The sequence below is a fragment of the Enterobacter cloacae complex sp. P6RS genome (assembly GCF_014982245.1).
Taxonomy (GTDB): Bacteria; Pseudomonadota; Gammaproteobacteria; order Enterobacterales; family Enterobacteriaceae; genus Enterobacter; species Enterobacter bugandensis.
The window spans coordinates 118,526-176,196 of the sequence record NZ_JADCLB010000020.1 but is presented as its reverse complement, the minus strand read 5'-3'; the positions used below and the strand labels follow the sequence as shown (position 1 = coordinate 176,196).

At 58.3% G+C, this 57,671-nt stretch carries 43 protein-coding genes, 1 other RNA gene and 1 pseudogene (1 of these 45 cut by a window edge); 31 read left to right on the top strand and 14 right to left on the bottom strand.

Annotation, left to right across the window (positions count from 1 at the left end; genetic code table 11):
* The 8 genes from tssG to INF73_RS14525 all read left to right on the top strand — a co-directional run.
* Positions 1-610: the 3' portion of a type VI secretion system baseplate subunit TssG gene (gene tssG / locus INF73_RS14560; RefSeq protein WP_192987244.1), read on the top strand. 434 nt of this gene lie to the left of the window's left edge; only the last 610 of its 1,044 coding nucleotides appear in the window; the start codon falls outside the window, past its left edge; its stop codon occupies positions 608-610.
* A gap of 35 nt (positions 611-645) precedes the next feature.
* Positions 646-3,261: a type VI secretion system ATPase TssH gene (gene tssH / locus INF73_RS14555; protein WP_193541637.1), complete on the top strand. Its 2,616-nt coding sequence runs from the start codon at positions 646-648 to the stop codon at positions 3,259-3,261.
* Between the two features lie 24 nt (positions 3,262-3,285).
* A complete protein-coding gene (locus INF73_RS14550; protein ID WP_193541635.1) occupies positions 3,286-4,704 on the top strand; it encodes a serine/threonine-protein kinase in 1,419 nt (472 codons plus the stop codon).
* 65 nt (positions 4,705-4,769) lie between these two features.
* Positions 4,770-7,331, top strand: a complete 2,562-nt coding sequence (gene tssI / locus INF73_RS14545) for a type VI secretion system tip protein TssI/VgrG (protein ID WP_193541633.1) — start codon at positions 4,770-4,772, stop codon at positions 7,329-7,331.
* Positions 7,331-8,029: a hypothetical protein gene (locus tag INF73_RS14540; RefSeq protein WP_193547305.1), complete on the top strand. Its 699-nt coding sequence runs from the start codon at positions 7,331-7,333 to the stop codon at positions 8,027-8,029. Before tssI ends, INF73_RS14540 begins: the two co-directional genes overlap by 1 nt.
* Positions 8,030-8,111: 82 nt before the next feature.
* Positions 8,112-8,552 carry a DcrB-related protein gene (locus INF73_RS14535; protein ID WP_047366812.1) on the top strand — a complete coding sequence of 147 codons (441 nt, stop codon included), beginning with the start codon at positions 8,112-8,114 and terminating at the stop codon, positions 8,550-8,552.
* 3 nt (positions 8,553-8,555) lie between these two features.
* Positions 8,556-12,947, top strand: coding sequence for an RHS repeat-associated core domain-containing protein (locus tag INF73_RS14530; RefSeq protein WP_227413097.1), 4,392 nt, complete (start codon positions 8,556-8,558; stop codon positions 12,945-12,947).
* An 8-nt stretch (positions 12,948-12,955) separates the two neighbouring features.
* A complete protein-coding gene (locus INF73_RS14525; protein ID WP_193547304.1) occupies positions 12,956-13,474 on the top strand; it encodes a hypothetical protein in 519 nt (172 codons plus the stop codon).
* Positions 13,475-13,991: 517 nt separating this feature from the next.
* Here INF73_RS14525 and ychF read toward each other — a convergent pair.
* Both ychF and pth read right to left on the bottom strand, forming a co-directional pair.
* Positions 13,992-15,086, bottom strand: a complete 1,095-nt coding sequence (ychF, locus tag INF73_RS14520) for a redox-regulated ATPase YchF (RefSeq protein WP_003856650.1) — start codon at positions 15,084-15,086, stop codon at positions 13,992-13,994.
* Positions 15,087-15,212: 126 nt separating this feature from the next.
* The gene (gene pth / locus INF73_RS14515) at positions 15,213-15,797 is read right to left on the bottom strand and encodes an aminoacyl-tRNA hydrolase (RefSeq protein ID WP_048960163.1); all 585 of its coding nucleotides are present in this window, start codon (positions 15,795-15,797) and stop codon (positions 15,213-15,215) included.
* 274 nt (positions 15,798-16,071) lie between these two features.
* Here pth and ychH point away from each other — a divergent pair, with 274 nt between their 5' ends.
* Complete coding sequence (gene ychH / locus INF73_RS14510; protein WP_028013466.1) at positions 16,072-16,347, top strand: stress-induced protein YchH; 276 nt, start codon at positions 16,072-16,074, stop codon at positions 16,345-16,347.
* A gap of 120 nt (positions 16,348-16,467) precedes the next feature.
* Entirely contained in the window at positions 16,468-17,526 is a 1,059-nt protein-coding gene (locus tag INF73_RS14505) for a MerR family transcriptional regulator (RefSeq protein WP_193542765.1), read from the top strand.
* Here INF73_RS14505 and dauA read toward each other — a convergent pair.
* From dauA to lolB, 4 genes are all read right to left on the bottom strand, one after another.
* Positions 17,512-19,191: a C4-dicarboxylic acid transporter DauA gene (gene dauA, locus INF73_RS14500; RefSeq protein ID WP_193542762.1), complete on the bottom strand. Its 1,680-nt coding sequence runs from the start codon at positions 19,189-19,191 to the stop codon at positions 17,512-17,514. The two genes, INF73_RS14505 and dauA, sit on opposite strands and share 15 nt — an antisense overlap.
* A gap of 124 nt (positions 19,192-19,315) precedes the next feature.
* Positions 19,316-20,263 (bottom strand): ribose-phosphate diphosphokinase, encoded by a 948-nt coding sequence (gene prs / locus INF73_RS14495; RefSeq protein ID WP_003856663.1) that lies wholly within the window; start codon positions 20,261-20,263, stop codon positions 19,316-19,318.
* Between the two features lie 125 nt (positions 20,264-20,388).
* A complete protein-coding gene (ispE, locus tag INF73_RS14490) occupies positions 20,389-21,258 on the bottom strand; it encodes a 4-(cytidine 5'-diphospho)-2-C-methyl-D-erythritol kinase (RefSeq protein WP_028013463.1) in 870 nt (289 codons plus the stop codon).
* Positions 21,255-21,866, bottom strand: coding sequence for a lipoprotein insertase outer membrane protein LolB (gene lolB, locus INF73_RS14485; protein WP_028013462.1), 612 nt, complete (start codon positions 21,864-21,866; stop codon positions 21,255-21,257). Before lolB ends, ispE begins: the two co-directional genes overlap by 4 nt.
* 201 nt (positions 21,867-22,067) lie before the next feature.
* On the opposite strand from lolB, the gene hemA reads away from it, so the two are divergent.
* The 6 genes and pseudogenes from hemA (at position 22,068) to kdsA (ending at position 27,112) form a co-directional block, all read left to right on the top strand.
* On the top strand, positions 22,068-23,324 hold the full coding sequence (gene hemA / locus INF73_RS14480; RefSeq protein ID WP_021240361.1) for a glutamyl-tRNA reductase: 1,257 nt from the start codon (positions 22,068-22,070) through the stop codon (positions 23,322-23,324).
* 41 nt (positions 23,325-23,365) lie between these two features.
* Complete coding sequence (gene prfA / locus INF73_RS14475; protein ID WP_021240360.1) at positions 23,366-24,448, top strand: peptide chain release factor 1; 1,083 nt, start codon at positions 23,366-23,368, stop codon at positions 24,446-24,448.
* A complete protein-coding gene (gene prmC, locus INF73_RS14470) occupies positions 24,448-25,278 on the top strand; it encodes a peptide chain release factor N(5)-glutamine methyltransferase (RefSeq protein ID WP_193542760.1) in 831 nt (276 codons plus the stop codon). The genes prfA and prmC overlap by 1 nt, the downstream gene beginning before the upstream one ends.
* Before the next feature lie 2 nt (positions 25,279-25,280).
* Positions 25,281-25,370, top strand: a pseudogene (locus tag INF73_RS22100) (siroheme synthase); the annotation flags it as partial.
* Positions 25,371-25,411: 41 nt separating this feature from the next.
* The gene (gene sirB1 / locus INF73_RS14465; protein WP_028013460.1) at positions 25,412-26,221 is read left to right on the top strand and encodes an invasion regulator SirB1; all 810 of its coding nucleotides are present in this window, start codon (positions 25,412-25,414) and stop codon (positions 26,219-26,221) included.
* 36 nt (positions 26,222-26,257) lie between these two features.
* On the top strand, positions 26,258-27,112 hold the full coding sequence (gene kdsA, locus INF73_RS14460; protein WP_028013459.1) for a 3-deoxy-8-phosphooctulonate synthase: 855 nt from the start codon (positions 26,258-26,260) through the stop codon (positions 27,110-27,112).
* Positions 27,113-27,186: 74 nt separating this feature from the next.
* Here the strand turns inward: kdsA and chaA are convergent, their stop codons facing one another.
* Positions 27,187-28,287 (bottom strand): sodium-potassium/proton antiporter ChaA, encoded by a 1,101-nt coding sequence (gene chaA, locus INF73_RS14455; protein WP_008499517.1) that lies wholly within the window; start codon positions 28,285-28,287, stop codon positions 27,187-27,189.
* Positions 28,288-28,556: 269 nt separating this feature from the next.
* Between chaA and chaB the strand changes: the two genes are divergently transcribed.
* Both chaB and INF73_RS14445 read left to right on the top strand, forming a co-directional pair.
* Entirely contained in the window at positions 28,557-28,787 is a 231-nt protein-coding gene (chaB, locus tag INF73_RS14450) for a putative cation transport regulator ChaB (RefSeq protein WP_014884191.1), read from the top strand.
* A 177-nt stretch (positions 28,788-28,964) separates the two neighbouring features.
* Positions 28,965-29,660: a gamma-glutamylcyclotransferase gene (locus INF73_RS14445; protein ID WP_028013457.1), complete on the top strand. Its 696-nt coding sequence runs from the start codon at positions 28,965-28,967 to the stop codon at positions 29,658-29,660.
* Between the two features lie 29 nt (positions 29,661-29,689).
* On the opposite strand, the gene INF73_RS14440 is transcribed toward INF73_RS14445, so the two are convergent.
* The 3 genes from INF73_RS14440 to INF73_RS14430 all read right to left on the bottom strand — a co-directional run bounded on the left by INF73_RS14440 (position 29,690) and on the right by INF73_RS14430 (position 32,368).
* Complete coding sequence (locus INF73_RS14440; RefSeq protein WP_013096243.1) at positions 29,690-29,929, bottom strand: DUF1883 domain-containing protein; 240 nt, start codon at positions 29,927-29,929, stop codon at positions 29,690-29,692.
* Between the two features lie 194 nt (positions 29,930-30,123).
* A complete protein-coding gene (locus INF73_RS14435; RefSeq protein ID WP_193541882.1) occupies positions 30,124-31,908 on the bottom strand; it encodes a methyl-accepting chemotaxis protein in 1,785 nt (594 codons plus the stop codon).
* A 106-nt stretch (positions 31,909-32,014) separates the two neighbouring features.
* Positions 32,015-32,368, bottom strand: a complete 354-nt coding sequence (locus INF73_RS14430) for a DsrE/DsrF/TusD sulfur relay family protein (protein WP_028013455.1) — start codon at positions 32,366-32,368, stop codon at positions 32,015-32,017.
* Positions 32,369-32,441: 73 nt separating this feature from the next.
* Between INF73_RS14430 and nasR the strand changes: the two genes are divergently transcribed.
* The 7 genes from nasR (at position 32,442) to INF73_RS14395 (ending at position 44,757) form a co-directional block, all read left to right on the top strand.
* A complete protein-coding gene (nasR, locus tag INF73_RS14425) occupies positions 32,442-33,626 on the top strand; it encodes a nitrate regulatory protein NasR (RefSeq protein WP_193541880.1) in 1,185 nt (394 codons plus the stop codon).
* 227 nt (positions 33,627-33,853) lie between these two features.
* Positions 33,854-35,101 (top strand): CmpA/NrtA family ABC transporter substrate-binding protein, encoded by a 1,248-nt coding sequence (locus INF73_RS14420; protein WP_193541878.1) that lies wholly within the window; start codon positions 33,854-33,856, stop codon positions 35,099-35,101.
* A 2-nt stretch (positions 35,102-35,103) separates the two neighbouring features.
* Positions 35,104-35,982 (top strand): nitrate ABC transporter permease, encoded by an 879-nt coding sequence (gene ntrB / locus INF73_RS14415; protein WP_028013452.1) that lies wholly within the window; start codon positions 35,104-35,106, stop codon positions 35,980-35,982.
* Between the two features lie 9 nt (positions 35,983-35,991).
* Positions 35,992-36,780, top strand: a complete 789-nt coding sequence (locus INF73_RS14410; RefSeq protein ID WP_193541876.1) for an ABC transporter ATP-binding protein — start codon at positions 35,992-35,994, stop codon at positions 36,778-36,780.
* 13 nt (positions 36,781-36,793) lie between these two features.
* Positions 36,794-40,780, top strand: coding sequence for a nitrite reductase large subunit NirB (gene nirB, locus INF73_RS14405; RefSeq protein WP_193541874.1), 3,987 nt, complete (start codon positions 36,794-36,796; stop codon positions 40,778-40,780).
* The gene (locus INF73_RS14400) at positions 40,777-43,275 is read left to right on the top strand and encodes a nitrate reductase (protein ID WP_059357691.1); all 2,499 of its coding nucleotides are present in this window, start codon (positions 40,777-40,779) and stop codon (positions 43,273-43,275) included. The genes nirB and INF73_RS14400 overlap by 4 nt, the downstream gene beginning before the upstream one ends.
* Before the next feature lie 75 nt (positions 43,276-43,350).
* A complete protein-coding gene (locus INF73_RS14395) occupies positions 43,351-44,757 on the top strand; it encodes a YchO/YchP family invasin (RefSeq protein ID WP_193541885.1) in 1,407 nt (468 codons plus the stop codon).
* A gap of 3 nt (positions 44,758-44,760) precedes the next feature.
* Here the strand turns inward: INF73_RS14395 and narL are convergent, their stop codons facing one another.
* Positions 44,761-45,411 carry a two-component system response regulator NarL gene (gene narL, locus INF73_RS14390; RefSeq protein ID WP_003856701.1) on the bottom strand — a complete coding sequence of 217 codons (651 nt, stop codon included), beginning with the start codon at positions 45,409-45,411 and terminating at the stop codon, positions 44,761-44,763.
* Positions 45,404-47,200 (bottom strand): nitrate/nitrite two-component system sensor histidine kinase NarX, encoded by a 1,797-nt coding sequence (narX, locus tag INF73_RS14385; RefSeq protein WP_193541872.1) that lies wholly within the window; start codon positions 47,198-47,200, stop codon positions 45,404-45,406. The genes narL and narX overlap by 8 nt, the downstream gene beginning before the upstream one ends.
* 309 nt (positions 47,201-47,509) lie before the next feature.
* Between narX and INF73_RS14380 the strand changes: the two genes are divergently transcribed.
* From INF73_RS14380 to narI, 5 genes are all read left to right on the top strand, one after another.
* Complete coding sequence (locus tag INF73_RS14380; RefSeq protein WP_047364940.1) at positions 47,510-48,907, top strand: NarK family nitrate/nitrite MFS transporter; 1,398 nt, start codon at positions 47,510-47,512, stop codon at positions 48,905-48,907.
* 382 nt (positions 48,908-49,289) lie between these two features.
* Positions 49,290-53,033 carry a nitrate reductase subunit alpha gene (locus INF73_RS14375; RefSeq protein WP_193051683.1) on the top strand — a complete coding sequence of 1,248 codons (3,744 nt, stop codon included), beginning with the start codon at positions 49,290-49,292 and terminating at the stop codon, positions 53,031-53,033.
* Positions 53,030-54,565 carry a nitrate reductase subunit beta gene (narH, locus tag INF73_RS14370; RefSeq protein ID WP_028013444.1) on the top strand — a complete coding sequence of 512 codons (1,536 nt, stop codon included), beginning with the start codon at positions 53,030-53,032 and terminating at the stop codon, positions 54,563-54,565. Before INF73_RS14375 ends, narH begins: the two co-directional genes overlap by 4 nt.
* Positions 54,562-55,272, top strand: coding sequence for a nitrate reductase molybdenum cofactor assembly chaperone (narJ, locus tag INF73_RS14365; RefSeq protein WP_063866535.1), 711 nt, complete (start codon positions 54,562-54,564; stop codon positions 55,270-55,272). Before narH ends, narJ begins: the two co-directional genes overlap by 4 nt.
* Positions 55,272-55,949, top strand: a complete 678-nt coding sequence (gene narI, locus INF73_RS14360) for a respiratory nitrate reductase subunit gamma (RefSeq protein WP_028013442.1) — start codon at positions 55,272-55,274, stop codon at positions 55,947-55,949. Before narJ ends, narI begins: the two co-directional genes overlap by 1 nt.
* Here the strand turns inward: narI and INF73_RS14355 are convergent.
* Positions 55,946-56,842 carry a DMT family transporter gene (locus INF73_RS14355; RefSeq protein WP_193541870.1) on the bottom strand — a complete coding sequence of 299 codons (897 nt, stop codon included), beginning with the start codon at positions 56,840-56,842 and terminating at the stop codon, positions 55,946-55,948. The two genes, narI and INF73_RS14355, sit on opposite strands and share 4 nt — an antisense overlap.
* Before the next feature lie 107 nt (positions 56,843-56,949).
* Here INF73_RS14355 and INF73_RS14350 point away from each other — a divergent pair, with 107 nt between their 5' ends.
* Positions 56,950-57,393 (top strand): Lrp/AsnC family transcriptional regulator, encoded by a 444-nt coding sequence (locus INF73_RS14350; protein ID WP_041909598.1) that lies wholly within the window; start codon positions 56,950-56,952, stop codon positions 57,391-57,393.
* 85 nt (positions 57,394-57,478) lie between these two features.
* On the opposite strand, the gene INF73_RS14345 is transcribed toward INF73_RS14350, so the two are convergent.
* A non-coding RNA gene (locus INF73_RS14345) (RtT sRNA) lies at positions 57,479-57,609 on the bottom strand.
* Between the last annotated feature and the right edge of the window lie 62 nt (positions 57,610-57,671).

Below are 57,671 nucleotides of genomic sequence, written 5' to 3'. Positions count from 1 at the left end.
GGATGCGCAGCCTGCCGTTTCCCTCGATCGTGCCGACAATAAGCGCTTTGAGGGCTACCTGGCGTCGCTGATCGGCATGGGACAGCCGGGTCAGATGAACAAGGGCAGCCTGAGCGCCCATGCCCGCTTTAGCCATGCCGGGCATCTGACCCGCCACGGGCGGGATCCGGAAGGGCTGGAGAAGATCCTGCGCAGCTATTTTAAAGCGCCGGTTAAGCTGGTGAGCAACGTGCCGCAGTGGATGCCGCTCTCCACCCGCGAGCAGGCGCAGCTGGGAGCAGGACGCCGCATGCCGCGCATGGGGGAATCCGCTTTTCTCGGCGTCGCCGTCCGCGACGTGCAGCATAAGTTTCGTATCGAGATTGGCCCGCTGAGCGCGGAGGAGTACAACCGCTTTCTGCCGGGCGAAGCGTGGGTCACCGAGCTGCGCGACTGGGTGCGCCAGTACGCGGGAATTGAGTTTGAATGGGAAACACGGGTGATCCTGCGTGAAGACGCGGTGCAGGGCACCACGCTCGGCAGCGATGGGCGATTAGGCTTTAACACCTGGCTGGGGCATCAGCCGCAGCCTGTCCCGCGTGGCGATCTGGTGTATCGCGCAGAGCGATAAATTTTTCTAACGCATTGTTATCAACGGAACCGAACATGTCAGAAATTAGCCGTGCCGTGCTTTTCGGCAAACTGGATACGCTGTTATTTACCTCTCTGGAAAGCGCGACTGCCTTCTGCAAGCTGCGCGGCAACCCCTACGTTGAGCTGGTGCACTGGCTGCATCAGCTGATGCAGCAGCAGGATGGCGATCTGCAGCAGGTCATCCGCCACTTTGCCCTCGACGAACAGCAGCTAACGCGCGATATCGTGGCGGCGCTGGACGCTCTGCCGCGCGGCGCAAGTTCCGTTTCCGATCTCTCCGAACATATCGACAGCGCCGTGGAGCGCGCTTGGGTCTTCGGCTCGCTGAAGTTTGGCGTCAGCCGCATTCGCGGCGGCCATTTGCTGATTGGCATCCTCAAGACCTGGAATCTGGCCAACGTGCTGAAAAGCATCTCGTCGCAGTTCACCCGCCTTAACGTCGAAGTGCTGATTGAGCAGTTCGACGCTATTTGCGCCAACAGCAAAGAGACGCAGCAGGCCGCTGCCGCCGTCGATGCACCGGCGGGTATGGTACCGGCTGCGCAGGGGACGCTGGCCCAGTATGGCCAGGACCTGACCGCCCGCGCCCGCGACGGGAAGATTGACCCGGTTGTCGGGCGCGACGAGGAGATCCGCCAGATGGTAGATATCCTGATGCGTCGCCGCCAGAACAACCCGCTGCTGACCGGGGAGGCCGGGGTCGGCAAAACCGCAGTCGTTGAAGGGCTGGCGCTGCGTATCGCCGACGGCGACGTGCCGGAGCCGCTGCAAAATATTCAGCTGTGGCTGCTGGATATCGGCATGCTGCAGGCAGGCGCGGGCATGAAAGGCGAGTTTGAAGCCCGTCTGCAGGCGCTCATTAACGAAGTCCAGTCCAGCGCCACGCCGATTATTCTGTTTATCGATGAGATCCACACTCTGATTGGTGCAGGCGGCCAGCAGGGAACAGGCGATGCGGCGAACCTGCTGAAGCCGGCCCTGGCGCGCGGTCAGCTACGCACCATCGGTGCCACCACCTGGGCGGAATACAAAAAGTACATTGAGAAAGACCCGGCACTGACCCGCCGTTTCCAGACCGTACAGGTTCACGAGCCGGACGAAGCGAAAGCGATTCTGATGCTGCGCAGCACCGTGTCGCCGCTGGAGACGCACCACCAGGTCCTGCTGCTCGACGAAGCGGTCAGCGCGGCGGTGAAGCTGTCCCATCGCTACATTCCGGCGCGTCAGCTGCCGGACAAAGCCGTAGCCCTGCTCGATACCGCCTGTGCCCGCGTCGCGGTCAGCCAGAGCGCGCCGCCGGCGCAGCTGGAAGACTGCCTGCGCCATCTTGCCGCGCTGGACGTGGAAATTGAAATTGCTGAACGCGAAGCGCGCGTCGGCGCCGGTGAGGCCGACCGCGTAGCGTCGTTAATCACAGAGCGCGACGCGTATGAAACAAAACGCGAAGCTCTGGCCCGGCGCTGGGAAGACGAGCGCGGTCTGGTGCAGGAGATCATCCGCCTGCGCGCCGCGCTGTTTGCGGCGGGCGAGGAAGAGACCGCCGAGCTGCGCAGCCAGCTGGCGGAGCAGCAGCAGGCGCTGAACGCCTTGCAGGGTGACGAGCCGCTGCTGTTTGCCGCGGTAGATGAAAACGTGGTCGCCGCGGTGGTCTCTGACTGGACCGGGATCCCGCTGGGCCGGATGGTGAAAAACGAGATCGACGCGGTGCTGAACCTTGCCGACACGCTGAACCAGCGCGTTATCGGCCAGCGTCACGGGCTGGATCTCATTGCCCGCCGCGTGAAAACCTCGCGGGCGAAGCTCGACGATCCGAACAAACCGGTGGGCGTCTTTATGCTGTGCGGCCCGTCCGGCGTCGGGAAAACCGAAACCGCGCTGGCGCTGGCGGAATCCCTATACGGCGGCGAGCAGAACGTTATCACCATCAACATGAGCGAGTTCCAGGAAGCGCACACCGTTTCCACCTTAAAAGGTGCGCCTCCGGGGTACGTAGGGTATGGTGAGGGCGGGGTATTAACCGAGGCCGTCCGCCGTCGCCCTTACAGCGTGGTGCTGCTGGACGAAATTGAAAAAGCGCACCCGGACGTCCATGAGATCTTCTTCCAGGTCTTCGACAAAGGCTGGATGGAGGACGGCGAGGGGCGCCACATTGATTTCCGTAATACCATCATTATTCTGACCTCCAACGTCGGCACCGAGCTGATAAGCGCCATGTGCGCCGATCCGGAGCTGATGCCGGAGCCTGACGCATTAAGCGGCGCGCTGCGCCAGCCGCTGCTGGAAGTATTCCCGCCGGCGCTGCTGGGCCGCCTGCTGGTGGTGCCGTACTACCCGCTCAGCGACGAGATGCTCGGGCAGATTGTGCGCCTGCAGCTCAAGCGCATTCAGCGTCGTCTGGAAGAGAATCACAGCATTATTTCTGAGTTTGACGACAGCGTGGTGGAACAGATTGTTCAGCGCTGCACCGAGGTGGAGTCCGGTGGCCGCATGGTGGATGCTATCCTGACTAACACCCTGCTGCCTCAGATGAGCCAGATCTTACTTACCGCCAGCCGCAGCGACGAGCAGTACCGACGCCTGCATGTCACCTGCGAGCAGGGCGAGTTTCACTGTCAGTTTGCCGCGTAATAATCATCAAGAGAACTGTAAAAGATGACGGATAATGATAACAATCGGACTGTCCCAAACGCGCTCCCGGTCGGGTACCGCTTCAACGAGTTTGAAATCAAAGAGGTGATCGGCGGCGGCGGTTTTGGCATTGTCTATCGCGCGTGGGATCACCAGCTCGAACGCACTATCGCTATCAAAGAATTTATGCCTTCCTCGCTCGCCGTGCGCGGCGACGACATGACCCTGGTGCTGCGCAGCGAGCGCTTTGGCAAAGCATTTTCCGCAGGCCTGAACAGCTTTATTCAGGAAGCGCGTCTGCTGGCGCGTTTTAACCACCCGAACCTGCTGCACGTCCTGCGTTTCTGGGTGCAAAACGACACGGCTTACATGGGGACGCTGTTTTATAGCGGCACCACGCTTTCACGCCTGCGCGAAGAAAAACCGGAGCTGATCAACGAGGCCTGGATCCGCCGCACGCTGCCGATGCTGTTCGGCGCGATCAAGACCATCCACGACGAAGGCTATCTGCACCGTGATATCTCTCTGGATAACATTCAGATCCAGGATAACGGCCTGCCGGTGCTGCTCGATTTCGGCTCCGCGCGCCGCACCATCGGCAACCTTTCCGACGAAACGGAAACCATGCTGCGCCCCGGCTTTGCGCCGATTGAGCAGTACACCGACGACAACGAGAGCGAGCAGGGGCCGTGGACGGATATTTACGCCCTCGGCGCGGTGCTGCGTACCCTGATTGTGGGTTCTCCGCCGCCGGTCAGCGTGGTGCGCTCCATCCAGGATACCTGTAAGCCGCTGGTGGAAATCATGCCGCAGGGCTACTCCATCCCGCTGCTGCAGGCCATCGACCGCGCGCTGGCGCTGCACATGGAAGACCGTCCGCAGTCTATTGACGAATTCGCGGCGCTGATTGAGATGCCGGTCGCCGGGATCAACGACGTGCTTACCGCCAAAAAAACCGGCACCATGCTGGTTCCGGTTGAGGAAGAGAAGCCAGCTTCGGTGCTCGACTGGCGTCGCTACAAGATCCCGGGCATGGTCGCCGCGGGCGTGCTGGTGGGCGTTGTCGCCGGGGCGATGCTGTTCAGCGGTGGGAATGATGCGCCTGAGCAGGCTGCGCAGGCACCGGCCGAGACGCGTCCGACGGACACCGCCGCGAACGCGCCAGAGGTGAAGCCAGAAACGGCGACGGTGAGCGAACCGGCGACGGCACAGCAGACGCCACCGCCAGCCGCCAGCCCGATTGCGTTGGTCTATATCCGGATCCTCGACGGCGAAACGCTGAAAGTTAACGGCGAGCCAAAGGCGCTGCGCCCGGGAGCCAACGGCTATGCATCGCTCAAGCTGCCGGCCGGTGAGGCGAAGATTGAGCTGCAGGGCAACGGAAGAACGCGTGGCCAGACGCTGGATATCAGCAAGCCGGGCACCTGGCTGGTGAATCCGTAGAATTACGCTCAGTTACAGATGCGAACCTCTTTCCTGAATCGCATAAGCAATATGGAATAAAGATTATGCTCAACCGAATTACCGTTCAGCTCCCGGTGGAGGGGCTTCTGTTCTGGAAACTGACGGGCCGCGAGGCGATGTCCGAATCGTTCGCGCTGGCGCTGACCGTGCTCGGCACGGACGCACGCATCGACCGCAGTAAGCTGCTGGGCCAGCCGGTCACGGTGACCATCCCGACGCAGAACCTGCTGACGTCCCGCTATATTAACGGCAAGATTACCCGCGTGGCGGTGAGCGCCGTTGAGCTGACGGGCACCCGCTATGCGGTGTACCAGCTGACGGTGGAACCGGACCTGTGGCCGATGAAGCGCGACCGTAACCTGCGTATTTTCCAGGGGCAGACGGTGCCGCAGATTGTGAAAACCCTGCTGGGCGAGCATCAGGTCAACGTTGAGGATAAGCTCACCGGCAGCTACCGGGTCTGGGACTACTGCGTGCAGTATCAGGAGTCGAGCCTGGACTTTATCAGCCGCCTGATGGAGCTGGAGGGGATTGCCTATCACTTCAGACACGATGCGGACAAGCACACCCTTGTGCTCACCGATGCCGCCACGCAGCATCAGCCGTTCAGCGGCTATGAGGTCATTCCTTACCACCAGACGCCGTCGGGCGGCAGTACGGACGAAGAGGGCATCAGCCAGTGGGCGCTGGAGGACAGCGTGACGCCGGGGATTTACAGCCTCGACGACTATGACTTCCGCAAGCCGAACGCGTGGCTGTTTCAGGCCCAGCAGAACCCGGCGTCGCCGAAGCCGGGCAGCATCGACGTGTATGACTGGCCGGGGCGCTTTGTGGACAAAGGGCACGGGGAGTTCTATGCCCGTATCCGTCAGGAGCGCTGGCAGGTGGAGCATCAGCAGATTCAGGCCACCGCCACGGCGGCGGGGATAGCGCCAGGGCACACCTTCACGTTAACCAACGCCCCGTTCTTCAGCGACAACGGCGAGTATCTGGTGACGGCTGCGGGCTACCACTTCGAGGAGAACCGCTACGCCAGCGGCGAGGGGGAGACCATTCACCGTACCGATTTCACTGTCATTCCGTCGGCGGTGGTTTACCGCCCGGCGCAGAGCACGGCGTGGCCGCGCACCTACGGCCCGCAGACGGCGAAAGTGGTGGGGCCGAAGGGCGAGAGTATCTGGACGGACAAATACGGGCGCGTGAAGGTGAAGTTCCACTGGGACCGGCTGGCGAAGGGCGATGACACCAGCTCCTGCTGGGTGCGCGTGTCGAGCGCGTGGGCAGGCCAGGGCTACGGCGGGGTGCAGATCCCGCGCGTCGGCGACGAGGTGGTGGTGGACTTTATCAACGGCGACCCGGACCGTCCGATTATTACCGGCCGCGTGTATAACGACGCGAGCATGCCACCGTGGGCGCTGCCGGCTGCGGCGACGCAGATGGGCTTTATGAGCCGCACGAAAGGGGGCTCCGTGGACAACGCCAACGCCCTGCGCTTTGAGGATAAAGCAGGTGCAGAGCAGGTGTGGATCCAGGCCGAGCGCAACATGGACACCAGCGTTAAAAATGATGAAACCCACAGCGTTGGCGGGGCGCGCAGCCATTACGTGAAGAAAAATGAGCTGCATCGCGTGGAAGCAAACCAGACTCAAGCGGTGAAAGGTGGAACCGAGATCCTGACGGGGAAAGGCAAGCTGGATGCGGCGGTAGAGCAGTATGTTATTGCATCCGGGACGAAGCTGCGGCTGGTCTCAGGTGAAAGCGCCATAGAGCTTAACGCTAACGGCAAGATTAACCTGATTGGCAAAGAGTTTAACTTCTTCGTTGAGGGAGATGGGTATATCACCACGGGCGGTAAGCTGCATCTGAATACCTCGGGAACCAAGCCGGGCACAACGGCACCGGGATCGGGGCATAAAGGGGATATTGATGCGGCGGTGCAGGCGAAGTTTTCGCCGGAACAAAACAAGAAAGGGGCAGGAGCGTCTCCTGTGCCATCACAGTCTGCAACGAAACCAGCACCTCAAGCCACAGTAAGTAATGCCAATTCAGCAACACCGACTCAAAGTGAGGACAAGTTTTCAAAGATCTCACCTATTATCTTCCAAAATGAAGGCGGATACGTTAATGACCCTAACGACGCTGGGGGTGCTACCAATAAAGGAATTGCGTGGAAAACATGGCAGAAATATGCCAAGGAAGATCTTGGTGTTGAACCCACATTGGATAACCTAAAAAATTTAACCAATGAACAAGCTGAGACAATTTACCGTAAACGTTACTGGGAGCCGTCTGGGTTTAACAATCTTAATGATCCTAAACTCGCACTAATGTCTTATGATTGGACCATAACCTCCGGCGGAGCCGGTAAACAAATCCAAAAATTGCTGAACAATGAGTTTGGCCAGCAGTTGATTGCAGATGGGAAAATAGGGCCTAAAACTATAGACGCAATGAACAGCGTAAGCGACTCAGCTAAGCTTACCTCCAGAATAGCGGACATTCGTAAAGAATATTATGAAAATCTTGTGGTAAATAACTCAAAAAATGCTAAGTTTTTGACAGGTTGGTTAAATCGAGTTGATCGGTGTGCACAGGTGGCTTTGTAATGAATATAAAATTAGTAATGCTATTGATGGTTGCAGGTTTTAATAGTGGTCATGTAATAGCTAAAGATTTGTTTTCTGGTCAGTGGAGCGGAGAACAAAAAAATGAGTCAACACTGACTTTACGATTAACTCAAGTTGGTCAAAATGTGAATGGTAGTTATTGTTATGTTACGCAAAACGGTAACCGCATTGACTGTCCCCCAGATGATGAGAATAATCTAAAGGGTGTTATTGCTGAAAATCGAGCAAATGTGGAATTTAACTCTTCATTTGGTGGTGAAAAGGGACATGCGAAACTGGAAGTTGTTGGTGATAAAATGATCTGGGCTCTAATTACACCGCCACAGAAAGGTGAATATTATGCTCCGCAGAATTATAAACTAACAAAAGTGTTAAAGTCGCCGGTGTCCGAAAAAAGAATTTTTGAAACCGATAAATTCAATATTACTCTAGTAAATAAATGTGGTTCGTTTGAAAGCGACTGCAATGATATGTTTTATCTTGGAATTAGAAAAAGTGACAATAGTACAATTTCTTTAAATGGGAAGACTTTAAACGATGCGACAGGAAAAGTAATTGGCTCCTTATTTAAAAATGGCGAAATTACCTATGCAGTTACCTATAACCCATTGAAATTGGTAGTCAGTAAGGGTGGTGATATTTTAGTTGATCAGTCAGGTCAATGGATTAATAAGTAGAATTTATTACTAAAGGGTCAGTGTTCTCTGGCCTTTATTTTTGCCTTCACTTTTCTTGATATTAATCATCCCGAGTTCACTTATGAAATACACCCTCCAGGAAGGTTCATTTTCCCTTTTTCCTGCTGCCTGGCAGGATAACAGCATGAACATCATTCGCGATGACGAAAGCGGGCTGTCCGTGGTGGTCAGCCGCGGCGTGATTCCCGATGGCAGCGACTACGAACAAGAGTTTCACCGCCAGTGGGATGTGCTGCGTCCTCAGATGGGTGAGATCGCCCAGAGCGAATTCCGGAGCGTAAAAGCCGGGCCTGATGGAAAAATTAGCGGACTGGAAGTTGAGACCACGTTTGACCGTAACGGGCAGCGCCTGTGGCAAAAACAGCTGGCCGTGCAGACGCCGGGCAAACCGGTATTGATGATTTTTACCCTCTCGGCACTCAGAGCCTTTACCGAAGAGGACGAGGTGCGCTGGAGCGCGCTTAAGCAGAGTCTGACGCTAAACGACAACCGGAATGTGTAAGGCATGAGCGATAACAACGCGGCCCGTAAGGGCGACGAGATTATTCACTCCAGCATTTTTGCTGACATCACCAGCATTGTGGCGGAAGGTGCCGCCTATGCGGTGATCGGTGCGGCGGTAGGCGCAGCAGCAACCGTAGCGGCGCCATTGCTGGGGGCGGGGGCAGCAGCTGCAGGCGTGGCAGCAATTGGATCCAGTTGTCTGTTAAGCGGCATCATTGGCGGCGTGCTGGCGAACGTGGCGGGTATCACAGACGATATCAGTAACGCCGCGGAAGGGTTAGGTAATGCGCTTTTCCCGCCGTCGCCTGCGGGCAAAATCACCACCGGTTCGAATAACGTTCTGACCAACGCAATCCCTGCCGCGCGCGCGGCAGGCACGCTCACGCCCGCCGATACCCCGCCCCCTGAGCCGCAGTCGCCGGGCAGCTTTGCCGATTACGCGGGCATGCTGCTTTCCGCCGCCGGACAGTTTGGCAGCGAAATGTGGCAGCCGAGCGTCGCCTCAGCCGCCGCGGGAATCTCGCCGCTGGAAGAAGACAAGGTGGCGTGTGAAAAACACTCCGGGCCGCAGTATCTGGCGGAAGGCTCCAAAAGCGTCTTCATCAACGGCCAGCCCGCGGTGCGCGCGAAAGATCGCACCACCTGCGAAGGCACCGTTTCCGACGATGTCTCTCCTAACGTGATCATCGGCGGGGACACGCTCACGGTCCGCGATATCAAAAGCGGTAAAACGCCGGGTCTGGCGCTGGGGATGATTGCGCTCTCCCTGCTGCGCGGGCGTCCGGGCAAGATCCTGAAAAACATGCCCTGCGCGCTGGCGGCGGCAGGCGGTGGGATGCTGGCGGATATGGCGGTGAATGCCGTGTTTGGCTCCTCGCACCCGGTTCACGCCGCCACCGGCGTGAAGGTCCTGAATGACGACGACGAGCTTGATTTCTCGCTGCCGGGGCGCTTCCCGCTGCGCTGGCAGCGCAGCTATAACAGCCTGACCACCCGCGAAGGGCTGTTCGGTCTGGGCTGGGCTACAACTTTTGACAGCTATCTGACGTTGGAAGATAACAATGCGACCTGGTTCGATGAAACCGGGCGCGAGCTGAGCTTCGAGCTGCCACTGGTCAACCGCGCGTTTTACAGCATCAGCGAAGGCATCATTATCCGCCGCAATGAGAGCGGCGACGTGGCGATTGCCGACGATGACGGCGCGGTGTGGCGTCTGTACAAACCGACCCGCGCGAATCCTTCTATCCTGCGTCTGGCCTCCCTCAGCGATGAATACGGCAACGCGCTGCTGACGGCGTGGGACGAGCACGGCAGGCTGGTTGGTCTTCACGACGAGCCGCGGGCGATAGACGTCACCCTGCGCTATGAGGATGAACGTTTCCCGCAGCGGGTTACCGCAGCCAGCCATTTCGACGGCAACCAAACCTGGCCGCTGATGCAGTGGGGCTACGATGCGCGCGGCCAGCTGGCGAGCGCGACGGACGCCTCCGGCGTGGTGACGCGTGAATACCGTTACAACGACCACGGCCTGATGGTCTGGCACCGCTTGCCGGGGGGGCTGGAGAGCGAATACCGCTGGAAACAATTCGATCACTGGCGCGTGGTGGAAAACCGCACCAGCACCGGCGATGGCTGCCGCTTTAGCTACGATTTAGACGCGGGGTTGACGACCGTCGAGCACTACGACGGCCAGACGCGACGCCACTACTGGAACGCGCAGAATCTGATTGTGTGTTACGTCGACGAGCGCGGTGAAAACTGGCGCTACGAGTGGGACGATAACGAGCTTCTGACGCGTCGCATCGATCCGCTCGGCAACGCCGTCACCTTCGTCTACGACGAGATGGGCAACCGGGTGCAGGAAATCGATGCCGACGGCAATACCCGCACCACCACCTGGCTTGAGCACCGCGCACTCCCCTCGTCAATCATTGAAGCAGACGGCAGCGCGACCCGGTTCTGGTACGACGAACACCACGGGCTGAAGCGCGTGGTGGATCCGCTGGGGCAGACCACGAAGCTGCGCCGGGACGAGTTTGGCCAGGTTGTGGAAGAGGTCGATGCCGCCGGCAACAGCCGCTATCAGGAGTACAACGATGCCGGGCAGATTGTCCGTTCGACGGACTGTTCCGGGCGTATTACCCGCTATCGCTATCACCCGCTGGGCTGGCTGGTGGCAGAGATTAGCGCCGACGGTGAAGAGACGCGCTACCGCTACGACGCCGCAGGGCGCCCGGTGCAGCTCGATCGCCCGGAAGGCTGGACTGAGTCGCTTAAATGGAACGAACGTGGCCTGCCGGTGAGGCACGCGGGCGCCGACGGGAAAGAAAGTGAGTTCAGATACGATGAGGCGGGGCGCTTAACCGCCACCCGTAATACGCAGGGCGAAGAGGTCCGTCGCCGCTGGGACAGCCGCGGGCGTCTGACTGCCCTGGAAAACGAGAACGGCGAAGCGTATCAGTTCCGCTGGGGGCCGGACTCGCTGCTGCTGGAAGAGGTGGGGCTCGATGGCGTGGCCTCGCAGTATCGCTATGATGCCTGCGGGCGCACGATAGCGCGCACCTTTGCCGCCGGTCATCCGGAGGCCATTACCCACGCCTTCGCCTGGAGCGCGAGCGGTCAGCTGGTCGCCCGCACCACGCCGGAAGGCCAGACCCGCTACCACTATACCCCGTCCGGGCTTTTAAGCCGGATTGGGCTGCATCCTGCGCTTGCAGCCGACGCGTGGACCACCGAGGCAGAGCAGGAGCTCGCCTTTGAGTATGACGCGCTTGGTCGCGTGACGCGCGAAGCGGGCGAGCATGGTGAGCTGGCGTGGGAATATGACGCGCTGGGCAACCGCACCTCCGTCACGCTGCCCGATGGCCGCGAGCTGAAGCAGTTCTACTACGGCAGCGGGCATCTGCTGAGCATCGCCCTCGATAAGCTGTCGGTTTCCGATTTTACCCGCGACGAGCTTCACCGTGAAACCAGCCGCACGCAGGGGCTGCTGACCACCCGCAGCGAATACGATCGTCTTGGCCGACTGCATCGCCGGGACGTCTTTACCGGCAATGCCCAGCGCCCGTCGCCGCGCCGCTGGTCCCGCCGCTGGGATTACGACTATCGCAATAACCTGGTGAGGGAAGAGCGGGACGATAACCCGTTCAGCTGGTACCGCTGGCAGTACGACAGCGCCGGGCGTCTGCTCGTTCAGGACGGCACGCTGCCCGGCCAGGAGCAGTGGCGCTGGGATGCGGCGGGTAACCCCCTCGAAGGCTCTGCTGAGAAGGTCACGCATAACCGCCTGACGCAACTGAACGGCATTCGCTGGCGCTATGACGTCCACGGACGCACCGTGGAGAAAGATAACGGCCAGACCCGCTGGCACTATCGCTACGACGGCGAGCACCGTCTGACGGAGGTGATCAGCCAGCCGCGGGACCGCAACAGGCCGCAGACGCAGGTCAGCTTCCGCTACGATCCGCTCGGGCGACGCACCAGCAAAACGCGACGCCAGATGCTGGGTGGACAGCCAACCGGCAAGCCGGTCACCACCCGGTTTGTCTGGGAAGGGTTCCGCCTGCTGCAGGAAGTTCACGGGGATGTGCCGCTGACCTACGTCTACAGCGATCAGGACAGCTACGATCCGCTGGCGCGTATCGACGGGGTTGATGCCCCGGAAATCTTCTGGTTCCACTGTCAGCCGAACGGCACGCCGGAACGGATGACGGATAGCGAAGGACAGGTGCGCTGGGAAGGGGTGAACAGCGCATGGGGCAAGCTGCTGCGGGAAAGCGAAACGCAGGTATTAGGATATTCTCAGAACCTGCGCATGCAGGGTCAATACCTGGACCGCGAGACAGGGCTGCACTACAATCTGTTCCGGTATTATGACCCGGATTGCGGAAGGTTTACGCAGCAGGACCCGATAGGGTTAAATGGCGGGTTAAATCTTTACAGCTATGCTCCTAATCCATTAGGTTGGATAGATCCGCTGGGTCTATGTAAGAGAGGGGATCCCAATGCAACTGAGTCTATATTTAGGGTTCAAGGGGGAACGCCACCAAATGCAAGTCGGATCAGAATCAAATTAGATTCTGCTAATAACCCAAAAATCCAGCGTGGAACATTAAATATCAGTATTGGAGATAGCTCACATGCTCAGCATTTCCTTGATATTAGAGGTGGAAATGCTGAAGTTGTCTCCTTTAAAGTTCCTAAGTGGATGGCGGATTTCATAGAAGAAAGTGCAATACCTCAGGCAGGTTATCGTACTAATCCGTTAAATCAAGGGGGATTAGCTCCTAAACGCGTGGATCCGACTACGCCAGGTAGGTCGTATGAATTACCATCAATTTGGGCAGAATGGCTTGAAGAAGTAGCGATTCCAGGCTCCGGGAATGTGAAATAGGTTACTATATGAATATCAATAAAGATGACGAACTCCTTGTGATAGTTAAGTATGAAGGAAGATTTTATTGGTTCGTTGCGTTCAAGGAAATGTGGGTCTTAGACAGAGTTAAATGGGTAGAGGATTTTGTGAAAAGTGGGGTGGAAATAAACCTACAGAATATCCATAAGGAAAGATATGACTTACCAGTAGTAAATGAAGAAAACGCGCAGATATTCATTAATTATTTAATTAAAGATGGTTATTCATACGATAAGGATGCCATAGCTGATGAGTTTTATAATAGGCTTTCGCAAAATACAACCTGGTGGGATATATATGATCTTATGCCGGATTTGTTTATAGACTTTGATAATAAAAGATTATATTCGGAATATGTTGAGAGTATGCATTGTCAAGATTATGTTCCTGATGGTTGGCAAGGTGAACTTGTTGATTTTTGTAGTAATGGATCGTTACCTCAAGATGAAATGTTCTGGATACAAAATGAAACTGATCATAGAGCCATTGTGATCGCTAAAGGATAAAATATATTTTCAGCATACCATTTTTAGACAATGTAATGGTCGATTCAACACGCCAATTAGTGTTTGTGTTAAGCGATACAAAGCCGTTATCAACCGTTTTGACCATCTTCAACGCTCAGGGTGAAAACTATTTTGGTCTGCACCTCCTGAAGGTGCTATTTTCTATTACTTAACATTAAACCACTCAAAGAAAGTGGTTTTTGTATGTAGTTATACAGTAATACAAAATGGCTGGCATGATTGGTTTTATTCCTGGGATATGAAGCGTAACGCGTTGTCTAGGTCAGGACCTTCGTACTAAATTCACATTTAACATTAAAATTACAGCGACAATAGTGCATGAAACTGGCATACGCAGAGGGGGCATTCCTGCTAAAGGTGAGAGACTTGCCTGACCAGCAGAGCGTTTATACCAGCATCCCTTTCAGTCGTTAAAACTTGCGACTGCCGACATCATTCTCTTTACCATGTAAAAAAAATCCACGCCTAAGCGTGGATTTTTTTCATTCAAAACAAATCAAACGTTAAACAGGAAGTTCATCACGTCGCCATCTTTAACGATATAATCTTTTCCTTCCGCACGCATCTTGCCTGCTTCTTTCGCGCCTTGCTCACCCTTGTAGGTAATGAAGTCTTCAAACGCGATAGTCTGCGCACGAATAAAGCCCTTCTCGAAGTCGGTGTGGATCTTACCAGCCGCCTGAGGCGCAGTCGCACCGACAGGGATGGTCCACGCACGCACTTCTTTAACGCCAGCGGTGAAGTAGGTCTGCAGGTTCAGCAGCTCATAGCCCGCGCGGATCACGCGGTTCAGGCCCGGCTCTTCCAGACCCAGCTCGGCCATGAACTCTTCACGGTCGGCGTCGTCCAGCTCGGCGATATCGGACTCAACGGCTGCGCAAACCGCCACAACCACAGAACCTTCTGCCGCGGCGATTTCACGGACTTTGTCCAGGTACGGATTGTTCTCGAAACCGTCTTCGTTAACGTTGGCGATGTACATGGTTGGCTTCAGGGTCAGGAAGCTCAGGTATTTGATCGCCGCTTTGTCTTCGTCAGTCAGGTTTTTCAGCGCGCGCAGCATGCCGGCATTTTCCAGCTGTGGCAGGCATTTTTCCAGCGCAGCCAGTTCCGCTTTCGCATCCTTATCGCCGCCTTTCGCTTTCTTCTGCACGCGGTGAATGGCGCGTTCGCAGGTGTCGAGGTCAGAGAGCGCCAGCTCGGTGTTGATAACGTCGATATCGTCAGCCGGATCCACTTTGTTGTTTACGTGGATGATGTTGTCGTTCTCGAAGCAGCGCACAACGTGGCCGATCGCTTCAGTTTCACGGATGTTGGTCAGGAACTGGTTGCCCAGGCCTTCACCTTTGGATGCGCCTTTTACCAGGCCCGCGATGTCCACGAACTCCATGGTGGTGGGCAGAATGCGCTGCGGCTTCACGATTTCCGCGAGCTGGTCCAGACGCGGGTCAGGCATTGGCACAACGCCGGTGTTAGGTTCGATAGTACAGAACGGGAAGTTCGCCGCTTCGATACCCGCTTTGGTAAGCGCGTTAAACAGGGTGGATTTGCCCACGTTTGGCAGACCGACGATACCGCATTTGAATCCCATTTCTAAATCACCTTAATATCTTGATAATCAATCCGTTAACGATAACCGATTGATGAAAAGTAAATAACTACGCCTATTATACACGTAACCCGCATGACGCGCGGTAAAAAAGCCGTATCGGGCGGATTATTGCGCTTTGAAAGCGTGTAAGCGATTTGTCGCTTTGGTTAAGCCGTCTTGCAGCCAGACTTCAGTGCAGCGCGCCGCTTCGTCTACCGCCTCGTCAATCAGTTTTTGTTCTGAAACCGGGGGCTTACCGAGCACGAAACCGACAACTTTGTTTTTATCGCCCGGATGGCCGATTCCCACGCGCAAACGGTGGAAATTCGGGTTATTGCCCAACTTGCTGATGATGTCTTTAAGACCGTTGTGACCGCCGTGTCCGCCGCCCAGCTTGAATTTTGCTACGCCAGGCGGGAGATCCAGCTCATCGTGAGCCACCAGAATTTCATCCGGGTTGATGCGATAAAACGTAGCCATCGCCGCCACCGCTTTACCGCTCAGGTTCATAAAGGTGGTGGGCACCAGCAGGCGAACATCCGCGCCAGCAAGGTTGATACGTGAGGTATAGCCGAAGAATTTAGGTTCTTCACGCAGGGGAGCACGTAACCGTTCGGCCAGCAGATCGACGTACCAGGCTCCGGCGTTGTGGCGGGTGGCCGCATACTCCGCGCCCGGGTTGGCGAGGCCGACAATCAGTTTAATCGTCACGATTCAATTCCTAATGGGTTCCAGATCTGGCGCGTAGTTTACTGTCTGGCGCGCCGCTTGACAAAATTCTGCGGTTATCCCGGCGAAATTCGAATAATTACTCATCTGAACAATTAGAATTTCAAGCTGTTCAACGCCTTATTTGTAAACTTTTGTTTGTGCGTTATCCGTAATTGTGATCATTCACGCAACTCATAAAAGGGGCGTTGTCTATACTTTACACACAAGGATTAGGGGCTTTTCCCCTGACAACCCAAAGTTCCGGAGGTGACATATGAAACGCAAAAACGCTTCGATGCTCGGTAACGTGCTAATGGGGTTGGGACTGTTCGTGATGGTAGTCGGCGTAGGTTATTCCATTTTAAACCAACTGCCGCAGCTTGATCTCCCACAATACTTCGCGCATGGCGCGGTATTGAGCATCTTCCTCGGTGCAGTATTGTGGCTCGCCGGGGCGCGCGTAAGCGGACATGAGGAAGTCTGCGATAAATACTGGTGGGTGCGCCACTACGACAAACGCTGTCGTCGCGACCAGCATAAGCACAGCTAGTGCATGATGAAGAACATCGAAACGACTCCATCCGGAGTCGTTTTTTTTTGCATAGCATATTGACCCTCACGTAACGTAAGGCTCCAGAGTGGTGGCACTGGCAAAGTAAAAGGAGCAGTTATGTTGATTCAGGTGGGTGAGCTGGCGAAACGAGCCGGTATCACCGTGCGGACATTGCATCACTACGAGCAAACAGGGCTGTTGCTGCCTTCTGCCAGAAGCGCGGCAGGTTACCGGCTTTACAACCTGGCGGATGTCCAGCGTCTGCACATGATCCAGGCGCTGGCAAAAGCGGGGCTGGAACTTGCCGAAATCAGGGATTTTCTGGAAAAGGAGTCGCTGTCGTTGACCGAGCTACTCGATGCGCAAATCACGCTGCTGGATAAACAGCTGCGCAGCATACACACGCTGCGCGACCGGCTGGTGGAGTTGCGTACCGGGCTTACCGACGATGCGACGCCGGATCTGGAGTCCTGGCTACAGACTCTGGAGTTAATGAATATGTACGATCGCTGGTTTAGCAAAGAAGAGTTACAGCAGTTGCCGTTTGCGGTACAGAAGGATGCGCTGGCGGCTATCTGGTCAGGGCTGGTGGCAGAGGCTAACGCGCTGCTGGAACAGGATATACCCGTTACTGACACGCGGGCGATGGATCTGGCGACGCGCTGGATGGAACGTCTTGAACAGGACACGGCGGGCAAGCCGGAGTTTCTCACCCGGCTGAACGAGATGCACAGCGTAGAGCCACAGATGCAGGCGCAGACCGGCATTACCACGGAGATGACAGATTACATCACGCGCGCGTTTGCGGAATCTAAGCTCAGCATATGGGAGAAGTATCTCACTGCCGAAGAGATGGCCTTTACCCGGGCGCATTATTTTGACCGCATGATGGAGTGGCCGCCGCTGGTGGCGAAACTGCATCAGGCGCAGCGGGACAATATCGCTCCTGACTCGAAGGAGGCGCAAAAGCTGGCTGAAAACTGGCTGGCATTGTTCCAGTCCTACGCAGGCACCAACCCGGAGACCCAGCAAAAGTTTCGTACGGCTATGCAGCAGGAGCCGCATCTGATGAAAGGAACCTGGATGACGCCTGCCGTGCTTGCATGGCTCCAGCAGGCGATCGGGGTGATGATGCAGAGACGTTTCTCTGCATCAGATAATTCACAGATCCGCTAACGCGACTTCACGGTTAGGATAAAAGGCAAGGCGGCCAGGGATCGGCTGCACGCCCGCACGCGCCATCGTGCGCAGGGGCTGGAATTCCAGGTTGCTGACCCGCAACTCGCAGCCTTCCGGCAGACGTTTCACAAAGCGCTGGAAGGCATCCAGACCGCCGGCATCCAGTACCGGGACGGCATCCCACTTCAGCACCACAACCCGTTTCCCCGCGATGCGGGACTCCAGATCGCTGAACAATCCTTCCGCCGCGGCGAAGAATAGCGGGCCAATCACGCGCAGCACCAGCACATCCTCAGGCACCTCGACGTTTACCGACGAGAGGCGCGTCATCTGCGCGATGCGGCGCATAAACAGCAGGGAGGCCAGCACGATCCCGACGCTGATGGCGATAACCATGTCGAACAGCACGGTCAGCGACATGCAGATTAGCATCACGATGATGTCGTCTTTCGGCGCGCGACGCAGCAGGTTCACCACCTTGTGCGCCTCGCTCATGTTCCAGGCCACCATCAGCAGCAGGGCGGCCATGGCGGAAAGCGGCAGCCAGGAGAGCTGTGGGGCAAGGATCAGCAGCGCCAGAATCACCAGCACGGAGTGGATAACCGCTGAAACGGGGGAGGTCGCACCTGCGCGCACGTTTGCCGCAGAACGGGCGATGGCTGCCGTGGCGGTAATCCCGCCAAAGAATGGTGCGATGAGGTTGCCTAAGCCCTGACCGACCAGTTCGCTATTGGCTTTGTGCTTGGTGCCGGTCATGCCGTCGAGCACCACAGCGCACAGCAGGGATTCAATCGCTCCCAGCATCGCCATAGAGAACGCGGCGGGCAGCAGGGCGCGAAGGGAATCCCAGCTCAGGGTGAAGCTCGAACCAGGCATGTCCCACGGCAGCACCAGCTGCGGCAGCAGCTGCGGAATGCCGTTACCCTGCGAACCGTCCGCCAGAACATAGTGGAACTGCGAGCCGATCGTCGCGACATGACCGTCGAACATATTGACGATAGCCATCACCGCGCAGCCCAGCAGCAAGGCGGGCAGATGGCCCGGCAGGCGAATACCGAGGCGAGGCCAGACGATCAGCGTCCCCAGGGTAACTATTCCGATGGCGGCGTCGCCCAGGTTGGCCGTTGGCAGCGCCATAAACAGCGCGCCCACTTTTTGTAAATAGTGCTCCGGGACGTGGGGCATCTGCAGACCGAGAAAATCTTTGATCTGCATGGTTCCGATGGTGATCCCAATCCCCGAGGTGAACCCCAGCGTCACGGAAAGGGGAATATATTCAATCAGGCGACCAAAACGGGCCAGACCGAACAGAATCAAAAAGACGCCGGACATCAGGGTGGCAACCAGCAGGCCTGCCAGACCAAACTGTTGTGAAACCGGGTAGAGGATCACCACAAAGGCGGCGGTCGGGCCGGAGACGCTGAAGCGCGAGCCGCCCGTCAGGGCAATAACAATCCCGGCAACGGCCGAGGTATACAGACCGTACTGTGGCGCAACGCCGCTGCCAATCGCCAGCGCCATCGCCAGCGGGATGGCAATAATTCCGACGGTGATCCCGGCAATCAGGTCACGGATAAAGCGTGACGAGGTGTACTTCTCTTTCCAGCAGGCGTCGATGAGGGCGCGAAAGGGCAGAACATGTGAGGAGGCTACGTTTTTCACAATTATCTATCATCCGTGTGCGCATCATCTGTCATGTGAATGGCAGGTGAAGGAGGCATTAATCATACAAATAAAACCCGGAGACAAAAAAACCCGCCGCAGCGGGTTTTTTGGCCGTGTTCGATTAGTGTTCGAACATTGCAGAAATGGATTCTTCGTTGCTGATACGACGAATCGCTTCGGCCAGCATCCCGGACAGGGTCAGGGTACGCACGTTTGGCAGTGCCTTGATCTCGTCGCTCAGTGGGATGGTATCGCATACCACAACTTCGTCAATGACGGAGTTGCGCAGGTTGTTCACGGCATTACCGGAGAAGATCGGGTGGGTCGCGTAAGCGAACACGCGCTTGGCACCGCGCTCTTTCAGCGCTTCAGCGGCTTTACACAGCGTACCGCCGGTATCGATCATGTCGTCAACCAGCACGCAGTCGCGGCCAGCCACGTCACCGATGATGTGCATCACCTGAGAAACGTTAGCGCGCGGACGACGCTTGTCGATGATCGCCATGTCGGTATCGTTCAGCAGCTTAGCGATAGCACGGGCACGTACCACGCCGCCGATGTCCGGAGAAACCACGATTGGGTTGTCCAGGTTCAGCTGCAGCATGTCTTCCAGCAGGATTGGGCTGCCGAATACGTTATCAACCGGGACATCGAAGAAGCCCTGGATCTGCTCTGCGTGCAGGTCAACGGTCAGTACGCGGTCAACGCCGACGCTGGACAGGAAGTCAGCGACAACTTTAGCGGTGATTGGCACACGCGCGGAACGGACGCGACGGTCCTGGCGGGCATAACCAAAGTAAGGGATAACAGCAGTGATACGGCCTGCGGAAGCGCGACGCAGAGCGTCGACCATAACAACCAGTTCCATCAGGTTGTCGTTTGTTGGAGCACAGGTGGACTGGATGATGAAAATATCACCACCGCGTACATTTTCGTTGATTTGTACGCTGACTTCGCCGTCGCTAAAGCGACCTACGGCGGCGTCGCCGAGGGAAGTGTACAGGCGGTTGGCAATACGTTGTGCTAGTTCCGGGGTGGCGTTACCAGCAAAAAGCTTCATATCAGGCACGAGAAGAACCTCAGGCATGCGTCCAGTGGTGGATAGCGTTCGCCGCAAACTGCGGGGCCTAAGCGAAGGCTATCCAGGCGGTGTATTAAAGAGCGCGATGCAACGTCTGGAACAGGGTGACGTTGTCACCGAAACTCAGTCTGCGCCAGAATGGCCTGCTGTAGGGGGGAGGTGTTCATCCCGCGCGCTACAAAACCATGCAGCCAATCCGGCGCTTGCTCAAGCACCTGACGGGCGGCGGATTCGGTGTCAAATTCAGCAAAGACACAGGCCCCTGTACCGGTCAGGCGCGACGGCGCGTATTCTAACAGCCAGGAAAGCACCGCATCAACCTCGCGAAAACGTTTTCTTGCGATATCCTCGCAATCGTTGCTGAATTCACAATTTAATAACGTTTCTATTGACCGTACCGGGGTATTTCTTTTCAGGTCAGGATCTTTAAAGATGACCGGGGTCGGAATGCTCACGCCGGGGTGGGCAACCAGATACCATTTCTCCGGCGGGTTGACCGGGGAGAGGATCTCGCCCACGCCCTCGGCAAAGGCCGCGTGGCCGCGAACAAACACAGGGACATCTGCGCCCAGCGTTAAGCCCAAACCAGCCAGTTCATCCGTCGACAGCCCGCAGCCCCAGAGGTGGTTCAGCGCAACCAGCACGGTGGCGGCGTTGGATGAGCCCCCGCCGAGACCGCCACCCATCGGCAGACGCTTCTCAATGCGGATATCCGCACCGCTTCCCGCCGGCAGACGGCCCGATTCCGCGGCGGCTTTCATCAGCAGGCGCGCGGCGCGGACGATCAGGTTGTCCTCATGCGCCACGCCGTCGACCGGCGTCAGCAGGCAAATCTGCCCATCCTGACGCGGCTCGATGGCAATCGTGTCGCCATAGTCAATAAACTGAAACAGCGTCTGCAGAGTGTGATAGCCGTCAGCACGCTGGCCGGTGATGTATAAAAACAGGTTCAGTTTTGCCGGAGAAGGCCAGTGGGTCATCATTTAACGATCCAGTTGTCCATTTTCAGCTTGATGCGCTGGCTGCCCTGGGTCAGCTCCATGTTTGATGGCAGCGACGGTTTACTTTTGCTGTCATAGGCGCTGTACACCACTTTCCAGGTTTTGCCGTTCTGGGTGTAGTTGACCTGGCTCAGACGGTATTGATCGTCAAGCGTATAGTCGGTCGCTTCGCCCGGCAGGCCGAGGATCCACTGGCGCAGGCTGTTCAGCGGAATTGGCATCCCGGTCAGCTTGCCAATCATCTCTTCAGCATCGGTCGCCGTATAGTGCTGGCCTTTGTTATCGGTGATCTGCGCTTCGCCCGGTTTGGCGATAAGCTCCAGCTCGGTGCTGCCAAGCGGGTTCAGCAGCAGCAGGCGATAGTTGTCCTGCCCCGTTTGCTGCCAGAAGAAGCGGGCATAAACCTTTTGTTCGTCAGAGAGATACGCGAAGGCGCCGCGCGTCTGGTACTGCTTCAAATTAAGGACGTCCTGCTGGTGCTGACGCCACTGCGGTGAATCAGGGCTTTTGCCCGGGCCTTTTGGTTGGGTGACAGTACAGGCGGTCAGAACCAGTGCTGCCAGCGGCAGCAGGCGAATCAGTCGGGTCATAATGAGGACAAATCCTTGAGATACGTTGCAGTTATAACTGTTAATGCTAGCGCCCCGCAGTGCTACCGTCTACGTTCAAATTATCTCAAAGCGTTGAGTAACCTATTACTCCGAAAGGAGGCGGTCTCTTTTATTGATCTCGCGCATCCTGTATGATGCGTCCTGCTAACCTTATTAACGCTGGTACTACTCCCGCTCAACATGACCCTATTAGCACTCGGCATCAACCACAAAACGGCCCCGGTTTCGCTGCGAGAACGCGTTACGTTTTCGCCGGATACGCTTGACCTGGCGCTGGACAGCCTGCTTGCACAGCCGATGGTGCAGGGTGGCGTGGTGCTTTCGACGTGCAACCGTACCGAGCTGTATTTGAGCGTGGAAGAGCAGGATAACCTGCACGACGCGCTGATCCGCTGGCTATGTGACTACCACAATCTCAACGAAGACGAGTTGCGTAACAGCCTGTACTGGCATCAGGATAATGATGCGGTCAGCCATCTGATGCGCGTCGCCAGCGGTCTGGATTCGCTGGTGCTGGGCGAGCCGCAGATCCTCGGCCAGGTAAAAAAAGCCTTCGCAGATTCCCAGAAAGGGCATCTCAAGGCCAGCGAGCTGGAGCGTATGTTCCAGAAGTCCTTCTCCGTGGCGAAGCGTGTGCGAACCGAAACCGACATTGGTGCCAGTGCGGTTTCTGTTGCTTTCGCGGCATGTACCCTTGCACGGCAAATCTTTGAATCCCTGTCGACCGTCACCGTGATGCTGGTAGGCGCGGGCGAAACCATCGAGCTTGTGGCGCGCCATCTGCGCGAGCATAAAGTGAAAAAGATGATTATCGCGAACCGCACCCGCGAACGCGCGCAGGTGCTGGCGGACGAAGTGGGTGCCGAGGTGGTTGCGCTGAGCGATATTGATGAACGTCTGAAAGAGGCGGACATTATTATCAGCTCTACCGCCAGCCCGCTGCCGATCATCGGTAAAGGGATGGTGGAGCGTGCGCTGAAATCCCGCCGTAATCAGCCAATGCTGCTGGTGGATATCGCCGTTCCGCGCGATGTTGAGCCAGAGGTTGGCAAGCTGGCTAACGCCTATCTTTACAGCGTGGATGACCTGCAAAGCATTATTTCGCACAACCTCGCCCAGCGTAAAGCGGCGGCGGTGCAGGCGGAAACCATTGTTGAGCAGGAAACCAGCGAATTTATGGCCTGGCTGCGCGCGCAAAGCGTCAGCGAGACCATCCGCGAGTATCGCGGACAGGCGGAGCAGGTGCGTGATGACCTGACTGCCAAAGCGTTAGCGGCCCTGGAACAGGGCGGCGACGCGCAGGCGATTATGCAGGATCTGGCGTGGAAGCTGACCAACCGCCTGATCCATGCGCCAACCAAATCTCTTCAACAGGCTGCCCGTGACGGGGATGATGAACGCCTGACTATTCTGCGCAACAGCCTCGGGCTGGAATAGCGCCCTATACCCATTTTCTAAGACAAGGTGCACTTACGCCTATGAAGCCTTCTATCGTCGCTAAACTGGAAGCTCTGCACGAGCGCCATGAAGAAGTACAGGCGCTGCTCGGCGATGCCGGGACTATCGCAGACCAGGAACGTTTTCGCGCGCTTTCGCGTGAATATGCGCAGTTGAGTGATGTATCAAAATGCTTTACCGACTGGCGACAGGTTCAGGAAGATATTGAAACCGCGCAGATGATGCTCGACGATCCTGAGATGCGCGAGATGGCGCAGGAAGAGCTGCAGGATGCAAAAGCGCGTTCCGAAGAGATGGAGCAGCAGCTTCAGGTGCTGCTCCTGCCGAAAGATCCGGACGATGAACGTAACGCGTTTGTCGAAGTGCGCGCCGGTACCGGCGGTGACGAAGCGGCGCTCTTTGCCGGGGATCTGTTCCGCATGTACAGCCGCTACGCCGAATCGCGCCGCTGGCGCGTGGAGATCATGAGCGCCAACGAAGGCGAACATGGCGGCTACAAAGAGGTTATCGCCAAGATCAGCGGCGACGGCGTGTACGGACGTCTGAAGTTTGAATCCGGCGGTCACCGCGTGCAGCGCGTTCCGGCCACCGAATCTCAGGGCCGCATTCATACCTCCGCCTGTACGGTGGCGGTGATGCCGGAGCTGCCAGAAGCGGAACTGCCGGACATCAACCCGGCGGACCTGCGCATCGACACCTTCCGCTCCTCCGGGGCGGGCGGTCAGCACGTTAACACCACCGACTCCGCCATCCGCATTACCCACCTGCCGACCGGCATCGTGGTGGAGTGTCAGGACGAACGTTCGCAGCACAAAAACAAAGCCAAAGCGTTGTCCGTGCTGGGCGCGCGCATCCACGCGGCGGAAATGGCGAAGCGTCAGCAGGCGGAAGCCTCTACGCGTCGTAACCTGCTGGGCAGCGGCGATCGCAGCGACCGTAACCGCACCTACAACTTCCCTCAGGGGCGCGTGACCGACCACCGCATCAACCTGACCCTGTACCGTCTGGACGAGGTGATGGAAGGGAAGCTGGATATGCTGATTGAGCCTATCGTGCAGGAATACCAGGCCGACCAGCTGGCGGCGCTGTCCGAGCAGGAATAATGGATTTTCAGCGCTGGTTACGCGAGGCGGCCGCTGAGCTTTGCAAAAGCGAAAGCCCGAAGCGCGACGCCGAAATTTTGCTTGAGCATGTGACGGGTAAAGCCCGCACGTACCTGCTGGCATTCGGCGAAACTGAGCTAACTGCAGAGCAGGAAGCACGGCTCGCCGCGCTGCTTGCCCGCCGTAAAAACGGCGAGCCGGTGGCCCACCTTGTCGGTGAGCGCGAGTTCTGGTCGCTTCCGCTTTACGTCTCGGCGGCGACGCTGATCCCGCGTCCGGATACCGAGTGTCTGGTGGAGCAGGCGCTGGCACGTTTACCCGCAGCGGCCTGCAGCATTCTCGATCTCGGTACTGGCACCGGTGCTATCGCGCTGGCGCTGGCCAGCGAGCGGCCTGACTGCGATGTGACGGCAGTGGATGTGATGCCCGACGCGGTGGCGCTGGCGCTGCGTAACGTGGAACATCTCGGGCTCAGCAACGTAACGGTGCTGCAAAGCAGCTGGTTTGCCGCGCTGGAGAACCGCTCATTTGCGATGATTGTCAGCAATCCTCCTTACATTGACGAACATGATCCGCACCTTGCGCAGGGAGATGTTCGCTTCGAACCGCTGACGGCGCTCGTGGCCGCCAACGCGGGATTAGCCGATCTTGATCACATTGTGACAACGTCACGAGAGCATTTGCTTCCCGGCGGCTGGCTGCTCGTGGAGCATGGCTGGACGCAGGGAGAATCCGTGCGGGCACTGTTTACCCAGGCAGGCTACGCCGCTGTCGAAACCTGCCGCGACTACGGCGGCAACGAACGCCTGACGCTGGGGCAGTGGTCTTGAGTGCCGGGTATCTGCCATTTACTGATAAAGGCGTAAGGCTGACTGAAAGGCAGTTTGGCGTTATCATCTATATCGTTTTGAGTTTTATCGCGCCTGAGCGTCATTGTTCGCTCAGTCGTTACTGGGGTAAGTCATGAGGTCCTTAGCCGATTTCGAATTTAATAAAGTGCCGCTTTGCGATGGCATGATCCTGATTTCGGAGATGATACGCGACGATTTTACGTCGCAGTACGTCTACGATGAGCTGGAGAATCTGGTCAGCCTGGCGCGTGAAGAGATCAATCAGGCGCGCCCGCAGGACTGGCAATTAGAGAAGCTTCTGGAGCTTTTCTACGGCGAATGGGGTTTCTGCGACACGCGTGGCGTGTATCGCCTGTCTGACGCATTATGGCTGGACCAGGTCTTAAAAAATCGTCAGGGCAGCGCCGTTGCGCTGGGCTCTATTTTGCTGTGGGTTGCGCACCGCCTGGATATTCCGCTGGTGCCGGTTATTTTCCCGACGCAGATGATCCTGCGTGCGGAGTGGCTGGACGGTGAGATGTGGCTCATTAATCCGTTTAACGGCGATACGCTGGACGAGCATACGCTGGACGTCTGGCTGAAAGGCAACATCAGCCCGGTGGCCGAGCTCTTTAACGAAGATCTCGACGAAGCCGACAACGCCGAAGTCATTCGCAAGCTGCTGGATACGCTGAAGTCAGCGCTGATGGAAGAGCGTCAGATGGAGCTGGCCTTGCGTGCCAGTGAAGTGCTGCTGCAGTTTAATCCGGAAGATCCTTACGAAATTCGCGACCGCGGGCTTATCTATGCCCAGCTCGACTGCGAGCACGTGGCGCTGAACGATCTGAGCTATTTCGTCGAGCAGTGTCCGGAAGATCCGATTAGCGAAATGATTCGCGCGCAGATCAACGCGATCTCGCACAAACAAATTACACTGCATTAATCTTAATTCCGATTCACACCTGAATAAGGCGATCCTATGAAACAAAAAGTGGTTAGCATTGGTGATATCAAGGTAGCAAACGACCTGCCGTTCGTGCTGTTTGGCGGTATGAACGTGCTGGAATCCCGCGATCTCGCCATGCGTATCTGCGAGCACTACGTGACCGTGACCCAGAAGCTGGGCATTCCGTACGTGTTTAAAGCCTCTTTTGACAAAGCCAACCGCTCCTCCATCAACTCTTACCGTGGCCCGGGCCTGGAAGAGGGGATGAAAATTTTCCAGGAGCTGAAGCAGACGTTTGGCGTGAAAGTGATCACCGACGTGCATGAGTCCTGGCAGGCGCAGCCTGTGGCAGACGTGGTAGACGTAATCCAGCTTCCGGCGTTCCTGGCGCGTCAGACCGACCTGGTTGCCGCGATGGCGAAAACCGGTGCCGTGATCAACGTGAAAAAACCGCAGTTCGTGAGCCCTGGCCAGATGGGTAACATCGTTGATAAGTTTATCGAAGGCGGTAACGACAAGATTATTCTGTGCGACCGTGGCGCTAACTTCGGTTACGACAACCTGGTTGTGGACATGCTGGGCTTCAGCGTGATGAAGAACGTCTCTAACCAGTCGCCGGTGATCTTTGACGTGACCCACGCGCTGCAGTGCCGCGACCCGTTTGGTGCAGCCTCTGGCGGCCGTCGTGCTCAGGTGACCGAGCTGGCGCGCGCCGGTATGGCGACCGGCCTGGCAGGTCTGTTCATTGAAGCGCACCCGGATCCGGCTAACGCGAAATGCGATGGCCCATCCGCGCTGCCGCTGGATAAGCTGGAGCCGTTCCTGAAGCAGATCAAAGCGATTGACGATCTGGTGAAAAGCTTCGACGAGCTGGATACCAGCAACTAATAAAAAAACCCGCTTCGGCGGGTTTTTTTATGGGACATATTGCCGGGTAAGCGCAGCGCCGCTGGGCAAAAAGACTACGCAAAAATTGTCATCAAATACGCTACAAACAGCGCCATATGCGCCGCGCCGTTCAGGACATTGGTGCGGCCAGTGGAGAATGAAATCTGGCACAGCAGCAGCGAGGCCACCATCACAATCATCTCCGGCGCGCCCAGCGCAAACTGCAGCTCGTTACCGGTCATAAAGGCAATCAGCGTCACCACCGGCACGGTGAGTGAAATGGTCGCCAGCACGGAGCCGAAGAACAGATTCATCGCACGCTGCACCTGATTGTTCAGCACCGCCTTCAGCGCACCTAAACCCTCAGGGGACAGGATCAGCAGCGCCACCAGGAAACCGGTAAAGGCCACCGGCGCGTTCAGCTCGGTTAACAGCGTCTCCAGCGGGTTGGCGTTCATCTTGGTGACGGCAATCACCGCAATCAGATGCACGATCAGCCAAACCGTGTGCCACGCGCTGCTGTGGGCCGACGGCTTGCCGTGGTGCGGGTCATCGTCGTCGCTGTCGTCTTCATGCTCATACACAAACAGGCTCTGGTGCGTTTTGGTCTGAATGAGCAGGAACACGCCGTACATGGCGGCGGAAATCAGCGCGACCAGCAGCGCCTGGCCGGTGGAGAAGTTTGCACCCGGCAGCGCCATCGGGAAGACAAGCACAATGATGGCCAGCGGGAAGAGGGCAATCAGATACTGTTTAATGCCGAAAAGATTCATGTACTGAGTCGCAAATTTGCGCCCGCCCAGCAGCAGAGAGAAGCCTACCAGGCCGCCCGTCACAATCATAATGATGGAGTAAAGCGTATCGCGCATCAGGGTCGGGGCGGCATCGCCGGTTGCCATCAGCGCGGAAATCAGGCTGACTTCGAGAATAACGACGGAAAGGCTGAGAATTAAAGAGCCATAAGGCTCGCCCAGGCGGTGGGCTAATACGTCCGCATGGCGAACGACGCTAAATGCGCTGGTTAAGATACCGACCAGGGCAAGAATATTGATACCAACCACCACTGGCAGTGACTGACTGCTTCCCCAGAAGAGCAGCACAGCCAGTGCCAGAACCGGGAAAATGAGAGACGTCTCCTTGTGGCGGGTCTTTACCGCCTCGTGTGTTGCTGTCATGTGCTTCTCCATCAATGCAGGTGCTTGTAATTATAGATAGATTTTAAGGGCATTAAATTAACAGAAATCTGTTAAATAACCTTTATTTTTTACTTAATTTTACCCTTTGTTATGGTTTTCATGTTTAATGCCTATAATAAGATATTTCTTTTAAATATATGTTGAATAACAATGAATTATGAAATTCATCCGTTCATTGTTTATGACCGGCTGGCACACCGGCGTATCGTCGTCCACACTTAACTCTTTAGGCAAAAGAGAGGTTAGTGATGCCATATAAAACGAAACGCGAATTACCCGATAACGTGAAAAACGTCCTGCCCGAACACGCGCAGGATATCTACAAAGAAGCGTTTAACAGCGCCTGGGATCAGTACAAAGATAAAGACGATCGGCGGGATGATGCCAGCCGGGAAGAGACGGCGCACAAGGTCGCCTGGGCCGCAGTAAAACATGACTATGAGAAAGGAGACGATGATAAATGGCATAAGAAGAAATAGCCGTGAAATTATTCGCTGCCTTCATTTTGACTTTTCAGGCGGTTGAACTGCCGTTGTATTGCAACTGGTCCGCTAATTGCTTATCGTAATTTGACTGCTGGCAAAATGACCAGCACAGAATGCCGGGAAGGCGAATTACAGATGTCGCAAGGAAGCATGCAGTGGCGGAGGTGTAAAGTGTTAACGCGTGATTTCTTAATGAAGGCAGATTGTAAGACGGCATTTGGTGCTATTGAGGAATCGCTTCTCTGGTCAGCTGAACAACGTGCGGCGTCGCTCGCTGCTACGCTTGCCTGCCGCCCGGATGATGGCCCGGTATGGATTTTTGGCTACGGTTCACTGATGTGGAACCCGGCTCTCGAATTTGTTGAATCGGCAACCGGCACGCTGCCCGGCTGGCATCGCGCATTTTGCCTGCGCCTGACGGCCGGACGCGGCAGTGCCTGTCAGCCAGGGCGCATGCTTGCACTAAAAGAGGGCGGACGCACCACGGGCGTCGCGTATCGCCTTCCGGATGCCACGCTCGAAGAGGAGCTGACGCTGCTCTGGAAGCGCGAGATGATCACCGGCTGCTATATGCCGAGCTGGTGCAAGCTGGAGCTCGACGACGGGCGCACCGTTAACGCGCTGGTGTTTATTATGGATCCGCGCCACCCGCTGTATGAAGCGGACACCCGCACGCAGGTGATTGCCCCGTTAATTGCCGCCGCCAGCGGGCCGCTGGGCACCAACGCGCAATATCTCTTCTCCCTCGATCAGGAGCTGACCCGCCTCGGCATGCAGGACGATTGTCTGAATGAGCTGGTGGTGAAAGTGAAGGCGCTGCTGGAAGGGAACCCGCTCAACAGCACGCTGCGACCGGGTTTTGCCTGAGAATACGCCCGGCGAGCCGGGCGTTTAAATTACGCTGCCACGTAGCTGACCGAATGCTCCAGCGACTGGCTGTGGCTGTCGATCAGCACATCCCACGTGCCGGTATACGGCACGGTAAGCCAGGCCTTGTCATCCTGCACGGTCAGAATATCCGCCTGGGATTGCTTCTGTGCTTTCGCACTCATCAGATGAATACGACAGCGCTCTGAGCAACGCACCACCACCGTATCCCCGCCAAACAGTTTCAAACTTGTTTTCACCAGTGCCATTTTCTACCCCGTCGATTTTGCCCATCCCGAGCGTGATGTTGTTCACAAAATACTCATTGCATAACACCAAAGCGGGGAGCGAGGGATGCTGATTTTGATCAAAAAATGGCATAACGATTAAACAAAAATGACAAAATTCCTGAAACCTTTCAGCTGACGCGCGTTTACCCTGTTTAACGCGCGCCTGAAGAAAATTAAATGCGGAAATGGCCGGCGGTTTCAGCAAGGTCGCCCGCCTGGCTTTGCAATGCGCTGGCGGCCGCGGCGGACTGCACCACCAGCTCGGCATTCTGCTGCACCATTCTGTCGAGATGGGTCACCGCGTGGTTGATCTCGTGAATGCCTTTCATCTGCTCGCTGGTGGCAATCGAGATCTCGCGCATGATGCCGGAGACGCTGCCGATGCTGGAGCGGATCTCATCCATGCTTTCCCCGGCCAGATGCACGTAGCGCGAGCCGGTGGCTACGCTGTCGGTGGTGGAGTCGATAAGCGATTTGATCTCTTTCGCCGCCTGGGCGCTGCGGCTGGCGAGGTTCCGCACTTCACCGGCAACCACGGCGAACCCGCGGCCCTGCTCACCGGCACGCGCCGCCTCGACGGAGGCGTTCAGCGCCAGAATGTTGGTCTGGAAGGCGATGCCGTCGATCACGCTGGTGATATCGCCAATCTTAGCGGACGCCACTTCGATGGACTGCATGGTGCTGATGGCCTGCGAAACCACTTCACCGCCGCGCGCTGCGGCCGCAGAGGCCTTGCTGGCCTGATCGTTGGCTTCTGCTGCCGATTCATTCGACTGGGTGACAGAGGCGGTGATCTCTTCCACTGCGCTGGCGGTTTCGCGAAGGCTGGACGCCGCCTGCTCGGTACGGCCTGAAAGATCCTGGTTACCTGCCGCAATCTCCTGCGCGGCGTTTTTCACCGAGGCGCTGGCGTCGCGGAGCTGAACCATTACCACCGAGAGCTTATCGCTGAAGGCGTTAAACGCCTGCGCAATTTGCGCCACTTCGTCATCGCCGCTGTCCGGCAGGCGCTGGGACAGATCGTTAGTGCCGTTGGCAATGTTGTGCATCGCGTCACGAATGTCGGACAGGCGCTTCAGCAGGCGGGCAATCAGGACGTGAACAATGGCGCCGCTCAGGAGTGCGAGGATCACCAGCGAAATCGCCGACGCTTTCAGCAGGGAACGCATGCCGGAGGTGGCATCGCTGCTGTCGAGGGCGACGACCAGGAGCCAGTTCGTGCCCGGCACGGCTGAGGCGATAAAGGTTTTTTCCTCGTCATTCAGCGTTCCGTCGACCGGATTACCGCTCTTCAGCGCCGCAAGGTCAATGCCTTTGATCGTCTCGGCAAACGGCTTCAGCGTCAGGGCCGGCTCGTTGGCGGCAATCACCGTGCCGTCGCTGTTCAGAAGCAACCCGCTGCTGGCCGGCGTGGGGTGGATCCCGCGCACGTTCGCCACCACGCTATCCATGGCGACATCGCCCGCCACCACCGCTTTCAGAGCGCCATTCTCCTTCACCGGCACGGCAAACGTGACCACCAGCTTCCCGGTCCCGGCATCAACGTAGGGTGCCGTTACCACCGGGCCGTCCGTGCTCACCACCTGTTGATACCAGGGACGAACGGTGGGGTCATAATCCGCCGGGACGCCTGTCGGGTCGGAGAATTTCGCCGTCTTGCTGGCGTAGCCCACGTAAACGTTGGTGAAACCGCCCGCCTGGGCAAGCTGCTTAAACGCCGGAACCGGATCGTCAGCCAGCGCGATGCTCTGCGCGGAGGTAATCACCGTCATTTTGCTTTTGACCCAGTCGGCAATCGCCATGTTGTGGCTGGCGCGGGTGCTGGTCAGAATATCGCGCTGGGACTGCTGGTTATCCTGGCGCGTGACCTGGAAGTTAATTACGGTATTGAGAAGAAGGGCGACGACGAGGCAGCCTGTCGTCGCGGCGATAATGCGTGCGCGAATGGATCTGAACATAAGTGAAATACCTGCTGTGTTGTTTCCATGCCTATCGGCAACCCCGCAGGTAAACTTGATGCTGAAACCGCGTCCATAAGAAAATAATATTTTTACGGGTTTATTATTAAAAAGTTAATACTTTATCTGCGGTCAGCGTCCATTCGGCCAGTTCAACCAGCGTACCGATTTCTACGCCCTCGATCAGCGGCAGCCCGGTAATGCCGCGCCCGTCGGTGCAGGTCTTACAGAGTTTTACCGGCACGTCCTGCGCGGTCAGGATCTCCAGCATCTGCTGAATGTTGTAGCCTTCCGCCGGTTTTTGACCCTTCAGCCCGGCTGTCACGGCATCGGACATTAAAAATATCCGCAATACCAGGTCGCTCTCTTTTTCGCGTAGCGCGATCGCCAGGCGCAGGCTGTTGAAAAGGGATTCGCTGCCGTAGGCCGCACCGTTGGCGACGATCACAATCTTCTGCATGTTGACTCCTGTTCTTATAAAGGCACGAATATTGCTTAATTTCCCCGGAGTTTCGCTGTCCGGGAGAGTAAGCATGACATTAATGGCCGGCATTTCGCCAGGTGCAACCGAATGGCTCCAGCGCGCAAGGCGGATGCGCCGGGAGCAGCTCAGCAGGCTGGCGCAGCTGAACGTGCTGGTACGCGGTATTAGCCAGCTGGTGCATATGCTCCAGTGCGAGCGCGGCGCATCTAACGTCTGGCTCTGCTCACAGGGTAAGCTCTATGCGCCTGAATGCAAAGCAAGCCGGGCGCTGGTGGACGAAAACCTTGCTGCACTGAACGACATTCTTGGAAAACAGTCCGCCTTTCCGGGAAGCGCCGTTTGCGAACGTATCGGCAATGCGCTGCTCACGCTGGAGACGCTTCCCGCGCTGCGCGACGGTGTAAATCGGCAAACGCTAACGGCTCCGCAGGCAATGGAGCACTACTCCCGCATGCTGCGCCACCTGCTCAGTATTGTACCGCAGCTTAATGACAGCATTGACGACCCGCAAATCGCGGGCCGTTTCGTCGCGCTATATAGCCTGATGCAGGGGAAAGAGCTGGCGGGACAAGAGCGGGCCCTGGGGGCAATTGGCTTCACGCAGGGCTTTTTCGATGATGTGACCCGCCAGCGGCTGGTTGACCGCATTGACGGACAGCAGGCCTGCTTTGAGATCTTTCTCTCCCACAGCCAGGCCGACGTGCAGACTTCGTTCTCCCTTAATTGTCAGCCCGATCGTGAGACGGAGCAGCTCCGGCGCGTGGCCTGTACCCGCCAGCCTGCTGCAGACAATGGCCATACCGCACTCGCCTGGTTTGCGCTGCAAACGGCGCGGCTGGAGCATCTGCGCGCGCTGGAGGAGACGATCATCGCCGATCTGATGGTCGCGGTGGATGAGCGTATTCAGCGCGACGAGGCGTACCCGCTTCCCGGGGATGAACAGGACGATCCGCTGGCGCACTACCCGGATAAACCGCTGCTGACCCTGGTTCGCCAGCAGGCACGAGAGATAGAGCAGCTTTCCCGCCAGCTCGCGTCGCTGCGCGATACGCTTGAGGAGCGCAAAACCATTGATAAAGCCAAAAGCGTGCTGATGACCCACCAGAACATGAGTGAAGAACAGGCCTGGACGACGCTGCGCAAAATGGCGATGGACAAGAACCAGCGCATGGTCGATATCGCCCGCGCGCTGCTTACGGTGAAGAGCGTCTGGCAGGTAACACCAAAGAAGTAGCTGCACAATCAGCGGGCATTTTATGCCTGATTGAGGTGCGCGAACGCGGGCAAAACCCGGTTTTCGGCCCTGAAAGAGGGTCTTTAAACCTGGCACTGGCTTTGCATTATTCAATTAACCATTTTTGACGGTGCGCCAACGGCGGTGCATTTGTCTTCGGGATAAAGGCGTCCAGCGGTGCTTCGGCACGGCGGGCGCTTTTTTTTGGCTTTTTTTCGGGAGCGGTTATGGCGGATTTGTCGAGACGGCGATTTTTGCAGGCCAGCATGCTGGCGAGTGGTGCAGTGCTGTTACCGGGTGTTATGCAGGCTGCCTGGGCGGCTGGCTCAGATAAACCGGAACAGGAGACGGTGCGCGTCGGGTTTATCCCGCTGACCGACTGCGCGCCGGTGGTTATCGCAGCGTTAAAAGGCTTTGATAAAAAATACGGTATCACCATCGTTCCCACCAAAGAGGCGAGCTGGGCGGCGGTGCGCGACAAGCTGGTGGCGGGAGAACTGGACGCCGCACACATTCTTTACGGTCTGCTGTACGGGCTGGAGCTGGGCATCGCCGGCAAGCCGCAGCAGATGGCGAACCTGATGACGCTCAATCAGAACGGCCAGGCCATCACGCTTTCAAGCGATCTGGCGGAGAAGGGCGTTCGCGATCTCGACGGGCTGAAAACGCTGATCGGGCAGCAGGCGCCGGGAACCTACACCTTCGCGCACACCTTCCCGACCGGGACGCATGCCATGTGGCTTTACTACTGGCTGGCCAGCGCGGGCATTAACCCCTTTGACGACGTGCGCACGGTGGTGGTGCCGCCGCCGCAGATGGTGATGAACATGCGCATCGGCAACATGGTGGGCTTCTGCGTCGGCGAGCCGTGGAACGCGCGGGCGATTAACGACCGGATCGGCTTTACCGCCGCCACGTCGCAGTCCATCTGGGCCGATCATCCGGAAAAGATCCTCGGCACGCGTCGCGACTGGGTGGAGAAAAACCCGCACACCGCCCGGGCGCTGGTGAGCGCGGTGCTGGAGGCCGCGCGCTGGATCGAGGCGTCCCCGGAAAACAAACGCGAAACCGCGCAGATCCTCTCCCGCCGGGCGTGGCTCAACTGCAAAGAACAGTATCTCACCGGGCGCATGCTCGGCGAGTACGACAACGGCCTGGGCCAGCGCTGGCAGGACGCGCACCCGATCCGCTTCTTCAACGAGGGGGCTGTGAGCTACCCGTATCTCTCCGACGGCATGTGGTTCTTAACCCAGTTCCGCCGCTGGGGCTTGCTCAAAGCCGCGCCGGACTACGCGGGCATCGCGCAGCGCATCAACCAGACCTCGGTCTGGCAGGATGCCGCCACCGCCGTCGGGGGCGTGTCCACGCCGTCATCACCGTTCCGCAGCAGCACGCTGATGGACGGCACCGTCTGGAACGGCACCGATCCGGAAGGGTACGCCAGCCGTTTCGCCATTCAACGTAAAGGGGCCTGATTATGCCGCATCTGCAAAACACGAAACCACAAGAGACGCCAGAGAGCGGGGAAGTGATTGTCCTGCCTCCGGTACAGGTTCGCCGCCGTCCGCCCGCGTTAGCGCGCCGGATGAACGACTTTTTCCAGCGCGTTATCCCGGCGCTGCTCGGCCTCGGGCTGCTGGTGGTGCTCTGGCAACTGGCGGCGATAAACAGCAAAGGCTTCCCGACGCCGCTCAGCACGCTTGATTCTGCCATTACCCTGTTTGCCGACCCGTTTTATCGCGACGGGCCTAACGATATGGGCATTGGCTGGAACGTGCTTGCTTCACTGCAGCGCGTCGCCATCGGCTTTGGCCTGGCAGCGCTGGCGGGTATTCCGCTGGGCTTTTTGATTGGCCGCTTCACCTTTTTCTCGCGCATGTTCAACCCGCTGATTGCGCTTCTGCGGCCGGTCAGCCCGCTGGCCTGGCTGCCCATCGGCCTGCTGCTGTTCCAGAAAGCGGAGCCCGCGTCGAGCTGGACCATTTTCATCTGCTCTATCTGGCCGATGGTGATCAACACCGCCGAAGGCGTGCGCCGCATTCCGCAGGACTACCTCAACGTCGCCCGCGTATTGCAGCTTTCCGAGTGGACGATCATGCGCCGCATACTCTTCCCGGCTGTGCTACCCGCCGTGCTGACCGGGGTGCGCCTCTCCATCGGCATCGCCTGGCTGGTGATTGTCGCCGCCGAGATGCTCACCGGGGGGCTGGGTATCGGCTTCTGGATCTGGAACGAGTGGAACAACCTCAACGTCGAAAACATTCTGATCGCCATCGTCATCATCGGCGTGGTCGGGTTGCTGCTGGAGCAGGGGCTGATGCTGATCGCCCGTCGCTTTAGCTGGCAGGAAAAATAAGGAGCGAACATGAAACCATTAATTCAGGTCCAGGCCGTGAGCCAGCGTTTTTCCACCGCCAGCGGCGAGTTTCTGGCGCTGCAGAACGTCTCTTTTGATATCCACGAGGGCGAAACCGTGAGTCTTATTGGTCACTCCGGCTGCGGCAAGTCGACGCTGCTTAACCTCATCGCCGGGATCGCGCTGCCGACGGAAGGCGGGCTGATTTGCGACAACCGCGAAATCGCCGGGCCGGGACCCGAGCGCGCGGTGGTGTTCCAGAACCATTCTCTGCTGCCGTGGCTGACCTGCTTCGACAACGTGGCGCTGGCGGTGGATCAGGTGTTCCGTCACACCATGAGCAAGGCCGAGCGCAAAGAGTGGATCGAGCACAACCTCGACCGCGTGCAGATGGGTCACGCGCTGCACAAGCGTCCGGAGGAGATCTCCGGCGGCATGAAGCAGCGCGTCGGGATTGCCCGCGCGCTGGCGATGAAGCCGAAAGTGCTGCTGATGGATGAGCCGTTCGGCGCGCTGGATGCGCTGACGCGCGCCCATCTGCAGGACTCGGTAATGCAGATCCAGCAGGTGCTGAACACCACCATCGTGCTCATTACCCACGACGTGGACGAGGCGGTGCTGCTCTCCGATCGCGTGCTGATGATGACCAACGGCCCGGCGGCCACCGTCGGGGAGATCCTCCGCGTTGACCTGCCGCGCCCGCGCAACCGGGTGCAGCTGGCGGACGACAGCCGCTATCACCACATGCGCCAGCAGATCCTCCATTTCCTCTACGAAAAACAGCCGAAAGCGGCGTAACGAGGGGGCGTTGATGCGACTGGTCATTATCGGGAATGGCATGGCGGCAACTCGGCTGATTGCTTCGCTCACCGGGCGAGCTCCCGGTCGGTTCGCTATCACCGTCATCGGTGACGAGCCGGAGCATGCCTATAACCGCATCCAGCTTTCGCCGGTGCTGGGGGGTGAAAAAACGGCTGCGGGCATCTGCCTTCAGGATGACCACTGGTACCAGGAGCGCGGCGTGACGGTGCTGCGGGGCGAAAAGGCACTCGCCGTGAATGTGGACGCGCGGGAAGTGCAAACCACCGCCCGCACGCTGGGCTGGGATGCGCTGGTATTTGCCATCGGGTCAACGCCGTTTGTTCCGCCGATTCCTGGGGGCGATGCGCCGCACGTCTTCACGTTCCGTACCCTGGAGGATACCCGCGCCATTCAGGCGATCGCCGGTCCGGCGGTGGTGCTGGGGGGCGGCGTGCTCGGCGTAGAGACGGCGGCAGCGCTGGCTCGTTCAGGTGACAACGTCACGCTCGTTCATCGCGGCCCGTGGCTGATGGAGCAGCAGCTGGACCAGCAGGCGGGGGTACTGCTTGAAGAGGCGCTGGCGGCGCGGGGCGTGCGCTCTGAACTCGCCTCCGGCATCGCGGCGATTAACGGGAATAGCGTGACGCTGCTCAACGGACGCCGCGTCGCCGCCGCGCGCGTGGTGCTGGCGACAGGCGTGCAGCCCAACGTCGCACTGGCGCAGGCCGGCGGTGTTCGCTGCGCGCGCGGCATCGTGGTGGATAGCCAGATGCGGACCTCCGCACCGGACGTCTACGCCATTGGCGAGTGCTGCGAAATTGACGGCCAGACCTTTGGCCTGGTCGCGCCCTGTATGACGCAGGCGGATATTCTCGCCGCGCGGCTGGCGGGCGACACAGCCGCGCCGTTTGCCCTCACCGACAACGGCGTGCGCCTCAAGGTGACGGGCGTGGAGCTGTTCAGCCTCGGGCGCACGGCGGTGCAAGAGGATGATGTGGTCTGGAGTTCCTGGGATCCGCTAACCCGTCACTATCGTCGGTTACTGATCCATCAGGGTGCGCTGGCTGGCGTACTGCTGATGGGCGACTGCCGCAGCGCGGCAACATTTACCGATTTACTGGCAACGGCTGCGCCCGCACGCGCGGACTGGCTGTTCGATCGTTTCACTACGCAACCGCAGGTTGCAGGACAGAACGCTATGACAAAACCTACTCTGGTGGTGGTTGGGCACGGTATGGTCGGCCATCATTTTCTCGAAGACTGCGTTAACCGCAATCTGCATCAGCAGTATCAGATCGTTGTCTTTGGTGAGGAGCGCTATGCCGCCTATGACCGCGTGCATCTGTCGGAATACTTTGGCGGCCGAAGCGCGGCGTCGCTCTCGCTGGTGGAGGGGGAGTTCTTTGCCGATAACGGCATTGAGCTGCGCCTCTCGCAGCAGATCGTCGCTATCGATCGCGACGCGCGCGTGGTGCGTACCGCCAGCGGGCATGAGACCCACTGGGACAAGCTGGTGCTGGCGACCGGCTCATACCCGTTCGTACCGCCGGTACCGGGCAACGATCTGCCGGGCTGCTTTGTCTACCGCACCCTTGACGACCTGGACAACATAGCGGCCCACGCGGCGGGCTCGCGTCGTGGCGTGGTGATTGGCGGCGGCCTGCTTGGGCTGGAGGCGGCGAATGCCCTCAAGCAACTCGGCCTGGAAACGCACGTGGTGGAGTTTGCGCCCAATCTGATGGCGGTGCAGCTTGATAATGACGGCGCGGCGATGCTGCGCAGGAAAATCGAGGCGCTGGGCGTTGGCGTTCACACCAGTAAAGCCACCACGGAAATTGCTGCGACGGACGACGGGCTGGTGCTGCGCTTCGCCGACGGTGAACAGCTGGAAACGGACATGGTGGTCTTCTCTGCCGGTATTCGTCCTCAGGACGCGCTGGCGCGCAGCAGCGGGCTGGCTATTGGCGAGCGCGGCGGGATCTGCATTGATGACGCCTGCCGGACCTCCGATTCGAACGTGTTTGCCATCGGTGAATGCGCCCTGTGGGAGGGGAAAATCTTTGGCCTGGTGGCGCCGGGCTACCAGATGGCGCGCGTGGCCGCCGCCGCGCTCGCGGGCGAAGATAAGACCTTCACCGGGGCAGATATGAGCACTAAGCTCAAGCTGCTCGGCGTGGACGTGGCGTCGTTTGGCGATGCTCACGGGCGCACGCCGGGGGCGCTAAGCTACCAGTGGACGCACGGCCCGCAGCAAATCTACAAGAAAATCGTGGTCAGCCACGACGGCCAAACGCTGCTCGGCGGCGTGCTGGTGGGCGATGCCAGCGAATACGCCACGCTGGTGCAGATGATGCTTAACGGCATCAGCCTGCCGAAAGAGCCGGAAACGCTGATACTACCCGCGTTGTCAGGCAGCGCGCCAAAAGCGCTGGGCGTGGCGGCGCTGCCGGAAAGCGCGCAGATCTGTTCGTGTCATAACGTCAGCAAAGGCGATATCTGCCGGGCGGTGAGCGCGGGCGCAGCGGATATCGGCGCCGTTAAGCAGTGCACCAAAGCGGCGACCGGCTGCGGGGGCTGCAGCGCGCTGGTGAAGCAGGTGATGGAGTTCCAGCTTGCCGAGCAGGGCGTGGAGGTGAAAAAGGACATCTGCGAACACTTCCCGTACTCGCGCCAGGAGATTTACCATCTGGTACGCGTCAACCATATCCGAACCTTCGACCAGCTTATCAGCCGCTACGGTCAGGGGCACGGGTGCGAGATCTGTAAGCCGCTGGTGGGGTCCGTGCTGGCCTCCTGCTGGAATGAGTATCTGCTCAAACCGGCGCACCTGCCGTTGCAGGATACCAACGACCGATACTTCGCCAATATCCAGAAGGACGGGACGTATTCCATCGTGCCGCGCATGCCCGCAGGAGAAGTGACCGCCGACGGGCTGATCGCCATCGGCCAGATTGCGAAACGCTACGGCCTGTACAGCAAAATCACCGGCGGGCAGCGTATCGACCTGTTTGGCGCCACCCTGGAACAGCTGCCTGAGATCTGGCAGGCGCTGGTGGAGGCCGGGTTTGAAACCGGGCACGCTTACGGGAAATCCCTGCGCACGGTGAAATCCTGCGTCGGGTCGACCTGGTGCCGCTACGGCGTGCAGGATTCCACTGGTCTCGCGGTCAGGCTGGAGCACCGCTACAAGGGCCTGCGCGCCCCGCACAAAATCAAAATGGCCGTTTCCGGCTGCACCCGCGAGTGCGCGGAGGCGCAGAGCAAGGACGTGGGGGTAATTGCCACGGACAAAGGCTGGAATCTCTATCTGTGCGGCAACGGCGGGATGAAGCCTCGCCATGCGGATCTCTTCGCCAGCGATCTGGATGACGAAACGCTGATCCGCACCGTAGACCGTTTCCTGATGTTCTACATCCGCACGGCGGATCGCCTGCAGCGCACCAGTACCTGGATGGACAACCTGGAGGGCGGCCTCGACTATCTGCGTGAGGTGATCCTCAACGACAGTCTCGGCATCGCCCACGAGCTGGAGCAGGAGATGGCCCGGGTAGTCGAGACGTACCAGTGCGAATGGCAAACCACGCTCAACGATCCTGACCGTCTGGCGCTGTTCCGCACCGCGGTGAACGTCGCGCCGTCGGACGAAAGCAAGCGCTGGCAGGAAATCTGCGGCATTGACGATATCCCTGAGCAGGCGGGCATTGGCGCGCGTCTTGGCCGTAAACCGATCGCGCTGTTCCGCTTTGGCACGTCCGTTTATGCCCTGGACGACCTGGAGCCGGGCAGCCGCGCGAACGTGCTGTCACGCGGCATTCTCGGCGATGCGGCGGGTGAACCGGTGGTTATTTCTCCGCTCTACAAGCAGCGCATTCGCCTGCGCGACGGCTGTCAGGTGGAGAACGGCGAACCCGCGGTGCGCGCCTGGCCGGTCAAAATTGAAAATGGCAAGGTGTGGGTCGGCAACGAAGAGCTGGTGATGCGCGCGGAGGCCTCATGACGGAAACCAGGACAACGTGCCCCTACTGCGGGGTCGGCTGCGGCGTGATCGCCAGCGTGGAGGATGGAGAGGTCAGCGTTCGGGGGGACGACACCCACCCTGCAAACTTTGGCCGCCTGTGCGTGAAAGGATCGGCCCTGGGGGAGACGACGGGCTTGCAGGGGCGATTGCTGTACCCCGTTGTCGATGGACTTGAGGTGGACTGGTCCCAGGCGCTGAACGCGGCGGGCGAGCGACTGCGGGAGATCATCGACACATGGGGGCCACGGGCGGTGGCGTTTTACGCCTCCGGCCAGCTGTTAACCGAGGACTACTATGCCGCCAACAAGCTGATGAAAGGGTTTATCGGCGCGGCGAACATCGATACCAACTCCCGGCTCTGCATGTCCTCGGCGGTGGTGGGCTACAGGCGCGCCTTTGGCGAAGACGTGGTGCCGTGCAGCTACGAGGATGTGGAAAACAGCGATCTGGTGGTGCTGGCTGGCTCGAACGCGGCCTGGACGCATCCGGTGCTCTATCAGCGTCTGGTGCAGGCAAAGCACAACAACCCGCAGATGAAGGTGGTGGTGATTGACCCGCGTAAAACCGCTACCTGCGATATTGCCGACCTGCATCTGGCGCTTAAACCCGGCAGCGACGCCGGGCTGTTTGTGGGGTTGCTCAATCTGATCCAGGGCACCGATGAGTGGCCGATTGCCCGCGTGGCGGCGTTTTGCGACCTTCCGGCAGAGGATATTGGTACCTTTTACGACTGGTTTGTTACCGTGCCTCGCGCCATTACGCTCTACACCATGGGGATCAACCAGTCCTCCAGCGGCAGCGACAAGTGCAGCGCCATCATTAACGTGCATCTTGCCAGCGGGAAGTTCAACCGTCCGGGCTGCGGCCCGTTTTCGCTGACCGGACAGCCAAACGCCATGGGCGGCCGGGAAGTGGGCGGGCTGGCGAACCAGCTGGCGGCGCATATGAGCTTCGAGCCGGACGATCTTTCGCGGGTGGCGCGTTTCTGGGGAACGGAACGGCTGGCGCAGACGCCGGGGCTGATGGCGGTGGAGCTGTTTGACGCCATCGCCCGCGGCGAGGTGAAGGCGGTGTGGATCATGGGCACCAATCCTGCCGTATCGCTGCCGGACAGCCACGCGGTGTGTCAGGCGCTGGCGGCCTGTCCGCTGGTGATTGTCTCTGAGGTGATGAAAGATACCGACACCAGCCGGTTCGCCCATATCCGTTTTCCGGCGCTGGGCTGGGGGGAGAAGGACGGCACGGTGACCAATTCCGAGCGGCGTATTTCGCGCCAGCGCGCGTTTCTGCCCGCGCCGGGTGAGGCGAAGCCGGACTGGTGGATCGTGGCTCAGATTGCAAAACGGCTGGGCTACGGCGAGGCCTTTGCCTGGCAACATCCGCAGGAGATTTTTTGCGAACATGCGGCGCTCACGGCGTTTGAAAATGACGGCGCGCGGGCGTTGAACCTTCAGGAACTGGCGGGATTAACCCGTGAAGCGTGGGAGACGCTTGAGCCGTACCAGTGGCCGACGGGGAATTTACCGCGCCGAAACGTAGTGCCTGTCGATCCGCTGCCGCACGGCGCGACGGCTACCGCGCTATACCCGGCGATCCTCAACACTGGCCGTATCCGCGACCAGTGGCACACCATGGCCCGTACGGGATACGTGCCCCGGCTGATGCAGCATATCGCGGAGCCGTTTGTTGAGGTCTGCGCCGCAGACGCCATTCGGTTTTCACTGTGCGACGGCCAGCTGGCGCGGATCGGCTCGCCGCGCGGCGTGATGGTGGCCAGAGTACGAATCAGCGACGGAATACGGGAAGGCGAAGCGTTTGCCCCGATGCACTGGAACGCTGAGTTTGCCCGCCAGGGAAAGGTTAACGCGCTGGTGGAAGGGCGCATCGATCCGGCTTCCGGGCAGCCGGAGAGTAAGCAAACCGCCGTCAGAATCATGCCCTGGCAGCCCGCCTGGCAGGGGGAGCTCTATGCCCGGGAATGGCCGGAAATCCCCTCTTCGGTTCACTGGTGGCGTAAAGCCTCGCGAATGACGATAGCGGGTGATAAGCCGCTGCTGTCGTGGGTCATGGACTATGCCAGCGGCCGGGGCTGGCAGCTGCAGATTGCGCAAACCGGGGAACGCAGCAGCGTACTGGCCTGGCATAACGGCCATCTGATGCTGGGTTTCTGGGAAGGCACCGCCTTGCCCGATCTGGCGCACCCGGTGATAGAAGCCGCTTTTCAGTCACCACCCTCGACGCCCGCTGAGCGCCATGCGCTGCTTAACGGGCAGGGCGTGGGGAAGGTTACAGATCCGGGGCGCATCATCTGCAGCTGTTTCAGCGTTGGAGAAAACGCGATACGGGAGGCGATTGCCGGAGGCTGCGGTTCCGTTACCGCGCTGGGGGCGACGCTACGGTGCGGCACGAACTGCGGTTCGTGCGTGCCTGAGCTCAAAACAATGTTTCAGGAAATTCCGGAAAATTCCCCGTAAAGCTGCAAAGAGGGAGAAATCACGTTAAGGTACCTGGTGTTCTTACGTAAGCACCAGGTAATTCTTACGACATTGATGACTGTTTCTTCCCCTTTCCGAACGCTGGTTTTACTCTCCCTCGTTACAGCCGGAGCCGTTCACGGTGCGCCGAATTCCTTTATCCAACAGGCACAAAATCCCTTTGATAATAACGGGGATAATCTCCCCGATCTCGGTATGGCAGCCCCGACCGGGGAGGGGGAAAAGCATCTCGCCGAAATGGCGAAAGCCTTTGGTGAAGCCAGTATGACCGACAACGGCCTGACTACGGGCGAGCAGGCGCGGCAGTTTGCCTTTGGTCAGGTGCGCGACGCGGTGAGCGGCGAGGTGAACCAGCAGATTGAATCCTGGCTGTCGCCCTGGGGGAATGCCAGCGTCAATTTGCTGGTGGATAACGACGGGAAATTCAACGGCAGCAGCGGGAGCTGGTTTATCCCCTGGAACGATAACAACCGTTACCTGAGCTGGAGCCAGCTCGGCCTGACGCAGCAGACGGATGGCCTGGTCAGTAACGCCGGAATCGGCCAACGCTGGGTGGCAGGAAAATGGCTGCTGGGCTACAACACCTTTTACGACAACCTGCTGGATGAGAACCTGCAGCGTGCCGGGCTGGGCGCGGAGGTATGGGGAGAAAATCTGCGCCTGTCGGCTAACTATTATCAGCCTTTTGCCGGCTGGCGCGACAGCTCTGACGTCCAGGAGCAGCGCATGGCGCGGGGATATGACGTGACCGCCAAAGCCTGGCTGCCGTGGTTTCATCACCTGAACACCAGCGTCAGCTTTGAGCAATATTTTGGCGACAACGTTGACCTCTTCAACAGCGGAACCGGGTATCACAACCCGGTGGCGGTCAATCTCGGGCTTAACTATACCCCCGTGCCGCTGGTGACGCTGACCGCCGGGCATAAGCAGGGCGAAAGCGGAGAGAGCCAGAATAACCTCGGGCTGAAGCTCAACTATCGCTTCGGCGTGCCGCTGGTGAAGCAGCTCTCCGCCGGAGAGGTCGCGGCCACGCGATCCCTGCGCGGAAGCCGCTATGACTCGCCGGAGCGTAACAGCCTGCCGGTGATGGAGTTCCGCCAGCGTAAAACGCTCTCCGTCTGGCTGGCAACCCCTCCGTGGGATCTCAAAGGGGGCGAAACCGTCATGCTGAAGCTGCAGGTTCGTAGCACTCACGGTATTCGTCAGATCCACTGGCAGGGTGATACCCAGGCATTGAGCCTGACGTCCCCGGAGAAAAGTGACAGCACCGACGGCTGGAGCGTGATCATGCCTGCCTGGAATGACGCTGAAGGGGCGACAAACCGCTGGCATCTCTCGGCGGTGGTGGAAGATGCGAAGGGCCAGCGCGTCTCATCCAATGAGATCACGCTCGCTGTGGTGCAGCCGCTGGTCGCATTACCTGACGACGACCCGCGCTGGAAGCTGCTGCCGGATGAGTAATGCTTAAAAAATACGTTCCTGATGGACCCACACCGCGGCTTCAACGCGGGATTTTAGCTTCATTTTCTTGAGCATATGCTTCACGTGCACTTTAACCGTGCTTTCGGTGATATCCAGGCGGCGGGCGATCATTTTGTTCGGCAGGCCCTGGGCAATCAGCTTCAGAATATCGCGCTCGCGCGGGGTTAACTGGCTGACGTCGCGGTCAGAGGTGGCGCGGTTCGCCCGCAGGCTGGCAGCCAGCACCGGGGTCAGGGCCTCGCTCAGCACCATCTCGCCTGCGGCGGCCTGCTGCAGCGCCTTGAGCAGGTCTTCCGGCTCCATATCCTTCAGCAGATAGCCATCCGCGCCGCGCTTCAGCGCCGTGACCACATCCTCTTCGTGGTTGGAGACGCTAAAGACCACCACGCGACCGGAAAGGGATTTCTCGCGCAACTTATCGAGGGTTTCCAGACCGTTCATGCCGGGCATGTTGAGATCGAGCAGGATCAGATCCGGATCGAGGGATTCGGCCAGCTCAATACCCTGTTCACCGTTGCTGGCTTCGCCCACCACGGTAATGTCGGGTGCCATGCTGACCAGCTGTTTTACGCCAGTACGCAGCATCGGATGGTCGTCGATCAACAGGATGGATGCCGGTTCCTGATTAGTCATGGGTTTCTCCTTGAGCAGTTGTAAGCGGTTTTTCGGGAATAAAGGTGACCACAACTTCCGTGCCACCCGTCTCTCTCCGTCGAACCTGGCAATCACCGCGCAGGCTTTGGGCGCGGTCTCGCATAATGATTAAACCATAGTGGTTAGTGCGTTCGGCATTTTCCGGCACGCCGCGACCGTTGTCGTGAACCGTCAGCCTGACCTGATTAGCGTGCTGGCTGACGGTAACCGTAACCGCCGTCGCTTCAGCGTGCTTGAGCACGTTGCTCAGCGCTTCGCGGGCGATCTGCAGCAGATGAATCGCCTGATGGGAAGGGACAAACCGCGGCGGCAGCTGGTAATCCAGCTTCACCGGGAAGCCAAGCCGGGCACTAAATTCCTGGCAGCTGGATTCCAGCGCCGGGCGCAGCCCCGGCTCGGTCAGCTGCAGGCGGAAGGTGGTCAGCAGCTCGCGCAGCTGTACCCAGGAGGTGTTCAGCTCGTTGCGGATCTGGCTCAGCAGCTGTTTGTTGCTGTCCGGCATTTCCGCGTCCTGCATCTGCAGGCAGCTCACCTGCATTTTCATACAGGAGAGCGACTGGGCGATAGAGTCGTGGAGCTCGCGGGCGATGGTCGCGCGCTCTTCCATGACGATCAACTGCTGCTGTTTTTCCTGGTGCCTGTCGAGCGCCAGCGTGGCCGTTAGCTGTTCAACCAGGGTGTCCACCAGCTGCTGCTGGTCGTGGCTCAGATGACGTCCGGCTGGCAGGGTGGCCAGCAGAATACCGTACTGGGTGTGGCTGTCCGTCAGCCGCCACTTAAGCGTAGTGCCGCCAGAAGCCTGCAGCGGCAGGCCGCGCGGGCACAGGTGACAGCCTTTATCATCGCAGGACATGTCGGACTGACAGGTAAACTCCTGATGATTATCTTCATCTTCCACATCGTAAACCCGCAGCTCCAGGTCATGAAGCAGAGTCAGATTTTGCAGGCCGTTCAGGACCGGCGAAAGGCGTTCACATAGCGGCACCTGCATGTGCAGCCGACGGTTGGCCTGCCAGAGGAAGGAGAGGATCTCGTTTTTCTGCTCCAGCCCGGCGGTTTTTTCCTGCACGCGCTGCTCCAGCACCGCGTAGCTTTCGGAGAGCTCCGTCGACATGGTGTTCAGCGCCTGGCCGAGCATGGCCATCTCGTTGCGGCCGCTGATATGCGTGCGCTGGGTAAAATCTCTGTTCGTTACGGCGCGCGCCATCGCCAGCAGCTGTTTCCAGGGATTCAGCAGCCGCGCCCGGAGCCAGATAATGGTGAAGATCAGCAGCAGGCCCATAAACAGCGCCATGGCACGGTGTACCATTACCACCCGGTCGATGCGTAATTCGGTGGTTTGGTCGAAAGAGGAGACCAGCGCGTCAATGCGGGAGACGAAACCCGCTACGTCCTGCGCAACGGTTTCGGTGCTGCGCGCCTGTTTCAGACCGGGTTCCAGCTGGGTGTGCCAGTAGCCCTGCAGGGCTTTAAGCTGGGACTGCTGGCCGGCGCGGATGGCGGCGTTTTCCAGTTCGGGGCTGAAGGCCGTGCGCTCCATTTCATCAATTAAGGGCCGATCGTCCTGCGTCAGGGGGACCGACGCCAGCAGACGATAACTCTGCATGCGTAGAGAACCTGCCTCGTTGATGGCATGTGCATTACCCTGTACCCCTTGTACCAGCCAGCCGGAAATCGCCATGCCGGCCACGCCAAGGGCGGTAGACAGCAAAACAATCAGGGCTAGCTGATTGACGAGAGTCAGCGGTGATAAACATCTTTTTAACATAGAGTTGCCGGGCTCCTGACGTGGCCTGCTTGCAGGAATGGCGCTATTCTGGTGCATACCCTGGAGTATACCCATACCAATAAAGGATTACCCCTAAATTGCCAACGGAGTATAGGTGAAGAAGCGGTGGTAGCAAGGAACCTTCAGTGCAGTGAAAAACCACGTCTTTTTTACCGAATTATCCTACTCACTAAGGATAACCCCTTTTTTTGCGCCGCAAATCCCCGCACTTTTCCTTTGATTTATATCAACTTACCGCCGCCCTAAAACCCTAATGTTTGCAGCATCATTCGAGAATCAGAGGTGTCTATGAGTCACTCATCCGCTCCCGAAAGGGAAAATGGTGCCGTTATTACAGACTGGCGTCCAGAGGATCCGGCGTTCTGGCAACAGCGCGGCCATCGTGTAGCAAGCCGGAATCTGTGGATTTCCGTTCCGTGTCTGCTTTTAGCGTTTTGCGTATGGATGTTGTTTAGCGCGGTCGCGGTAAACCTGCCGAAAGTAGGGTTTACGTTCACGACCGATCAGCTGTTTATGCTTACCGCATTGCCGTCGCTGTCTGGCGCGCTGCTGCGTGTCCCTTACGCGTTTATGGTCCCGGTATTCGGTGGCCGTCGCTGGACGGCGTTCAGTACGGGCATCATGATCGTCCCTTGCGTGTGGCTAGGCTTCGCGGTGCAGGATACCTCCACGCCGTTCAGCGTGTTCGTGATTATCTCCCTGCTGTGCGGTTTCGCCGGCGCTAACTTCGCCTCCAGCATGGCGAACATCAGCTTCTTCTTCCCGAAAGCGAAGCAGGGCGGCGCGCTGGGTATTAACGGCGGTCTGGGCAACATGGGCGTAAGCGTGATGCAGTTGATTGCGCCGCTGGCGATCTCTGTTTCTATTTTTGCCGCCTTCGGTGGCGGCGGCGTTGAGCAGGCGGATGGTTCTTCCCTCTACCTGCAGAACGCGGCCTGGATTTGGGTCCCGTTCCTGGTGGTCTTCACCCTCGCTGCATGGTTCTTTATGAACGATCTGAGCGCGTCGAAAGCATCCCTGAGCGAGCAGCTTCCGGTGCTGAAGCGTGGACACCTGTGGGTGATGGCGCTGCTGTATCTGGCTACCTTCGGTTCGTTTATCGGCTTCTCAGCGGGCTTTGCCATGCTGTCGAAAACCCAGTTCCCGGACGTGCAGATCCTGCAATTCGCCTTCTTCGGTCCGTTCATTGGCGCACTGGCGCGTTCGCTGGGCGGCATGATCTCCGACCGTCTGGGCGGGACTCGCGTTACGCTGGTGAACTTTATTGTGATGGCAGTCTTCTGCGCGCTGCTGTTCCTGACGCTGCCTTCTGACGGGCAGGGCGGTAACTTCTTTGCCTTCTTCGGCGTGTTTATGGTGCTGTTCCTGACGGCCGGGTTGGGGAGTGCTTCTACCTTCCAGATGATCTCCGTGATCTTCCGCAAGCTGACGATGGATCGCGTGAAAGCGCAGGGCGGAAGCGAAGAGCAAGCCATGCGTGAAGCGGCGACGGATACGGCTGCGGCCCTGGGCTTTATCTCAGCTATTGGCGCAATTGGCGGCTTCTTTATTCCGAAAGCGTTCGGCATCTCGCTTGACCTGACCGGCTCTCCGGCTGGCGCCATGAAAGTCTTCCTCGTCTTCTATATCGCCTGCGTCGTGATTACGTGGCTGGTATATGGCCGTAATACCAAGAAAAATAAGTAAGTGTGATTATCCGTTAACGCGGCCTTCGGGCCGCGTTTTTTTTCGACTCAATAATAGTTACAACATACTGGAGGATTTTACCCCAGTCATCTGCGGGTAACACTGTGATCGCCATCGCTTTGCAGGCATGTCTACCCCTTAATACCTGAGATGTTAAATTTTGCCGGGGTTATTGTACGATGAATAATAAATATCCTTATAAATCATTTATTTATTCGTTTTAAAAATATACCGCTTTGGTGGTATTTGGTCTAACCCCTCCTTTTATAGTCCCTCTTCGTCTTGATCGTTATCAATTCTCCCCCTCTTTCAGGGCGTTACCTTCGCTGCAAATCAGCAATGTCGATTTAGAGAGCCACAGGCTCCATACAGGAGATACCCGATGAGCAAATTTTTGGACCGGTTTCGCTACTTCAAACAGAAGGGTGAAACTTTTGCCGATGGGCACGGCCAGGTTCTGGATACCAACCGGGACTGGGAAGACGGTTACCGCCAGCGCTGGCAGCATGACAAAGTCGTCCGTTCTACCCACGGCGTAAACTGCACTGGCTCATGTAGCTGGAAGATTTTCGTTAAAAACGGTCTGGTGACCTGGGAAATGCAGCAGACCGACTATCCGCGCACCCGTCCGGATATGCCGAACCATGAACCGCGCGGCTGCCCGCGCGGGGCCAGCTACTCCTGGTATCTCTACAGCGCCAACCGTCTGAAATACCCGCTGATGCGCAAACGCCTGATGAAAATGTGGCGTGAAGCGAAAGTGCAGCACAGCGACCCGGTTGATGCGTGGGCCTCTATCATTGAAGATGCCGACAAAGCGAAAAGCTTCAAGCAGGCGCGCGGTCGCGGCGGTTTCGTTCGTTCTTCCTGGAAAGAGGTGAACGAGCTGATTGCCGCCTCCAACGTCTATACCGTAAAAACCTACGGTCCTGACCGCGTGGCGGGCTTCTCGCCAATCCCGGCGATGTCGATGGTCTCTTACGCTTCCGGCGCGCGCTACCTGTCGCTTATCGGCGGTACCTGCCTGAGCTTCTACGACTGGTACTGTGACCTGCCGCCAGCGTCACCGCAGACCTGGGGTGAGCAGACCGACGTGCCGGAATCCGCCGACTGGTACAACTCCAGCTACATTATCGCCTGGGGCTCTAACGTGCCGCAGACCCGTACCCCGGACGCGCACTTCTTTACCGAAGTCCGCTACAAAGGGACAAAAACCGTTGCGGTCACCCCGGACTACGCGGAAATCGCCAAGCTGTGCGACCTGTGGCTGGCACCGAAACAGGGTACCGATGCCGCGATGGCGATGGCGATGGGCCACGTCATGCTGCGCGAATTCCACCTCGACAAACCGAGCCAGTACTTCACCGACTACGTGCGTCGCTACACCGACATGCCGATGCTGGTGATGCTGGAAGAGCGTGAGGGCTATTATGCCGCGGGCCGCACGCTGCGCGCCGCCGATCTGGTGGATGCGCTGGGCCAGGAAAACAACCCTGAGTGGAAAACCGTTGCCTATAACAGCAACGGCGAGCTGGTGGCGCCAAACGGCTCTATCGGCTTCCGCTGGGGCGAGAAGGGCAAGTGGAACCTTGAGCAGCGCAACGGCACCACCGGTGAAGAGACGGAGCTGCGCCTCAGCATGTTGGGCAGCCAGGACGAGATCGCCGAGGTTGGCTTCCCATACTTTGGTGGTGAAGGTTCCGAGCACTTCAACAAGGTCGAACTAAAAAACGTGCTGATGCACAAGCTGCCGGTTAAGCGCCTGCAGCTGGCCGACGGTTCTACCGCGCTGGTCACCACCGTCTATGACCTGACCATGGCGAACTACGGCCTGGAGCGCGGTCTGAACGACGAAAACTGCGCAACCAGCTATGACGACGTGAAGGCCTATACCCCGGCCTGGGCGGAGCAGATCACCGGCGTACCGCGCGCGCAGATCGTTCGTATCGCCCGCGAGTTTGCGGAAAACGCCGACAAGACCCACGGTCGCTCGATGATCATCGTGGGTGCCGGTCTGAACCACTGGTACCACCTCGATATGAACTATCGCGGCCTGATCAACATGCTGATCTTCTGCGGCTGCGTCGGGCAGAGCGGCGGCGGCTGGGCGCACTACGTGGGCCAGGAAAAACTGCGTCCGCAGACCGGCTGGCAGCCGCTGGCGTTTGCCCTTGACTGGCAGCGTCCGGCACGTCACATGAACAGCACCTCCTACTTCTATAACCACTCCAGCCAGTGGCGCTACGAGACGGTTACCGCGCAGGAACTGCTGTCGCCGATGGCGGATAAATCCCGCTACAGCGGCCACCTGATTGATTTCAACGTGCGCGCTGAACGCATGGGCTGGCTGCCGTCTGCGCCGCAGCTGGGCACTAACCCGCTGCGCATTGCACAAGAGGCGAAGCAAGCGGGCATGTCGCCGGTGGATTACACCGTGAAATCGCTCAAGGAAGGCTCCATCCGCTTCGCGGCAGAACAGCCTGAGAACGGCAAAAACCATCCGCGCAACCTGTTCATCTGGCGCTCCAACCTGCTGGGCTCGTCCGGTAAAGGTCACGAGTACATGCTGAAATACCTGCTGGGCACCGAGAACGGTATTCAGGGTAAAGACCTCGGCAAGCAGGGCGGCGTGAAGCCAGAAGAAGTGGAGTGGAAAGACAATGGTCTGGACGGCAAGCTGGATCTGGTGGTGACGCTGGACTTCCGTCTGTCCAGCACCTGCCTGTACTCCGATATCGTGCTCCCAACCGCCACCTGGTACGAAAAAGACGACATGAATACCTCGGACATGCATCCGTTTATTCATCCGCTGTCTGCCGCCGTTGACCCGGCGTGGGAATCGAAAAGCGACTGGGATATCTACAAAGACATCGCGAAGAAATTCTCCGAAGTCTGCGTAGGTCACCTGGGCAAAGAGACCGACGTGGTGACGCTGCCAATCCAGCACGACTCCGCTGCCGAACTGGCACAGCCGCTTGACGTGAAGGACTGGAAAAAAGGCGAATGCGACCTGATCCCGGGCGTGACCGCGCCGCACATCATTCCGGTTGAACGTGATTACCCGGCAACCTACGAGCGCTTTACCTCTATTGGCCCGCTGATGGAGAAAATCGGTAACGGCGGCAAAGGCATCGCCTGGAACACCCAGAGCGAAATGGACCTGCTGCGCAAGCTCAATTACACCAAAGCGGACGGCCCGGCCAAAGGCCAGCCAATGCTCAACACGGCGATTGATGCGGCGGAGATGATCCTCACCCTGGCACCGGAAACCAACGGCCACGTGGCGGTGAAAGCGTGGGCGGCCCTGAGTGAATTTACCGGTCGCGACCACACGCATCTGGCGAAGAATAAAGAGGAAGAGAAAATCCGCTTCCGCGATATCCAGGCCCAGCCGCGCAAGATTATCTCCAGCCCGACCTGGTCTGGTCTGGAAGATGAGCATGTATCCTATAACGCGGGTTATACCAACGTTCACGAGCTGATCCCATGGCGCACGCTTTCTGGTCGTCAGTCACTGTATCAGGACCACCAGTGGATGCGCGACTTCGGTGAAAGCCTGCTGGTGTACCGTCCGCCAATCGATACCCGCTCCGTGAAAGCGGTGATGGGCGCGAAATCGAACGGTAACCCTGAGAAGGCGCTGAACTTCCTGACGCCGCACCAGAAGTGGGGTATCCACTCCACCTACAGCGACAACCTGCTGATGCTGACGCTGTCACGCGGGGGGCCGATTGTCTGGATGAGCGAAGCGGACGCCAAAGATCTGGGTATCGAAGATAACGACTGGATCGAAGTGTTCAACAGTAACGGCGCCCTGACGGCGCGTGCGGTGGTGAGCCAGCGCGTGCCGGCCGGGATGACCATGATGTACCACGCGCAGGAACGTATCGTGAACCTGCCGGGTTCAGAGATCACCGAGCAGCGCGGCGGTATTCACAACTCCGTGACCCGTATTACGCCGAAGCCGACCCACATGATCGGTGGCTATGCGCAGCTGGCCTACGGCTTTAACTACTACGGCACCGTAGGATCGAACCGCGATGAGTTCGTGGTGGTACGTAAGATGAAGAATATTAACTGGTTAGATGGCGAAGGTAATGACCAGGTACAGGAGAGCGTAAAATGAAAATTCGTTCACAAGTCGGCATGGTGCTGAATCTCGATAAGTGCATCGGCTGCCACACCTGTTCAGTGACCTGTAAAAACGTCTGGACCAGCCGCGAAGGTATGGAGTACGCCTGGTTCAACAACGTGGAAAGTAAGCCGGGCACCGGCTTCCCGACCGACTGGGAAAACCAGGAGAAGTGGAAGGGCGGCTGGATCCGCAAAATCAACGGCAAGCTGCAGCCGCGCATGGGTAACCGCGCAATGCTGCTGGGTAAAATCTTCGCTAACCCGCACCTGCCGGGCATTGAGGACTATTACGAGCCGTTTGATTACGACTACCAGAACCTGCACAACGCGCCGGAAAGCAAACACCAGCCGATCGCCCGTCCTCGCTCGCTGATCACCGGTCAGCGCATGGACAAAATTACCAGCGGTCCAAACTGGGAAGAAATTCTGGGCGGCGAGTTCGAAAAGCGCGCCAAAGACCAGAACTTCGAGAACATGCAGAAGGCGATGTACGGCCAGTTCGAAAACACCTTCATGATGTATCTGCCGCGCCTGTGCGAACACTGCCTGAACCCGGCGTGCGTCGCGACCTGCCCGAGCGGTGCCATCTACAAGCGTGAAGAAGACGGCATCGTGCTGATCGACCAGGACAAGTGCCGCGGCTGGCGCATGTGCATCACCGGCTGCCCGTACAAAAAGATCTACTTCAACTGGAAGAGCGGCAAGTCCGAGAAGTGCATCTTCTGCTACCCGCGTATCGAAGCCGGTATGCCGACCGTCTGCTCCGAGAGCTGCGTAGGTCGTATTCGTTACCTCGGCGTGCTGCTGTACGACGCGGACGCGATTGAGAATGCCGCAAGCACCGAAAATGAGAAAGATCTCTATCAGCGTCAACTGGACGTCTTCCTCGATCCGAACGATCCGAAGGTGATTGAGCAGGCGCTGAAAGACGGCATTCCGCAGAGCGTGATTGACGCCGCCCAGCAGTCGCCGGTGTACAAAATGGCGATGGACTGGAAGCTGGCCCTGCCGCTGCACCCGGAATACCGCACCCTGCCGATGGTCTGGTACGTGCCGCCGCTGTCTCCGATTCAGTCTGCGGCTGACGCGGGCGAGCTGGGCAGCAACGGCATTCTGCCTGACGTGGAAAGCCTGCGTATCCCGGTTCAGTACCTGGCCAACCTGCTGACCGCCGGAGATACCCAGCCGGTGCTGTTGGCGCTGAAACGTATGCTGGCAATGCGTCACTTCAAACGTGCGGAAACCGTTGACGGTGTTAACGATACCCGCGCGCTGGAAGAGGTCGGCCTGACCGAAGCGCAGGCGCAGGAGATGTACCGCTATCTGGCAATCGCTAACTACGAAGATCGTTTCGTGGTGCCAAGCAGCCACCGCGAGCTGGCTCGCGAGGCCTTCCCGGAGAAAAGCGGGTGTGGCTTTACCTTTGGCGACGGTTGCCACGGGTCAGACAGTAAATTCAACCTGTTCAACAGCCGCCGCATCGACGCGATGGATGTGACCAGCAAAACGGAGCCGCACCAATGATCGAACTCGTCATTGTTTCGCGCCTGCTCGAGTACCCTGACGCTGCGCTTGCGCAGCATCAACAGGAACTCTTTGATGCACTCGCGTCATCTGAAAACCTGGATAAAGAGGATGCCCAGAAGCTGGGCGTTTTCCTCCGCGACCTGCTGGCGCGCGATCTTCTCGATGCGCAGGCGGACTACAGCCAGCTGTTTGACCGTGGTCGTGCGACGTCTCTGCTGCTGTTTGAACACGTTCACGGTGAATCCCGCGACCGTGGTCAGGCGATGGTGGATCTGATGGCCCAGTACGAACAGCACGGCCTGCAACTCGACAGCCGCGAGCTGCCGGATCACCTGCCGCTGTACCTGGAGTATCTGGCGCAGCTGCCGAAAGAAGAGGCCCTGGGTGGTTTGCAGGACATCGCTCCCATTCTGGCGCTGCTCGGCGCGCGTCTACAGCAGCGTGAGAGCCGCTATGCCGTACTGTTCGATCTGCTGGTGAAGCTGGCGAACGCCTCGGTCGACAGCGAAAAAGTGGCGGAGAAAATCGCGGATGAAGCTCGCGACGATACCCCACAAGCGCTGGACGCCGTCTGGGAAGAAGAGCAGGTGAAATTCTTTGCTGACCAGAACTGTGGCGAGTCTGAAATCTCTGCGCATCAGCGTCGTTTTGCCGGAGCGGTGGCTCCGCAATATTTGAATATCTCTAACGGAGGACAGCACTAATGCACTTCCTGAATATGTTCTTCTTTGACATTTACCCGTATATCGCGGGCACCGTGTTCCTGGTGGGAAGCTGGCTGCGCTATGACTACGGCCAGTACACCTGGCGTGCTGCCTCCAGCCAGATGCTGGACCGCAAAGGGATGCACGTCGCGTCTAACCTCTTCCACATCGGGATCCTGGGGATTTTTGCCGGTCACTTCCTTGGGATGCTGACGCCGCACTGGATGTACGAAGCGTGGCTGCCGATTGAAGTGAAGCAGAAGATGGCGATGATCGCCGGCGGTGCTTGCGGCGTGATGACCCTGGTGGGTGGCCTGCTGCTGCTGAAACGTCGTCTGTTCAGCCCGCGCGTGCGTGCAACCACCACTGCAGCGGACATCCTGATCCTCTCCCTGCTGATGGTACAGTGCGCGCTGGGTCTGCTGACTATTCCATTCTCTGCGCAGCATATGGACGGCAGTGAAATGATGAAGCTGGTGGGGTGGGCGCAGTCCGTCGTGACCTTCCACGGCGGAGCGTCTGAGCACCTGGAGGGCGTGGCGTTTATCTTCCGTGTTCACCTTGTGCTGGGGATGACGCTGTTTGTGCTGTTCCCGTTCTCCCGACTGGTGCATATCTGGAGCGCGCCGGTGGAGTACCTGACGCGCAAATACCAGATTGTGCGTGCCCGTCGCTAATTCAGCGTCTTGATACCAACCCCGCAATCGCGGGGTTTTTTTTCGCCCCAGCCCAGGTTGTTGCCCGCTGCAGCAAACAGGATCAGCGCGCCGCCCGCCAGCTGCGTCAGGTTCAGCGAGTGCCCGAACACCAGGTTATCGACAACGATCGCCACCACCGGATAGATAAACGACAGTGAGCCGGTAATGGGGGTAGGTAGCTTCTGAATCGCGCTATAGAGCAGCTGGTACATAATGCCGGTATGGACGATGCCGAGCGTCAGCAGGATCGGCCAGGGAAAATCACCGGAAAATGACGGCCAGCTGGCAAACGGCAGAAGCATCACGACGCCCGTCAGCACCTGAATAAAGGCAATATGCTGCGGTGCGATAGTTTTCAGTTTGCGCGCAATGATTGCCGTCAGCGCGTAGAAGAAGGCCGCGGCCATTGCCAGACCGATACCCGCCAGCCATTCAGTGTCGTGGGTACCGGTCAGCTCGCTGGAGAGCAGTATCACCACGCCGCCGAAGGCGAGGAACAGCCAGCCCCATTTCACCACGCTGACGCGCTCGCCTAAAAACATCCCCATCAGGACCAGCATAAACGGCTGAGTGTTATAGACCACGGTCGAAAGACCAATAGAGATCCGCTCATAGGCTGCGAAGAGCAGCAGCCAGTTCAACACTAATGCCACACCGCCGAGAATCGCCAGCAGCAGCGTGGTGCGGGTGAGGGGGCTAAAGGGCTTTTGACTTACCCGGATAAAAATGAAAAGCGCTATTGCCCCAATAAGGCAGCGCCAGAACACCACTTCCGTCACCGGCAGACCGCTGAGCAAAACAAACGCGCCGATAGAGCCGGAAATTAACATCGCCAGACTCATCTGCCAGACGCCTTTATGTAAATCACGCATTATTCACCTCCTGATTAATAACGCTATTGTCGGAAATCGCTGTTGGGTTTTACAGGGATGAGATAAGGTTGAAGGTGTTAACTGCTTTTTTAAATTAGGTGAAACGAGTGGAATACCTTATTGATGATATCGATCGGCAAATTTTAGCCTGCCTGGTTGAGGATGCGCGCATGTCGTTGAAGGTGCTGAGCGGCCGCATTGGCCTGACCTCACCCAGCACGGCAGAGCGTCTGAAGCGGCTGGAAGAGCGGGGTGTGATTCAGGGGTATGGCGCACGTGTGAATCTCGCGGCGCTGGGGTATACGCTGCAGGCGCTGGTACGGGTGCGGCCTTTGCCGGGGCTGTTGCATAAGGTGGATAAATACATACAGGCGATGCCGGAGTGTATTGAGAGCGACAAGGTGACCGGGGAAGACTGCTTTGTGATTAGGCTGGTGGTGCGATCGATAGAACAACTGGATGCGCTGCTGGACGGGCTGGCGGAGCATGCCCAATGTAATACGTCGATTGTGAAAAGTTCGCCGGTGAAGCGTCGTTTGCCGCCAATGTAGTCGTCTGTCGCCGGGTGGCGGCTGCGCCTTACCCGGCCTACGAAAGCGGACTCGGTTCGATTTTGTTCGGGTTTTTTTGAAGTGATGGTGGTGGGGGAAGGATTACTCGGCGCGTTGCGCCTCGCCCTTCGGGTCGTTGCCTGCGGCAACGCTTTCTCGCTGCGCTCGAATCGAACCTTAGTCGAAGCTTCTCATCCTTCCCCTTGCGGAAATACATGATGCACGGTGCGAGCAGAATATTAAGTGTCATTTGAAAGTGATGGTGGTGGGGGAAGGAT

Coding starts and splice junctions, on each gene's coding strand:
- tssH (WP_193541637.1), top strand. CDS start 646: ATGTCAGAAATTAGCCGTGCCGTGCTTTTCGGCAAACTGGATACGCTG.
- INF73_RS14550 (WP_193541635.1), top strand. CDS start 3,286: ATGACGGATAATGATAACAATCGGACTGTCCCAAACGCGCTCCCGGTC.
- tssI (WP_193541633.1), top strand. CDS start 4,770: ATGCTCAACCGAATTACCGTTCAGCTCCCGGTGGAGGGGCTTCTGTTC.
- INF73_RS14540 (WP_193547305.1), top strand. CDS start 7,331: ATGAATATAAAATTAGTAATGCTATTGATGGTTGCAGGTTTTAATAGT.
- INF73_RS14535 (WP_047366812.1), top strand. CDS start 8,112: ATGAAATACACCCTCCAGGAAGGTTCATTTTCCCTTTTTCCTGCTGCC.
- INF73_RS14530 (WP_227413097.1), top strand. CDS start 8,556: ATGAGCGATAACAACGCGGCCCGTAAGGGCGACGAGATTATTCACTCC.
- INF73_RS14525 (WP_193547304.1), top strand. CDS start 12,956: ATGAATATCAATAAAGATGACGAACTCCTTGTGATAGTTAAGTATGAA.
- ychF (WP_003856650.1), bottom strand. CDS start 15,086: ATGGGATTCAAATGCGGTATCGTCGGTCTGCCAAACGTGGGCAAATCC.
- ychH (WP_028013466.1), top strand. CDS start 16,072: ATGAAACGCAAAAACGCTTCGATGCTCGGTAACGTGCTAATGGGGTTG.
- INF73_RS14505 (WP_193542765.1), top strand. CDS start 16,468: ATGTTGATTCAGGTGGGTGAGCTGGCGAAACGAGCCGGTATCACCGTG.
- ispE (WP_028013463.1), bottom strand. CDS start 21,258: ATGATGACCCACTGGCCTTCTCCGGCAAAACTGAACCTGTTTTTATAC.
- lolB (WP_028013462.1), bottom strand. CDS start 21,866: ATGACCCGACTGATTCGCCTGCTGCCGCTGGCAGCACTGGTTCTGACC.
- hemA (WP_021240361.1), top strand. CDS start 22,068: ATGACCCTATTAGCACTCGGCATCAACCACAAAACGGCCCCGGTTTCG.
- prfA (WP_021240360.1), top strand. CDS start 23,366: ATGAAGCCTTCTATCGTCGCTAAACTGGAAGCTCTGCACGAGCGCCAT.
- prmC (WP_193542760.1), top strand. CDS start 24,448: ATGGATTTTCAGCGCTGGTTACGCGAGGCGGCCGCTGAGCTTTGCAAA.
- sirB1 (WP_028013460.1), top strand. CDS start 25,412: ATGAGGTCCTTAGCCGATTTCGAATTTAATAAAGTGCCGCTTTGCGAT.
- kdsA (WP_028013459.1), top strand. CDS start 26,258: ATGAAACAAAAAGTGGTTAGCATTGGTGATATCAAGGTAGCAAACGAC.
- chaA (WP_008499517.1), bottom strand. CDS start 28,287: ATGACAGCAACACACGAGGCGGTAAAGACCCGCCACAAGGAGACGTCT.
- chaB (WP_014884191.1), top strand. CDS start 28,557: ATGCCATATAAAACGAAACGCGAATTACCCGATAACGTGAAAAACGTC.
- INF73_RS14440 (WP_013096243.1), bottom strand. CDS start 29,929: ATGGCACTGGTGAAAACAAGTTTGAAACTGTTTGGCGGGGATACGGTG.
- INF73_RS14435 (WP_193541882.1), bottom strand. CDS start 31,908: ATGTTCAGATCCATTCGCGCACGCATTATCGCCGCGACGACAGGCTGC.
- INF73_RS14430 (WP_028013455.1), bottom strand. CDS start 32,368: ATGCAGAAGATTGTGATCGTCGCCAACGGTGCGGCCTACGGCAGCGAA.
- nasR (WP_193541880.1), top strand. CDS start 32,442: ATGACATTAATGGCCGGCATTTCGCCAGGTGCAACCGAATGGCTCCAG.
- INF73_RS14420 (WP_193541878.1), top strand. CDS start 33,854: ATGGCGGATTTGTCGAGACGGCGATTTTTGCAGGCCAGCATGCTGGCG.
- ntrB (WP_028013452.1), top strand. CDS start 35,104: ATGCCGCATCTGCAAAACACGAAACCACAAGAGACGCCAGAGAGCGGG.
- INF73_RS14410 (WP_193541876.1), top strand. CDS start 35,992: ATGAAACCATTAATTCAGGTCCAGGCCGTGAGCCAGCGTTTTTCCACC.
- nirB (WP_193541874.1), top strand. CDS start 36,794: ATGCGACTGGTCATTATCGGGAATGGCATGGCGGCAACTCGGCTGATT.
- INF73_RS14400 (WP_059357691.1), top strand. CDS start 40,777: ATGACGGAAACCAGGACAACGTGCCCCTACTGCGGGGTCGGCTGCGGC.
- INF73_RS14395 (WP_193541885.1), top strand. CDS start 43,351: ATGACTGTTTCTTCCCCTTTCCGAACGCTGGTTTTACTCTCCCTCGTT.
- narL (WP_003856701.1), bottom strand. CDS start 45,411: ATGACTAATCAGGAACCGGCATCCATCCTGTTGATCGACGACCATCCG.
- narX (WP_193541872.1), bottom strand. CDS start 47,200: ATGTTAAAAAGATGTTTATCACCGCTGACTCTCGTCAATCAGCTAGCC.
- INF73_RS14380 (WP_047364940.1), top strand. CDS start 47,510: ATGAGTCACTCATCCGCTCCCGAAAGGGAAAATGGTGCCGTTATTACA.
- INF73_RS14375 (WP_193051683.1), top strand. CDS start 49,290: ATGAGCAAATTTTTGGACCGGTTTCGCTACTTCAAACAGAAGGGTGAA.
- narH (WP_028013444.1), top strand. CDS start 53,030: ATGAAAATTCGTTCACAAGTCGGCATGGTGCTGAATCTCGATAAGTGC.
- narJ (WP_063866535.1), top strand. CDS start 54,562: ATGATCGAACTCGTCATTGTTTCGCGCCTGCTCGAGTACCCTGACGCT.
- narI (WP_028013442.1), top strand. CDS start 55,272: ATGCACTTCCTGAATATGTTCTTCTTTGACATTTACCCGTATATCGCG.
- INF73_RS14355 (WP_193541870.1), bottom strand. CDS start 56,842: ATGCGTGATTTACATAAAGGCGTCTGGCAGATGAGTCTGGCGATGTTA.